The organism is Nonomuraea sp. NPDC050022 (assembly GCF_044460705.1).
In the GTDB taxonomy this organism is placed as follows: Bacteria; Actinomycetota; Actinomycetes; order Streptosporangiales; family Streptosporangiaceae; genus Nonomuraea.
This window is the reverse complement of record NZ_JBITKE010000009.1, coordinates 283,917-341,274: the sequence shown is the minus strand read 5'-3', so window position 1 is coordinate 341,274 and position 57,358 is coordinate 283,917. Positions and strand designations below refer to the sequence as shown.

At 69.6% G+C, this 57,358-nt stretch carries 46 protein-coding genes (2 of these 46 only partly in view); 23 read left to right on the top strand and 23 right to left on the bottom strand.

The window, feature by feature from the left end:
• Positions 1-2,528, bottom strand: the 5' portion of a protein-coding gene (locus ACIBO2_RS36740; RefSeq protein WP_397302968.1) for a GNAT family N-acetyltransferase. Its footprint begins 253 nt before the window's first position; 2,528 of the gene's 2,781 nt are visible here — the first part of the coding sequence; the start codon lies at positions 2,526-2,528; the stop codon falls past the left edge of the window.
• A gap of 169 nt (positions 2,529-2,697) precedes the next feature.
• Here ACIBO2_RS36740 and ACIBO2_RS36735 point away from each other — a divergent pair, with 169 nt between their 5' ends.
• The gene (locus tag ACIBO2_RS36735) at positions 2,698-3,588 is read left to right on the top strand and encodes a carbohydrate kinase family protein (RefSeq protein WP_397302965.1); all 891 of its coding nucleotides are present in this window, start codon (positions 2,698-2,700) and stop codon (positions 3,586-3,588) included.
• An 87-nt stretch (positions 3,589-3,675) separates the two neighbouring features.
• Positions 3,676-6,453, top strand: a complete 2,778-nt coding sequence (locus ACIBO2_RS36730; protein WP_397302962.1) for an ABC transporter substrate-binding protein — start codon at positions 3,676-3,678, stop codon at positions 6,451-6,453.
• 60 nt (positions 6,454-6,513) lie between these two features.
• On the opposite strand, the gene ACIBO2_RS36725 is transcribed toward ACIBO2_RS36730, so the two are convergent.
• The gene (locus tag ACIBO2_RS36725; protein WP_358545022.1) at positions 6,514-8,601 is read right to left on the bottom strand and encodes an ATP-dependent DNA helicase RecQ; all 2,088 of its coding nucleotides are present in this window, start codon (positions 8,599-8,601) and stop codon (positions 6,514-6,516) included.
• Positions 8,602-9,048: 447 nt separating this feature from the next.
• Complete coding sequence (locus ACIBO2_RS36720; RefSeq protein ID WP_397302958.1) at positions 9,049-9,864, bottom strand: TauD/TfdA dioxygenase family protein; 816 nt, start codon at positions 9,862-9,864, stop codon at positions 9,049-9,051.
• Between the two features lie 136 nt (positions 9,865-10,000).
• Between ACIBO2_RS36720 and ACIBO2_RS36715 the strand changes: the two genes are divergently transcribed.
• The gene (locus ACIBO2_RS36715) at positions 10,001-12,505 is read left to right on the top strand and encodes a DNA topoisomerase (ATP-hydrolyzing) subunit A (protein WP_397302955.1); all 2,505 of its coding nucleotides are present in this window, start codon (positions 10,001-10,003) and stop codon (positions 12,503-12,505) included.
• 170 nt (positions 12,506-12,675) lie between these two features.
• A complete protein-coding gene (locus tag ACIBO2_RS36710) occupies positions 12,676-15,723 on the top strand; it encodes a glycoside hydrolase family 3 N-terminal domain-containing protein (RefSeq protein ID WP_397302952.1) in 3,048 nt (1,015 codons plus the stop codon).
• A gap of 154 nt (positions 15,724-15,877) precedes the next feature.
• Here ACIBO2_RS36710 and ACIBO2_RS36705 read toward each other — a convergent pair whose 3' ends face one another.
• Positions 15,878-16,255 (bottom strand): VOC family protein, encoded by a 378-nt coding sequence (locus ACIBO2_RS36705; RefSeq protein ID WP_358545018.1) that lies wholly within the window; start codon positions 16,253-16,255, stop codon positions 15,878-15,880.
• A gap of 72 nt (positions 16,256-16,327) precedes the next feature.
• On the opposite strand from ACIBO2_RS36705, the gene ACIBO2_RS36700 reads away from it, so the two are divergent.
• The gene (locus tag ACIBO2_RS36700; RefSeq protein WP_358545016.1) at positions 16,328-16,891 is read left to right on the top strand and encodes a thioredoxin family protein; all 564 of its coding nucleotides are present in this window, start codon (positions 16,328-16,330) and stop codon (positions 16,889-16,891) included.
• 95 nt (positions 16,892-16,986) lie between these two features.
• Here ACIBO2_RS36700 and ACIBO2_RS36695 read toward each other — a convergent pair whose 3' ends face one another.
• Positions 16,987-17,298: a hypothetical protein gene (locus ACIBO2_RS36695; RefSeq protein WP_357940319.1), complete on the bottom strand. Its 312-nt coding sequence runs from the start codon at positions 17,296-17,298 to the stop codon at positions 16,987-16,989.
• Between the two features lie 152 nt (positions 17,299-17,450).
• Between ACIBO2_RS36695 and ACIBO2_RS36690 the strand changes: the two genes are divergently transcribed.
• Positions 17,451-17,948, top strand: a complete 498-nt coding sequence (locus tag ACIBO2_RS36690; protein WP_358545015.1) for a carbonic anhydrase — start codon at positions 17,451-17,453, stop codon at positions 17,946-17,948.
• A gap of 266 nt (positions 17,949-18,214) precedes the next feature.
• Positions 18,215-19,621 (top strand): DNRLRE domain-containing protein, encoded by a 1,407-nt coding sequence (locus ACIBO2_RS36685; protein WP_358545014.1) that lies wholly within the window; start codon positions 18,215-18,217, stop codon positions 19,619-19,621.
• 213 nt (positions 19,622-19,834) lie between these two features.
• Here ACIBO2_RS36685 and ACIBO2_RS36680 read toward each other — a convergent pair whose 3' ends face one another.
• Positions 19,835-20,281 carry a MarR family transcriptional regulator gene (locus tag ACIBO2_RS36680; protein ID WP_358545012.1) on the bottom strand — a complete coding sequence of 149 codons (447 nt, stop codon included), beginning with the start codon at positions 20,279-20,281 and terminating at the stop codon, positions 19,835-19,837.
• A 108-nt stretch (positions 20,282-20,389) separates the two neighbouring features.
• On the opposite strand from ACIBO2_RS36680, the gene ACIBO2_RS36675 reads away from it, so the two are divergent.
• A complete protein-coding gene (locus ACIBO2_RS36675; protein WP_358545010.1) occupies positions 20,390-20,764 on the top strand; it encodes an ester cyclase in 375 nt (124 codons plus the stop codon).
• A 443-nt stretch (positions 20,765-21,207) separates the two neighbouring features.
• Here the strand turns inward: ACIBO2_RS36675 and ACIBO2_RS36670 are convergent, their stop codons facing one another.
• The gene (locus ACIBO2_RS36670) at positions 21,208-21,975 is read right to left on the bottom strand and encodes an alpha/beta fold hydrolase (protein ID WP_397302945.1); all 768 of its coding nucleotides are present in this window, start codon (positions 21,973-21,975) and stop codon (positions 21,208-21,210) included.
• A 204-nt stretch (positions 21,976-22,179) separates the two neighbouring features.
• Here ACIBO2_RS36670 and ACIBO2_RS36665 point away from each other — a divergent pair, with 204 nt between their 5' ends.
• Positions 22,180-22,497 (top strand): helix-turn-helix domain-containing protein, encoded by a 318-nt coding sequence (locus tag ACIBO2_RS36665; protein WP_358545008.1) that lies wholly within the window; start codon positions 22,180-22,182, stop codon positions 22,495-22,497.
• 674 nt (positions 22,498-23,171) lie between these two features.
• On the opposite strand, the gene ACIBO2_RS36660 is transcribed toward ACIBO2_RS36665, so the two are convergent.
• Positions 23,172-25,274, bottom strand: coding sequence for a type IIA DNA topoisomerase subunit B (locus tag ACIBO2_RS36660; RefSeq protein ID WP_397302942.1), 2,103 nt, complete (start codon positions 25,272-25,274; stop codon positions 23,172-23,174).
• 223 nt (positions 25,275-25,497) lie between these two features.
• Between ACIBO2_RS36660 and ACIBO2_RS36655 the strand changes: the two genes are divergently transcribed.
• Positions 25,498-25,728: a hypothetical protein gene (locus ACIBO2_RS36655; protein WP_357940303.1), complete on the top strand. Its 231-nt coding sequence runs from the start codon at positions 25,498-25,500 to the stop codon at positions 25,726-25,728.
• Between the two features lie 163 nt (positions 25,729-25,891).
• On the opposite strand, the gene ACIBO2_RS36650 is transcribed toward ACIBO2_RS36655, so the two are convergent.
• Entirely contained in the window at positions 25,892-26,590 is a 699-nt protein-coding gene (locus ACIBO2_RS36650; RefSeq protein WP_397302939.1) for a GNAT family N-acetyltransferase, read from the bottom strand.
• A 163-nt stretch (positions 26,591-26,753) separates the two neighbouring features.
• On the opposite strand from ACIBO2_RS36650, the gene ACIBO2_RS36645 reads away from it, so the two are divergent.
• Positions 26,754-27,488, top strand: coding sequence for a peroxide stress protein YaaA (locus ACIBO2_RS36645; protein WP_358545005.1), 735 nt, complete (start codon positions 26,754-26,756; stop codon positions 27,486-27,488).
• Here the strand turns inward: ACIBO2_RS36645 and ACIBO2_RS36640 are convergent.
• Both ACIBO2_RS36640 and ACIBO2_RS36635 read right to left on the bottom strand, forming a co-directional pair.
• On the bottom strand, positions 27,478-28,299 hold the full coding sequence (locus ACIBO2_RS36640; RefSeq protein WP_397302936.1) for an NAD(P)H-binding protein: 822 nt from the start codon (positions 28,297-28,299) through the stop codon (positions 27,478-27,480). The genes ACIBO2_RS36645 and ACIBO2_RS36640 overlap by 11 nt on opposite strands.
• A gap of 105 nt (positions 28,300-28,404) precedes the next feature.
• A complete protein-coding gene (locus tag ACIBO2_RS36635) occupies positions 28,405-29,811 on the bottom strand; it encodes an MFS transporter (RefSeq protein ID WP_397302933.1) in 1,407 nt (468 codons plus the stop codon).
• Between the two features lie 93 nt (positions 29,812-29,904).
• On the opposite strand from ACIBO2_RS36635, the gene ACIBO2_RS36630 reads away from it, so the two are divergent.
• Entirely contained in the window at positions 29,905-30,369 is a 465-nt protein-coding gene (locus ACIBO2_RS36630; protein WP_358545000.1) for a MarR family transcriptional regulator, read from the top strand.
• A 58-nt stretch (positions 30,370-30,427) separates the two neighbouring features.
• Here ACIBO2_RS36630 and ACIBO2_RS36625 read toward each other — a convergent pair whose 3' ends face one another.
• The 3 genes from ACIBO2_RS36625 to ACIBO2_RS36615 all read right to left on the bottom strand — a co-directional run bounded on the left by ACIBO2_RS36625 (position 30,428) and on the right by ACIBO2_RS36615 (position 35,174).
• Positions 30,428-32,074 carry an RNA polymerase sigma factor gene (locus ACIBO2_RS36625; protein WP_358544999.1) on the bottom strand — a complete coding sequence of 549 codons (1,647 nt, stop codon included), beginning with the start codon at positions 32,072-32,074 and terminating at the stop codon, positions 30,428-30,430.
• Positions 32,075-32,316: 242 nt separating this feature from the next.
• Positions 32,317-34,410: a SpoIIE family protein phosphatase gene (locus tag ACIBO2_RS36620; RefSeq protein ID WP_358544997.1), complete on the bottom strand. Its 2,094-nt coding sequence runs from the start codon at positions 34,408-34,410 to the stop codon at positions 32,317-32,319.
• A gap of 194 nt (positions 34,411-34,604) precedes the next feature.
• Complete coding sequence (locus ACIBO2_RS36615; protein ID WP_397302929.1) at positions 34,605-35,174, bottom strand: HhH-GPD-type base excision DNA repair protein; 570 nt, start codon at positions 35,172-35,174, stop codon at positions 34,605-34,607.
• A 154-nt stretch (positions 35,175-35,328) separates the two neighbouring features.
• Between ACIBO2_RS36615 and ACIBO2_RS36610 the strand changes: the two genes are divergently transcribed.
• The 5 genes from ACIBO2_RS36610 (at position 35,329) to ACIBO2_RS36590 (ending at position 39,739) form a co-directional block, all read left to right on the top strand.
• Positions 35,329-35,553 carry a hypothetical protein gene (locus ACIBO2_RS36610; RefSeq protein WP_225288959.1) on the top strand — a complete coding sequence of 75 codons (225 nt, stop codon included), beginning with the start codon at positions 35,329-35,331 and terminating at the stop codon, positions 35,551-35,553.
• A 123-nt stretch (positions 35,554-35,676) separates the two neighbouring features.
• Positions 35,677-37,209 carry a hypothetical protein gene (locus ACIBO2_RS36605; RefSeq protein WP_358545308.1) on the top strand — a complete coding sequence of 511 codons (1,533 nt, stop codon included), beginning with the start codon at positions 35,677-35,679 and terminating at the stop codon, positions 37,207-37,209.
• A 186-nt stretch (positions 37,210-37,395) separates the two neighbouring features.
• Positions 37,396-38,151 (top strand): 5-oxoprolinase subunit PxpA, encoded by a 756-nt coding sequence (locus tag ACIBO2_RS36600; protein ID WP_358544993.1) that lies wholly within the window; start codon positions 37,396-37,398, stop codon positions 38,149-38,151.
• 5 nt (positions 38,152-38,156) lie between these two features.
• Positions 38,157-38,867 carry an allophanate hydrolase subunit 1 gene (locus ACIBO2_RS36595; RefSeq protein ID WP_358544992.1) on the top strand — a complete coding sequence of 237 codons (711 nt, stop codon included), beginning with the start codon at positions 38,157-38,159 and terminating at the stop codon, positions 38,865-38,867.
• The gene (locus ACIBO2_RS36590) at positions 38,864-39,739 is read left to right on the top strand and encodes a biotin-dependent carboxyltransferase family protein (RefSeq protein ID WP_397302925.1); all 876 of its coding nucleotides are present in this window, start codon (positions 38,864-38,866) and stop codon (positions 39,737-39,739) included. The genes ACIBO2_RS36595 and ACIBO2_RS36590 overlap by 4 nt, the downstream gene beginning before the upstream one ends.
• Here ACIBO2_RS36590 and ACIBO2_RS36585 read toward each other — a convergent pair.
• Positions 39,708-40,556, bottom strand: coding sequence for a PhzF family phenazine biosynthesis protein (locus ACIBO2_RS36585; protein WP_358544988.1), 849 nt, complete (start codon positions 40,554-40,556; stop codon positions 39,708-39,710). The genes ACIBO2_RS36590 and ACIBO2_RS36585 overlap by 32 nt on opposite strands.
• Positions 40,557-40,736: 180 nt before the next feature.
• A complete protein-coding gene (locus ACIBO2_RS36580; protein WP_358544987.1) occupies positions 40,737-41,921 on the bottom strand; it encodes a DNA glycosylase AlkZ-like family protein in 1,185 nt (394 codons plus the stop codon).
• A 250-nt stretch (positions 41,922-42,171) separates the two neighbouring features.
• Here ACIBO2_RS36580 and ACIBO2_RS36575 point away from each other — a divergent pair, with 250 nt between their 5' ends.
• Positions 42,172-44,223: an AAA family ATPase gene (locus tag ACIBO2_RS36575; RefSeq protein WP_358544985.1), complete on the top strand. Its 2,052-nt coding sequence runs from the start codon at positions 42,172-42,174 to the stop codon at positions 44,221-44,223.
• Here ACIBO2_RS36575 and ACIBO2_RS36570 read toward each other — a convergent pair.
• Positions 44,186-44,782: an ATP-binding protein gene (locus ACIBO2_RS36570; RefSeq protein ID WP_358544984.1), complete on the bottom strand. Its 597-nt coding sequence runs from the start codon at positions 44,780-44,782 to the stop codon at positions 44,186-44,188. The genes ACIBO2_RS36575 and ACIBO2_RS36570 overlap by 38 nt on opposite strands.
• Positions 44,779-44,973 carry a DUF5999 family protein gene (locus ACIBO2_RS36565; RefSeq protein ID WP_358544982.1) on the bottom strand — a complete coding sequence of 65 codons (195 nt, stop codon included), beginning with the start codon at positions 44,971-44,973 and terminating at the stop codon, positions 44,779-44,781. The genes ACIBO2_RS36570 and ACIBO2_RS36565 overlap by 4 nt, the downstream gene beginning before the upstream one ends.
• Before the next feature lie 356 nt (positions 44,974-45,329).
• Between ACIBO2_RS36565 and ACIBO2_RS36560 the strand changes: the two genes are divergently transcribed.
• The 5 genes from ACIBO2_RS36560 to ACIBO2_RS36540 are packed head-to-tail and all read left to right on the top strand — an operon-like array spanning position 45,330 to position 51,495.
• Positions 45,330-47,540: a LuxR C-terminal-related transcriptional regulator gene (locus ACIBO2_RS36560; RefSeq protein WP_358544980.1), complete on the top strand. Its 2,211-nt coding sequence runs from the start codon at positions 45,330-45,332 to the stop codon at positions 47,538-47,540.
• Positions 47,537-49,069 carry a sugar ABC transporter ATP-binding protein gene (locus ACIBO2_RS36555; protein ID WP_397302920.1) on the top strand — a complete coding sequence of 511 codons (1,533 nt, stop codon included), beginning with the start codon at positions 47,537-47,539 and terminating at the stop codon, positions 49,067-49,069. Before ACIBO2_RS36560 ends, ACIBO2_RS36555 begins: the two co-directional genes overlap by 4 nt.
• Positions 49,066-50,157, top strand: coding sequence for an ABC transporter permease (locus tag ACIBO2_RS36550; protein ID WP_397302918.1), 1,092 nt, complete (start codon positions 49,066-49,068; stop codon positions 50,155-50,157). The genes ACIBO2_RS36555 and ACIBO2_RS36550 overlap by 4 nt, the downstream gene beginning before the upstream one ends.
• A gap of 10 nt (positions 50,158-50,167) precedes the next feature.
• The gene (locus tag ACIBO2_RS36545) at positions 50,168-51,304 is read left to right on the top strand and encodes a substrate-binding domain-containing protein (protein WP_358544974.1); all 1,137 of its coding nucleotides are present in this window, start codon (positions 50,168-50,170) and stop codon (positions 51,302-51,304) included.
• Positions 51,305-51,345: 41 nt separating this feature from the next.
• Positions 51,346-51,495, top strand: a complete 150-nt coding sequence (locus ACIBO2_RS36540) for a hypothetical protein (RefSeq protein WP_357648476.1) — start codon at positions 51,346-51,348, stop codon at positions 51,493-51,495.
• A gap of 2 nt (positions 51,496-51,497) precedes the next feature.
• Here the strand turns inward: ACIBO2_RS36540 and ACIBO2_RS36535 are convergent, their stop codons facing one another.
• The 5 genes from ACIBO2_RS36535 to ACIBO2_RS36515 form a co-directional block, all read right to left on the bottom strand.
• Positions 51,498-53,195, bottom strand: a complete 1,698-nt coding sequence (locus ACIBO2_RS36535; RefSeq protein WP_358544972.1) for an ABC transporter family substrate-binding protein — start codon at positions 53,193-53,195, stop codon at positions 51,498-51,500.
• Positions 53,196-53,217: 22 nt separating this feature from the next.
• Positions 53,218-55,242 (bottom strand): ABC transporter ATP-binding protein, encoded by a 2,025-nt coding sequence (locus ACIBO2_RS36530; RefSeq protein WP_358544971.1) that lies wholly within the window; start codon positions 55,240-55,242, stop codon positions 53,218-53,220.
• On the bottom strand, positions 55,239-56,117 hold the full coding sequence (locus ACIBO2_RS36525) for an ABC transporter permease (protein ID WP_358544970.1): 879 nt from the start codon (positions 56,115-56,117) through the stop codon (positions 55,239-55,241). The genes ACIBO2_RS36530 and ACIBO2_RS36525 overlap by 4 nt, the downstream gene beginning before the upstream one ends.
• The gene (locus ACIBO2_RS36520; protein ID WP_358544969.1) at positions 56,114-57,100 is read right to left on the bottom strand and encodes an ABC transporter permease; all 987 of its coding nucleotides are present in this window, start codon (positions 57,098-57,100) and stop codon (positions 56,114-56,116) included. The genes ACIBO2_RS36525 and ACIBO2_RS36520 overlap by 4 nt, the downstream gene beginning before the upstream one ends.
• A 112-nt stretch (positions 57,101-57,212) precedes the next feature.
• Positions 57,213-57,358: the 3' end of an AAA family ATPase gene (locus ACIBO2_RS36515; protein WP_358544968.1), read on the bottom strand. The gene runs 2,197 nt beyond the window's last position; 146 of the gene's 2,343 nt are visible here — the last part of the coding sequence; the start codon falls outside the window, past its right edge — the gene reads right to left on this strand; it ends in the stop codon at positions 57,213-57,215.

Genomic DNA, 57,358 nt, shown 5'->3' with positions numbered 1-57,358 from the left:
GCGGCGTCCTCCCCCGCGAGTGGTGCGAGCCGGAAGCCCTGGTCGAGGAGGAGTCGCGCCGTCACCTCGCCCAGCCCGAACGACACGACGGGGCCGAACGCCGGGTTCTCGGTGACACTCACCACGGTCGGTACGGCAGGCTGCGGCGCCATCCGCTGGACCGCCAGCTCCACGTCCTCGCCGAACTGGGCGACGAACTCGGCGTGGGCATGCCGCACGCTGTCCGGCCCCGCGAGCCCGAGGCGTACGGTCCCGGCCCGGCGGGCGGCCTCGGCGCCGGCCACCTTGAGCACCACCGGCCAGCCCAGCCGTTCGGCGGCCACCACCGCCTCGTCCGGGGATCGCACCACCTCGGCCGGCCAGACGCTCAGCCCGTAGCAGGCGAGCAACTCGGCGACATCGGCCGCGTCGGCCTCGACCGGCGGCCCGGGCTCGGCGAAGAAGCTCCGCGCGGACGCGGAAGACGCGGAAGACGCGGAAGCAGAAGCAGCGGCGTCGGAGGCGGAAGACGCTGAAGCGGACGCCGCAGAAGCGGGGGCCGTGGATACGGAAGCCGCGTCATCGGTGGGGGCAGTAGCGGTGGTGGCCTGGTGGAGGGCGTGGTGGATCAGTGTGCGGGCGCGGTGGGGGTCGATGTCCGGGAGTTCGGGGGGCGGTAGAGACGGCCGGGCGCGCCATCTCGCGTAGCGGACCACGTACTCCAGTGCCCTGACCGCCTCCTCCGGCGCCGCGTACGAGGGAATGGACCCCCGCGAGGGCACCGAGCCCACCAGCAGGTCGGGGTGCATGCCGAGATGCCCCTGGAAGGTGGCGAGCACCGGCTTGGCCGAGCCTTGAGACACCCGCAGGAGTTCGGCCGCGACCGCTGAGTCCTCGCCGGGGATCGGCGGCATGTAGATCACCACCACCGCGTCCACCGACGGCGAGTCGAGCCGGTCCGCGAGGGCCGTACCGAAGGCGGCGGCCCCGGCGCTCGCCCCCAGGTTGACCGGTGGCAGGGGCTCCAGGCCCGCGGCGACGCAGGCGTCGGCGGCGAGCAGGCCCAGGGCGTCGGAGTTGGTGACCAGCCCGACCCGAGGACCGGCGGGCAGCGGCTGATAGGCCAGGAGCTGACCCACGTCGAACAGCTGGATGAGGTCGTCCACCCGGATCAGCCCCGCCTGCGAGAACAGCGAGCTGATCGCCGAGTCGGGCAGCCCGAGTGCCTCGGCGGAGTGACCGGCAGGCGTGCCGCCGCTCTTGACGACCACGATCGGCTTGCTGCGGGCCAGGCGCCTGGCCAGGCGGGTGAACTTACGTGGATTGCCCAGTGACTCCAGGTAGAGCAGGATCACCTCGGTCGAGGCGTCCTCCTCCCAGTATTGGAGCAGGTCGTTGCCCGACACGTCGGCCCGGTTACCCGCCGACACGAACGACGAGATGCCCATCCCCCGCTGCGCCACCCGCTGGAGCAGGGCGGTGCCGAGCGCGCCCGACTGGCTGAAGAAGCCGACCCGCCCCCGGCCCGGCAAGGTCGCGGCGAGTGTGGCGTTGAGCTTGACGGCCGGGTCTGTGTTGGCGATGCCGAGGCAGTTGGGCCCGACCACGCGCAGGCCGTACGCGCGCGCGATGCGGGCCAGTTCGTCCTGCCGCTCACGGCCCTCGGCGCCCGTCTCGCCGAACCCGGAGGAGACCACGACCAGCCCGTGTACGCCCTTCTCCGCGCATTCCTTGACCACCTCGATGACGCCGGAGGCGGGCACGGCCACCACGGCCAGGTCCACCTGGTCGTCGATGGCGCCCACGCTCGGATAGGCGCGTACGCCCGCCATGGCGCGTACCTCACGGTGAACCGGATAGACGGGACCGCTGAAGTCGGCGGCGAGCAGGTTGCGCAGCACGGTGTGACCGACTCCGCCCGGCTCGCGCGAGGCGCCGATGACCGCCACCGAGCCGGGCGCGAGCAGGCGGGCGATGGACCTGGCCTCGGCGCGGTGTTCGCGGGCGGTCGTCACCCCGGTCGAGGTCTCCGTGGGGGTGAGGTCGAGCGTCATGCGGACGACACCGTCGGCGAAGGAGCTCTCAGCCGTGTATCCGGCCTGGCGCAGGACGCCCATCATCTTCATGTTGGCCGGGAGCACGTCGGCGACGAATCGCTCGATGCCGCGCTCGCGGGCCGTGGCGGCCAGGTGCTCCAGCAGCACCGAGGCCACTCCCCTGCCCTGGTGGGCGTCCTCGACGAGGAAGGCCACCTCGCCCTCACCGGGCCCTGTCTTGTCGTAGCGGATCACGGCCACCATCTCGGTGCCGATGGTGGCGATCAGCGCGACCCTGTCGACGTAGTCGACGGTGGTGAACCACGAGACCTCCTTGTCGGAGAGCCGTGGCCTGGGGCCGAAGAACCGGAAATAGATGGATTCGTCGGAGAGGCGGGAGTAGAAGGCGCGCAGTCTGTCGGCGTCGGCGGGCTTGATGGGACGCACATGGGCGGTGCCGCCGTCCGCCAGGACGACGTCGGCCTCCCAGTGAGCCGGGTACGGAGCCTCCACAGTCCCGAGCGTAGACCCGCGTCCCGAATGCCACGTCCGGCAGGGCCTATTGGGCAACGCTTGTGCATCGACTGCCCCCCTGTGTCCGGGGTCCGCCCCACGGGTAGGCCGGAAGCTGTTAGTTTTGCCGTGGCCAGGCTCGTTCTGAAGGCAGCAAGGTGGTGGCATCATGACGCGGGTCGTCGTGGTGGGCGATCTCATGACCGACGCGGTCGCTCGCGCCCGTTATGCGCTCGCCAGGGCGAGCGACACTCCGGCGATCGTGACGATGCACGGCGGTGGATCAGGGGCGAACATCGCTTCCTGGCTGGCCGTCGAGGGTGCCGAGGTGGCCTTCATTGGCCGCCGGGGCGCCGACATCACCGGTCGCAACCGTGACATGGAGCTGATGGGTTACGGGGTCGATGCCCGGCTTGTCATGGATCCTGAGCGGCCGACCGGCACCTGCGTGGTGCTCGTCACGCACAAGGGCGAGCGGACCATGCTCTCCGACCCGGGTGCCAACGCGGCGCTCTCGCCGGAGGATCTGCCGCGCGACCTGTTCGGCGGCGGTCATCTGCATCTGTCCGGCTACACCCTGATCAATGAGGGGTCCCGCGACGCGGGGCTGGCCGCGCTCGACATGGCTCGCCGGTCCGGGATGTCCATCTCGGTCGACTGCTCGTCGTCCGCGCCGTTGGAGCGTACGGGGGCGGAGCCGTTCCTGGAGTGGACCAACGGGGTCAAGCTGCTGTTCGCCAACGTCGATCAGGCGAAGGTGCTGACCGGCCGCGACGATCCCGAGGCCGCGGCCAAGGTGCTCACCGCCTGGTTCCCCCAGGTCGTGATCAAGATGAACGACGAGGGCGCGCTCTGGTTCGGCAACAGCCGATCCGAGCCGGTCCGGGTCGACGCCGAGCCGGTCGAGCGGATCGTCGACGGCACGGGAGCGGGTGACGCGTTCTGCGCCGGGTTCCTGCCGCCGTGGCTGGAGGGCAAGCCGGCGTCCGAGGCGCTGACGGCCGGCTGCCACCTGGCGGCACAGGCGATTGTTCATCTGGGAGCGCGCCCGCGCCTCTAGTGCGATCTTTCCGGCGCCCTTTATCGTAAGAGTCCTTATCGTACGTTTTTCTCGCAAGAGCCCTCGATAAGGACGATAAGGAGCCGGATGCTGGGCGTGCGTCCGTTACGGCCAGGCGACCCCGTGTCGGTTGGCTCCTATCAGGTCACCGGGTTCCTCGGCGAGGGCGGCCAGGGCAGCGTCTACCTGGGGACCTCCCCGAGCGGCGAGCGGGTGGCGATCAAGCTGCTGCACGCCAGGTTCGCCGACGACGAGCAGGCCGTACGACGTTTCCGGCGCGAGGCTGAGGCCGCCCGGCGGGTGGCGGAGTTCTGTACGGCTCGGGTGCTCGAAGTGGGCGCCGTCAACGACCAGCCGTACATCGTCGGCGAGTACGTGGACGGCCCGTCGCTGCAGCGCCAGGTGTCCGGGGAAGGCCCGCTGCGGGGCCAAGCGCTGGTACGGCTGGCCATCGCGACCGCCACCGCGCTGGCCGCGATCCACCGGGCCGGGGTGATGCACCGCGACTTCAAGCCGAGCAACGTGCTGCTGGCTCCCGACGGGCCCCGGGTGATCGACTTCGGCATCGCGCGGGCGCTGGACGTGAGCCAGAGCCTGACGACCAGCGTGGTGGGCACGCCCGCGTACATGGCGCCGGAGCAGTTCCACGGCGAGCCGTCACCGGCCAGCGACGTGTTCGCGTGGGCCGGGACGATGGTGTACGCGGCCACGGGGCACAGCGCGTTCGGGTTCGGGGCGCTGCCGGTGGTGATGCATCGGATCCTGAGCATGGATCCGGACCTTTCGGGAGTGCCGGAGCCGCTCGGGGCGCTGCTGTGGACGGCGCTGGGCAAGGATCCCCGGCGGCGGCCGACGGCGGAGCAGGTGCTGGGAGAACTCATCCGAACGAGCGCCCCACCTCCACCGCCACCGGCCACGGCCTACCCACAGGCCGCACCACCTGCGGCGGCCTACCCAGGGGCCGCACCCCCGGCCGGGCCGCACGGGAGTTCCGGGCCTCAGGCGCCTGGTGGGCTTCGCTGGGACTCCGGCCCTCATGTGCCTGGGCCGTACCCGCGACCCACGGATCCCGGCGGTGTCACGCCCGTGACCGCACCCGGCGTCCGGCGGCGCGGTGTGCTGGTGTCGGTGGGGGCGGTGGCCACGGCGCTCGTGGTGGGCCTCGCGGCGTGGATCTTCATCCGCAACCTCCCTGAGACGGGACCGAATGGCGGACCGACAACCCCGGCCACGACAGGGCCCACCGGCTTCGACGCGGCGGTCGCGGCGGTCGCCAACCCGTCCACCAAGACCGGCGGCACACTCCACCTGGCCTCGGCCTACAGCCTGGACTCCTCCGACCCGGGCAACACTTACTACCCCGACGCCATGAACGCCATCCGCCTCTACGGCCGTTCGCTGATGATGTTCAAGCCCGTGCCCGGCCAGGCCGGTACCCAGCTCGTTCCCGACCTGGCCGAGTCCCTGGGGCAGGCGAGCGACGGCGGGAAGACGTGGACCTACCGGCTGCGCGACGGCGTGAAATTCCAGGACGGCACGCGGATCACCGCGGCGGACGTGAAGTACGCGGTGCTGCGGAGCATGGACAAGGCCACCTTGAGCAACGGCCCCACCTACTTCGACACCATGCTCGACCTGCCCGCCGGTTACAACGGGCCGTACAAGTCGCCCACCGCGAACACGGACTCGGCCATCCAGACGCCGGACGACCGCACGATCGTGTTCCATCTCAAGCAGCCGTACGGCGCCTTCGACAACCTCGCCCAGTTGCCCGAGACCGTCCCCGTGCCCAAGGCCAAGGACACCGCCGCCAAGTATCGGTACGCGGTGGTCTCGTCGGGACCGTACAAGTTCGAGAGCGCGACGGACAACAAGATCGTCCTGGTCCGCAACCCGAACTGGGACCCGGCGACCGACCCGAACCGCAAGGCCCTCCCGGACCGGTACGAGCTCCAATTCGAGCTGGCCGCGGCCGACGCGAGCGCCAAAGTGCTGAACGGCGAGGCGGAGGTCGGCTCGCCGATCGCGACCTTGGACTCGACCAAGATCTACGACAACCCCACGTACAAGAGCCGCGCCGACGCCCCTGTCGGCTCCCGGATCCGCTATCTGGCGATCGATCCGCAGGTACCGCCGTTCGACCAGGTCGACTGCCGCCGCGCGGTGATCCGCGCCCTGGACCTGGCGACGATCAACCGGGCCTCCGTCGGCGGGCTGAACCAGGGCGGCCAGATACCGACCTCGCTCGTACCACCGCTGATCCCCGGCACGCACGCGCCCCTGCCCGGCCTCTCTGCGTCCGGCGACACGACCGCCGCCAAGGAGTCACTCGCCGCCTGCGGCAAGCCCGGCGGGTTCAGCACCACCTACATCTACCGTGACACCTTCGGGGAGTCCGCCGCCGCGCAGGCCGTGCAGGCGTCACTGGCCAAGGTCGGCATCAAGGTGCAGCTGCGGGGCTACCCGATCGCGGACTTCCACGCGAAGTACGGTGGCAATCCCGAATATCTCAAGAAGGCGGGTGTCGGCCTGATCGCCAGGGCGTGGGCGCCCGACTGGCCGGACGTGGAGACGTTCGTCTCCCCGCTGGCCGACAGCAGGGAGATCTTGGAGAAGGGTAACTCGATCAACGTGAACGTCCGCCTGCCCGCGCTCGACGCCCTCATCGACACGGCCAAGCGCGAACTCGACGCCACCACGCGCGCCCGGCGCTGGAACGAGGTCGAGCAGAAGATCGCCGACGAGGCCGTGCTGGTGCCGCTCTCCTGGGAGCGATCACTGCTCGTACGCGGCCTGAAGGCGACCAACGTGCACGTCAGCCCGGCCTACGGCGGCTACGACCTGGTGACGATGGGCGTCAGCTGACTGGCGCCCTGGCGACCTTGAGTATCAGCTGAGCGTCACCACGGCCCTGGCGTTGAGTGTCTAGCTGACCGTCGCCAGGGCGAGCGGCAGCACGGCCGGGGCGCCCGCGTGGCGGACGAGCGCGGCGGCGAGCGTCATCGTCCAGCCGGTGTCGATGCGATCGTCGATCAGCAGGACCGGACCACCGCACGCCGCCACGGCGGCGCCGACCTCCTTCGGCATGGCCAGCGTCGCCCTGACCGCCTGAACCCGCTTGGCGCTGTTGAACTGCTTGCCCGGCGAGCCGTCGCGGTAGCCGAGCTCGCCCAGGTAGGTCAGCCGCCCGACCTGCGCCAGTCGCTCGGCGAAGCCGCGCACGAGCAGAGGCCGCGACGTGGACGGCACGTTGACCACGGCGACGGGCCGCTCCCGCCAGTCCCAGGCGGACAGCACCTGGATCACGGCCTTGAACATGTCGTCGGCCATCGGCCCGTCGGCGCCGTTGAACAGCTCGCGCAGCCGGTTGCCCCAGCCGATGTCGGTGAGCCGCCCGAGTGCCCGGCCCGGCTCGGCACCGAGCTCCGGCTTGATGCGGCCGGACAGGTCGGCCAGGCCGGTCGGCCACTGCCTGCGCGCGTCGATCTCGACGCCGGGCCTGGTCAGCCGCTCGCGGGCGCCCGCCACGGCCTGTTCGGCGATCTGCGGCGAACGGTGCTCGCCGGTGCAGTTGTCGCATCTGCCGCACGGGCCGGCCGTCTCGTCGTCGAGGTGGCCGCGCAGGTAGCGTTCGCGGCATTCGGTCGTGGTCAGGTAGCCGAGCATGGCCTCCTGCTCGGCCTTGCGCTCGCCGGCGATGCGGGCGTAACGCTCGGCGTCGTAGTCCCACGGCTCACCGGTCGCCTCCCAGCCGCCCTTGACCCTGTGGACGGCGCCGTCGACGTCGAGGACTTTGAGCATCATCTCCAGCCGGCTCCGGCTGAGGTCGACGGCCGACTCCAGCGCGGGGGTGGAGAGCACGCCCCGCTCTTCGAGCGCCTGGAGCGTGGCCCGCACCACCGGCTCGGGCGGGAACGCCAGTGAGGCGAAATAAGCCCAGATATCGCGGTCTTCGGTGCCGGGCAGCAGGATCACCTCGGCGCGTTCGACGCCACGCCCGGCCCGGCCGACCTGCTGGTAGTAGGCGACGGGCGACTGCGGCGCCCCCACGTGGACGACGAACCCGAGATCGGGCTTGTCGAAGCCCATCCCGAGCGCGCTCGTCGCCACCAGCGCCTTGATCTTGTTGTTGAGCAGCGCCTCCTCGGCGGCCAGCCGCTCGGCGGGATCGGTCTGCCCGGAATAGGAGGCCACCTCATATCCCTGGTCACGCAGGTATCCGGCGATCTCGTGGGCCGCGGCCACGGTCAGCGTGTAGATGATCCCGGAGCCGGGCAGCTCGCGCAGCGCCTGGGACAGCCACGCCAGCCGCTGCTCGGCGGTCGGCAGCCGCACGACGCTCAGGTGCAGGCTCTCCCGCTCCAGCGGCCCCCGCAGGACCAGCGTGCCCTCGCCCATCTGCTCGGCCACGTCCCGCGTGACCCGCGCGTTGGCGGTGGCGGTGGTGGCGAGCACCGGGATGCCCGGCGGCAGCTCGTTGAACAGCGTGGCGAGCCTGCGGTAGTCGGGCCGGAAGTCGTGTCCCCAGTCGGAGATGCAGTGCGCCTCGTCGACCACCACCAGGCCGGCGCTCTCGGCCAGCTCGGGCAGCACGTTGTCGCGGAAGTCGGGGTTGTTGAGCCGCTCGGGGCTGACCAGCAGCACGTCGATCTCCCCGTCGGCCACCTGCCCGTAGATCTCCTCCCACGCCTCGGGGTTGGCCGAGTTGATGGTGACGGCCCGGATCCCGGCCCGCTCGGCGGCGGCGATCTGGTTGCGCATCAGGGCGAGCAGCGGCGAGACGATCACGGTGGGCCCGTCGCCGAGCTCGCGCAGCAGGGCGGTTGCCACGAAGTAGACGGCCGACTTGCCCCAGCCGGTGCGCTGGACGACGAGGCACCGCCGCCGGTCGATGACCAGCGCCTCGATGGCGGCCCACTGGTCATCGCGCAGCCGAGCGTGCTCACCGGCGAGCGCTCGCAACCGGCTCTCGGCCTCTTCACGCAGCATCTCGGCGTCTGGGGCGTCAATCATGTCGTCCTTGTTACCAGCTCCCACCGACCATTGGTGCATTGTTGCGGTCCAGACAACCTCTTTCATCCGTTACGGCAAGCCGCACCCACCGCCACCCACGTTGTTACGGCCCCAAACCCCTTCCATCCATTACGGCAAGCCACACCCACCGCCACCCGCCGCACATGGCTGAGGGCCTCCAGGAAAACGCCCGCTGAGCCCGCACAGGGCCGGGCGCCGTTACGTGCGCATTCTTGGCCGGTGGCGGCCAGTGGTTCAGCCGGTGATTCCCCGCAGCGGTTCGGCCGGTGGTCGGTGGTGGCCTGTGTCGGGTGGGTGGCTTGAGGGCGGCTGTGCCGTACCGGATGAAAGGGGCTTGTCCGCAGAGACCACCCGCCGGGTTCAGAGGCCATTTCCCTGGAGCCCTCAGCCACGGGCGGCGGGTGGCTGTGCCGTAACAGAACAGGTTTATTGGTGTTCTGGGAAGGCGTTGATCGTGACGCGGTGCATGCGGCGGCGCTCCGTGTAGTCGGCGACCGCGTAGTGCTGCGTCGGGCGGTTGTCCCAGAAGGCCAGTGTGCCCGGACGCCAGCGGAGTCGCAGCTGATACTCCGGCGAGCGTATGTGGTCGATCAGCATAGGCAGCAGCGCCTCGTTCTCCCGGTCGGACAGCCCCACCAGCCGGGTCGTGGACGCCCGGTTGACGAACAGCGCCCTGCGGCCGGTCTCGGGGTGTACGCGTACGACGGGACGTTCGAGCGGCGGCCACTTCGCCTGGACCTCCGCCAGGTCGAACGGATGCCCCTTGGAGATGGCCTTCTTCATCGACATCGTGATGTCGTGCACCGCCGTGAGCTCGTCGCAGAGCCGCTGCAGCGGCGGGGACAGCGTCTCGTAGGCCAGGTAGGTGTTGGCCCAGCACGTGTCGCCGCCCACGCTCGGCAGCTGGACGCAGCGCAGCAGTGACCCCATCGGCGGCGTCGGCTCGAAGGTGTTGTCGCTGTGCCACTCGTCGCCGCCCTCCCCCTTGGGGTCGGTCTGGTCGAGTACGTGGATCGGGCTGGCGCTGTCCTTCTTGAAGGCCGGGTGGTTGAGCGTGCCGAAGTTCAGGGCGAACTGCAGGTGCTGCTCGTCGTCGATTTCCGCGTCCCGGAAGAACAGCACGAGGTACTTGAGCCAACCGGCCCGCAGGGTCTCCACCTGTTCCTGGGACAGCGGCTTGCGCAGGTCCACGCCTGTCACCTCGGCGCCGATGTGCTTGGTCACGGGATGGAATTCGATCATGACGCCTCCGGAAGCGAGTCTGCCGCTTTCATTTCCGAACGTAAGCCCCAAGCAATTGCTTGGTCAAGCGCACTATTACGGACCGGCGCGGCCGATGCGTCGCGGGCACTCAACTTTCTTCGGCACAATGTTCGACATGGCCCGACGTACGACTGCACCCCCACCCGAGGACTTCGAGGAGCGGATCGTCGACATCGACGTCTCCTCGGAAATGCGCGCAAGCTATCTCGAGTACGCCTACTCGGTGATCTATCAGCGCGCGCTACCCGACGCGCGCGACGGTCTCAAGCCCGTGCAGCGGCGCATCCTCTATTCGATGAGCGAGATGGGCCTGCGTCCCGAACGCGGCCACGTCAAGTGCTCGCGGGTGGTCGGCGACGTGATGGGCAAGCTCCACCCGCACGGCGACGGCGCGATCTACGACGCCCTCGTCCGGTTGGCGCAGCCGTTCTCGATGCGCCTGCCCCTGGCCGACGGCCACGGCAACTTCGGCTCCCCCGACGACTCGCCGGCCGCCATGCGTTACACCGAGGCCAGGCTGGCCCCGGCGGCCATGCTGATGGTCGAGTCGCTCGACGAGGACACCGTCGATTTCAAGCCCAACTACGACGGGCAGGAGACCGAGCCCACGGTCATGCCGTCGGCGTTCCCCAACCTGCTGGTCAACGGCACGACCGGCATCGCGGTCGGCATGGCCACCAACATGGCGCCGCACAACCTCGCCGAGATCGTGGCCGCCGCCCGTCACCTGATCAAGAAGCCCGACGCGGGGCTCGACGAGCTCATGCGCTTCGTGCCCGGCCCCGACCTGCCCACGGGCGGCACGATCATCGGCCTGCAGGGCATCCGCGACGCCTACGAGAGCGGCCGCGGCACCTTCCGCATGCGGGCCAAGGTCAGGGTCGACCAGATCACGCCGCGCCGCAAGGGCCTCGTCGTCACCGAGCTGCCCTACAACGTCGGCCCCGAGCGGGTCGTCGCCAAGATCAAAGAGCTGGTCACCAGCAAGAAGCTGCAGGGCATCGCCGACCTCAAGGACCTCACCGACCGGCACAAGGGCCTGCACCTGGTCATCGAGATCAAGAACGGCTTCATCCCCGAGGCCGTGCTGGAGGAGCTCTACCGGCTGACGCCGATGGAGGAGACCTTCGGCATCAACAACGTGGCGCTCGTCGACGGCGAGCCACGCACGCTGGGTCTGCGTGAGCTGCTGCGTGTCTATGTGGAGCACCGGCTCGAGGTCGTGCGCCGCCGCTCGGAGTTCCGCCGCCGCAAGCGCGAGGAGCGCCTGCACCTGGTCGACGGCCTCATCATCGCGCTGCTCAACATCGACGAGGTCATCCAGGTCATCCGCACCTCCGACGACTCGGCGCAGGCACGCGCCCGGTTGATGGAGGTCTTCGACCTGAGCGACATCCAGGCCGCCTACATCCTCGACACGCCGCTGCGCCGCCTGACCCGCTTCGACAAGCTGGAGCTCGACCGCGAGAAGCAGACGCTCTCCGACGAGATCGCCGAGCTGACCGGGATCCTGTCCTCGGACACCCGTCTGCGCCAGGTGGTCTCGGGCGAGCTGGCCGACGTGGCCAAGAAATACGGCACCCCGCGCCGCACGGTCCTGCTGGAGGCGTCGGGCGTGACCCGTACGGCGGCGGTGGACCTGCAGGTGGCCGACGACCCGTGCCTGGCGATGCTCTCCTCCACCGGGCTGCTGGCCCGCACCTCCGACGCCTCGCCGCTGTCGGGCGGAGATGAGCGGTCCGCGCACGACGTGCTGGTCTCCGTGGTCCGCACCTCCGCCAGAGGCGAGGTCGGCGTGGTGACGTCGGCGGGCCGGTTGATCCGCGTCGCGGTGGTCGATCTGCCCATCCTGCCGCCCTCCGCCAACCCGCCGTCGCTGTCGGGCGGCCATCCCGTCTCCGAGTTCGTCGCGCTCGAACCGGACGAGACGGTCGTCGGGCTCGGTTCGCTCGACCCCGACGGTCCCGGCCTGGCCGTCGGCACCGCGCAGGGCGTGGTCAAGCGGGTGGTGCCCGACTATCCGGCCAACCGCGACGACTTCGAGGTGATCACCCTCAAGGAGGGCGACACCGTGGTGGGCGCCGTGGAGCTCGAATCCGAGGAGCATGACCTGGTGTTCGTCTCCTCCGACGCGCAGCTGCTGCGTTTCCCGGCCTCGCAGGTACGCCCGCAGGGACGCCCGGCGGGCGGCATGGCGGGCATCCGGCTCGACGACGCGGCCCGGGTGATCTGGTTCGGCGTGGTCGATCCGTCGCGTCCGTCCCAGGTGGTGACGGTGGCGGGCTCGTCCACCGCCCTGCCGGGCACTCAGGTCGGGGGCGGCAAGGTGTCGGACTACGCGGAGTTCCCGGCCAAGGGGCGGGCCACCGGCGGGGTCCGGGCCCAGCGCTTCCTCAAGGGCGAAGACGTGCTGCTGCTGGCCTGGGTGGGACCCGCGCCGGCCAAGGCGGTGTCCTCGGTGGGCAAGCCGGTGCCGCTGCCGGACGAGATCGGGCGCCGCGACGGCTCTGGCGTCCGCCTCACCAACACCATCGGGGCCGTCGGCGGCGCCCTGGCGGCGGGCCCGGCCGACGACTCGGCCGAACCCGCTCAGCCGGAAAACGAAGCGCCGCTGTTCTGACGTGCGGGCCGCCGCCGACGTGTCGCGCGTGAGGCGGCGGCCGCTTCCTGGGCCGCCCGGCCTGCGGACAGCCGGGCGGCATCACACAGGTTGACGGGGGTTGTTATAAATCGCTCCCGTGACACGATCCCCTCTAGGAGAGAGCGCTCTCTCTGCTCTTGGGAGGATCCATGTTCCGATTAAGGACCCCGCTGTGGGCGGCGGTGGCACTGGTGGCCGCGCTGGTCACCGCTCCGCCGGCCCAGGCCGCCGCCGAACCGCTGACCGTCACCGACTTCGAGGCCACGACCCTGCCCGCGGGCGTCTCCGCCTGGGGCAACGACACCGCCTCGACCCCGGCCCTGACCGTCGAGCCCGACGCGACCCGGCCCGGCGCCCCCACGACCAACCGGGTGCTCAAAGCGGTCTACAACGTGAGCCAGTGGGGCGGCTGGTCCCACGACCTGACGACCGCCCAGGACTGGTCCGCCTACGAAGGGTTCTCCTTCTGGGTCAAGGGCACCGGATCCGGGCAGAAGGTGTTCTTCGAGATCAAGGACGGCGGCGGCGGAGCGGGCAGCTCTGAGCTGTTCGAGTCGTCCTTCACCGACGACACGGCCGGATGGCGGCAGGTACAGGTGCCGTTCTCCGGCTTCACCCGCCGCGGCGACTACCAGCCGGGCGGGGCCCCCACCGACGGACAGCTCGACCTTGTCGCCATGTGGGGCTACTCGATGCGACTCCCGGCCGCCTCCGGCACGCTGTTCTGGGACGACGTGCAGGTCTACGGCACCGCCCCGCCCCGGCCCGTACGCCTGGCCACGGACAAGCCGGTCTATCCGGTGAACGAGAAGGGCACGGCCGAGGTACGCGTCTCGGTCACCACCGCCACCGGCGGCCCGCTCCCCGCCGACCTGGCCGTCGGCTACCGCACCGGCACCGGCACGGCCACCCCCGGCCAGGACTACACGCCGGTCGAGGGCACGCTGACCTTCCCCGCGGGCACCGCCTCGGGCTCGGCCAAGGCGTTCACGGTCAAGACACTGGCCGACGGCGCGGCCGAGGTCGCCGAGACCATCCCGATCGAGCTGTCCGGCACGGGCACCAGACCCCCGGCCGAGACTCCGGCCATCGTGATCAACGCGCACGGCCTGCCGTACCTCGACGCTCGTAAGCCCGTCAAGCAGCGGGTCGCCGACCTGCTCGGCCGGATGAGCACCGAGGAGAAGGTCGGCCAGATGACGCAGGCCGAACGCGGCGCGCTCGGCTCGCCGAACGACATCGCCACCTACCTGCTCGGCTCGCTGCTGTCGGGCGGCGGCTCCACCCCGGCGACCAACACGCCGAAGGCGTGGGCCGACATGATCGACGGCTTCCAGCTGCGCGCCCAGCAGACGCGGCTGCAGATCCCGCTGATCTACGGCGTCGACGCGGTTCACGGGCACAACAACGTGGTCGGTGCGACGATCTTCCCGCACAACGTCGGCCTCGGCGCCACCCGCGACGCCGACCTGGTCGAGCAGGCGGGCAAGGTCACGGCGAAGGAGGTCAAGGCCACCGGCATTCCGTGGGACTTCGCGCCGTGCCTGTGCGTGTCGCGGGACGACCGGTGGGGACGCGCCTACGAGTCGTTCGGCGAGGACCCGGCGCTGGTCTCGCGGCTGACCACGATCATCGACGGCCTGCAGGACAACGGCGTGCTGGCCACGGCCAAGCACTACGTCGGCGACGGCGGCACCACGTACGGCTCCTCGACCGGCGACTACAAGATCGACCAGGGCGTCACCCAGCTCACCAGGGAACAGCTGGCGGCCATCCACCTGGCGCCCTTCGCCGAGGCGGTCAAGCGTGGCGTGGGCAGCGTCATGCCGTCGTTCTCCAGCGTCGACTTCGGCCAGGGGCCGCTCAAGATGCACGCGCACAAGGAGTTGATCACCGACGTGCTCAAGGGCCGGCTCGGCTTCAAGGGCTTCGTGATCAGCGACTGGCAGGCCATCGACCAGATCCCCGGTGACTATCCGAGCGACGTGCGTACCTCGATCAACGCCGGGCTCGACATGATCATGGTGCCGTACGCGTATCCGCTGTTCACGAGCACGCTCAAGGCCGAGATCGCGGCCGGAGGGGTGCCCATGGCGCGGATCGACGACGCGGTCTCCAGGATCCTGACGCAGAAGTTCCGGCTCGGCCTGTTCGAGCACCCGTACGCCGACCGTTCCGGCATCGGCGACGTCGGGTCGGCCGCCCACCGCGCGGTGGCCCGCACGGCCGCCGCGAAGTCGCAGGTGCTGCTGAAGAACGAGGACCGGCTGCTGCCGCTGCGCCGCGACGCCAAGGTGTACGTCGCCGGATCCAACGCCGACGACCTCGGCAACCAGAGCGGCGGCTGGACGATCACCTGGCAGGGCTCGTCCGGGCCCATCACGCAGGGCACCACGATCCTGTCGGCGATCCGTGGCCGGGCGGCCTCCGTCACCTATTCGGCCGACGCCTCCGCGCCGCTGGCCGGGCATGACGTGGGTGTCGTGGTGGTGGGCGAGAAGCCGTACGCCGAGGGCCAGGGCGACGTGGGCGTCAACGGGCACACGCTCGACCTGTCGGCTGCCGACCGGGCCGCGATCGACCGGGTGTGCGGGGCGATGAAGTGCGCCGTGCTGGTCGTCTCCGGCCGCCCGCTGCTGCTGGGCGACCTGTCCAAGGTCAAGGCGCTGGTGGCGTCGTGGCTGCCGGGCACCGAGGGCGCCGGCGTGGCCGACCCGCTGTTCGGGGCCGTGCCGTACACGGGGCGGCTGCCCTTCACCTGGTTCCGTACGGCGGAGCAGGTGCCGATCAACGTGGGCGACGCGACCTACGACCCGCTTTATCCGTACGGCTGGGGACTGCGCACCGACCGGGCCCGCGACCGGCTCAAGGCGGCCTACGACCGGCTCTCCGGCGGCGACGGAGCCTCCAGGGCGGCTTCGGCGGCGTTGCTGGTGGCGCTGCTGGGCAACAACTGGAATGCCGACGGCTCCGTGCGGCAGACCCGCGTCGTGCTGGGGGCGATCGGCACCGCGGCGGCGCTGCTCGACCGTTCGAAGACGGACGCGTACGCGCAGGACGACGCCGTCGTCTCGGTGGCCAGAGACATCGCCCAGACCACCGGCAGACGGCCCGACCTGCAGGCGTCGGCCGACCATGAGCTGGCGGCCGGCAACGTACACAAGGCGGTGGAACTGCTGACACAGGCGGCCCGCTGACGTAAGGCGGCAGACATGCTGACGTAGGCGGCCCACTGACGGCGACGGCGGTGGAGCTGCTGCTGACGCAGGCCGTCCGCTGACGCAAGGACCGACTTCTGGCGCCAGCTCGCCAGAAGCCGGTCCACTCGTCTGTTACCGGTCCGCTGACCTGTCAGACGTCCCTGCAGAGGCAGAACGTGTGGCCGGCCGGGTCGAGGAAGACGCGGAAGGAGTCGTCATCGCTCGGCTGGTGCTCGTGCTTGGTGGCACCGATCTCCAGCACCTGGGCCTCGGCCTTGTCCATGTCGCCGACCGTCACGTCGATGTGCATCTGCTGGGGATGCTCCGCACCGGGCCAGACCGGCGGCCGGTAGTCGTCGACGGCCTGGAAGGCCACCCGCGCGGGCGGGCCTCCATTGGTGACGACGGCCCACTCCTCGTCGGACCCCTCCAGGATGGGCCAGCCGAGCAACCGCGAATAGAACTGGGCCAGCTCCATCGGATGGGCACAATCGAGGACCGTGGTCCGGAACTCCGCGATGCCGTTCATTACCTACCTCCGAGACTGTTATACCGATGGCCACCGACGGTTTCGTCGGGGCCAACAGCGACAATGGATGCCATGGCTGCCAACTCGTTCATGGTCCCACTCGGCTCTCCAGCGCCCGATTTCCAGCTGACCGCGATCCACGGCGGCAGCGTCTCGCTCGCGGATCTCAAGGATTCGCCCGCCATTCTCGTGGCGTTCCTGTCGAACCACTGCCCCTACGTGCGGCACATCGAGCGCGGCCTCAGCACCCTGGCCACCGACTACGGCCCCAGGCTGTCGATGGTCGCCATCTGCAGCAACGACAGCGTGAACTACCCCGACGACGACCCGACACACCTGGCCGAGCAGGCGTCGCGGGCGGGCTTCCCGTTCCCCTATCTGCTCGACGATACGCAGGAGACCGCCAAGGCGTATCGGGCGGCGTGCACGCCCGACTTCTTCCTGTACGACGCGTCGTTCCGGCTGGCCTACCGCGGCGAGTTCGACGATGCCCGGCCCGGCAACTCCGTACCGGTGACGGGGTCCTCGCTGCGCGCGGCGATCGACGCCCTGTTGGCGGGCGACCCGGTGAGCGAGGAGCAGAACCCGTCACTCGGCTGCGGCATCAAGTGGAAGCCAGGCAACGCACCCGTCTGACCACTGCCAAGTGTCAGGCGCGGGTGACGGTGGAAGCCAGGTAAGCACGCCCGCCTGACCCCTGCCGGACGTCGGCGGAAGTGGCGATGGGGACGTCAGGCGGAGGTGGCGATGGCGGCCGGCAGGGCGAGCAGGAGTTCGTGGGGCTCGCCCTGCCAGCCCCGGATCAGCCGGAAGCCGGCCTCTCCGGGGTCGAAGTCGTCACAACCCAGCGGCCCGAAACAGCCTGCCTGGTCGAGCAGCACGATGAGCGGGTCGTCGTCGGGCAGGCCGCCCGCGTAGGCGGCCGCGTCGAGGAGCGCCAGCGCGCACCTCGCGTTGAGGCCGTCGTCTCGGGTCTCCACACGGTCGAGGCGGCGCCAGGCATGGGTACGCAGGTACGCGGCGAGCGATTCGGACCTACTCACGACAACCTTCTTCGGTCACACATGGGCTGTTCATACGTTGGGCTACGACATCATCACGCAAAGTGAGTGCCGCGCGTGGGACCTTGGGCAACTTCCGCCGTGTCGCCACCCCGGAAACCACAACGAAACGGACGTGAGGGATCATCTGTCACATGAGCCAGTTCGATGACCTCATTTCCGCCAATGCGAAATATGCTGCTAAATTCCGGAATTCCGAACTGACCGGCCGGGCCGCTCGCGGACTCGGCGTCGTGACCTGCATGGACTCCCGCATCGACCCCCTCGGCCTGCTCGGTCTAGAGGCGGGCGACGCCAAGATCCTGCGGAACGCGGGCGCGCGCGTGACGGACGACGTCCTGCGTACCCTCGTCCTGGCCGTCTACCTGCTCGGCGTAGAACGCGTGCTGGTGATGCCCCACACCGACTGCGGCATGTCCAAGGTCACCGACGCCGATGTGTACGAGCTCACCCAGCGGCACGGTGTCGACACCCGCAGCCTGGAGTTCCACACCGTCCCCGACCAGGACGCGGCCCTGCGCCATGACCTGACGCGGATCCGCTCCTCGCCCTTCCTGCCGCCGGGACTGCCGGTGGGCGGCGCGATCTACGACGTGCACACGGGCGAACTGCTGCCGGTCGACCTGATATGACTCTCCGCTTAACCTGATAACTCTTCGTTTTGTGAGAAATATCGCACCAAAGCGGTCTCTCACTTTGCCGTGCCGTTACCTGTGATATTCCTGTGACCCGTCGGCGATCTTGTCGCCGCGACAGAAACGGGGATGTCATGTTTACGAGCAATCCGGTACCGCCTAACGATCGGTGATCGTCGCCCGGGGGCCAGTCCCCCGCCCGACGCCCTGAAGTCAGCGCATTCGCGCGCTACTCCACACCCATCGATCGTTAGGACGTTGATTTGCGTAAGTCTCTCAACCGTTCCATGGGCCGCCTGGCCCTCGGGCTCAGCGCCGTGACCGTGCTCACCGCCGCCACGGCCATCCCGGCTTCAGCCGCTCTGGCCGCCACCGGCCAGAGCGCGGAGGACGTCGCGTCGGCCCAGGCCGCCGCCGACGGCAAGCCCGTACCCGTGCCGAGCCTGTCGGACGAGTCCAGCACCACCGTCGCCAACCCCGACGGCAGCTTCACCGCGACCATCACCTCGGGCCCGTCCCAGGTGCAGCAGAACGGCCAGTGGGTGCCCATCGACACCTCACTCGTCGCCGACGGCGCGGTACTGAAGCCGCGTGCCTCACGCGCCCAGGTCGAGGTCTCCAACGGCGGCGAGGGCACGCTGGCGAAGATGACCGACGACAACGGCCGCGTGTTCTCGCTCAAGTGGCCGACCGCGCTGCCCAAGCCGGTCGTCAAGGCGAACGTCGCCACCTTCACCGACGCGGCGGGCCCGGGGGCCGACCTCGTCGTCACCGTCCTGCCGACGGGATTCCGTCACGACGTCGTTCTGCGCGAGAAGCCCTCCGGTCCGCTGGAGCTCCGCATTCCCGTACAGACCGAGGGCGTCGAACTGTCCGAGTCGGCCGACGGCCGCCTTCTCCTGACCAGTACGGCCGGCGACAAGGTGATCGCCGCCGGGCCGCAGCCGGTCATGTGGGACTCGAAGGGCCACGGCAAGCCCCGCGGCGACTCGCTCTCGAAGATCGACACCGCGGTCGAGACGCAGAACGGCACCAAGGTCCTCGTGCTCAAGCCGGACGCCAAGTTCCTGGCGGACCCGGCGCGCGTCTACCCGGTGACCGTCGACCCGGTGATCACGCTGCCGAGCGTGACGGACACCGACGTCGCCACCTCCTGGGCCTCGCACCCCGGTGACCCGATGATCATCGCGGGCACGATGCCCTGGGAGAACGGCCAGGGCGGCGACGTCATGCGCAGCCTGGTCAAGTTCGACACCCACAAGCTGACCGGAAAGCGGGTCATCTTCGCCAACATGGCGATGTGGAACCTGGAGACGAACGCCTGCGGTCTCCGCGTGGGCTCCGGCCTCACCGCCCAGCGGATCACCAGCTCGTGGGACGAGACCGACCTGAACTGGGACAACAAGCCCACCACCACCGCAGAGGGCCAGGCGACGAACCGCGCGGGGCGCGGCCGCACCTGGACCGCGCCGTGCGCCGGAGGCGCCGGCTACCTGTCGTGGCCGGTGACCACCATGGCCAAGGCCTGGGCCTCGGGCGCTGCCAACTACGGCGTCCAGCTGAAGGGCGCCGACGAGACGGAGGCCACCAACTGGCGCGCCTTCGCCGCGTCGGAGAACAAGGACGAGGGCGTCAAGCCCCCGACCCTGACGGTCATCTACTGGCGCTGACCATCACCTGAAACCCCGAAGGGGGCCGGGCTCCCCCGGCCCCCTTCGGCATGTCCGAACGAACTCGGCGCGTGGGGACACGCTCGGCGTCCGGATGAGCTCAGCGTGCCTGGACGGGCCCAGCACGTCCGCGCGTGGACCCAGCGTGCCCGAGCGTGGGCTCAGCGTGCCCAGACTGGCTCAGCGTGCCCGGCGGAGTCGAGGGCGGGGGTGTCAGCTCGTCGAGCCGGAGCGCATCTGCTCGACCTCGTCCTGGAACACGGCCTGCGTCTTGTTCATGAAGTCGGCGATCACCTCAAGCTGCTCATCGCTGTAATCACTCAACGAAGCCCGCCACGCCTTGATCAGCGGCGTGAACACCGGCGCCACATCCACCGCCGCCCGCTCCAGCACGAGCGTCACCACGACCTTCCGCCGATCGGCGTCGTCCCGCTCCCGCCGCACATATCCCACCGATTCGAGCCGATCGATGACCCCGGTGACGGACGCGGTGGTGATCCCGGCCCGCCGCGCCAATTCGCTGGCCGTCAGGGCCCCTTCGCTCAACAGGTTGAGGCAGTGGAGATCGGTGGTGTTGATGCCAATGCGTCCCGCAGCCGCCTGACTCATCGAGACCGAAAGCACGTTGGTCTTGCGCAGCGCTTCGAGCAACGCGGTCACCAACGTCGCACGTCTTGACATCGCCCACCAAACTCTCTAGCTTTTCAAATATCTAGGAAAACTAGAGATAAGCATCTCTAGCAACTAGCCAATCGGAAGGATATCCCGATGAAGGACGTCGTCATGCGCCTGTACGACGAGGTGCTCAACCAGGGCAGGTTGGACGTAGCCGACGAGATCATCGCCAGCACCCTCTCCACCGGCCCCAACGACCCACCCGGCCCGGAGCGCGTCAAGCAGATCTCCACCCACATCCGCTCAGCCCTCCCAGACATGCACTTCGACGTCCAGGACATGATCGCAGAAGACAACAAAGTTGCCACCAGATGGACCCTGAGCGGCACCCACACCGGCACCTTCTTCGGCGTCCCGCCAACGAACCAGCCCTTGGAGATCAGGGCCTGCGTCATCTTCGAACTCAAGGACAACCAGATCACCAACCTGTGGCCGATCCTGGACACCAGCACCTTGCGCCCCATCTGACGCCAGACCGAACCCCCTCGGCCCCGGCGCCCGCCCGCACCCCGGTCCCCGGGCCTCCCCGCACCCCGGTCCCCGTGCCCCGCCTGGGTTCCAGCCCCGGCCCCGACCTGGCCCGCCCCCGCGCCCCGGACCCCGCCTGCACCCCAGCCCCGACCCCGGCCTGGTCCCAGTCCTGACCTCGGTCCCGGTCCAGTTCCCGGCCCCACCCCTGCCTGCGCCCCCGGCCCGACCCAGGCACCGGCACCGACACCGACACCGACACCATCCCAGTCCGGCCCCGCCCCGACCCCGGCCCCGTCCCAGTCCGGCCCCGCCCCGAGGACGAACGATCTTGACGCGGGACGAGCAGCGGCCACCGTCCTCGCGCCGAGAAAGAGCAGCAGCACGTAAACAAGCGAGCCCGGCCACAGATCAGCTGAGCGTCGCCACAGGCGTGGCCTTGCTCACGGCATGCCGGCGTTAGCGGCCAGGAACGGCAGCACCGTTGGCAGAACGTCGGTCGATCTGTCCCAGCAGCCCTTGTGATCTGCGTCGGAGATGGACAAGAAGTGCACGCCTGAGCCCTCGGCGAAGGCCTGCATCGGCTCGTGCCAAGGATCGGCCGTGCCCGCGTACAGCAGCATCGGCACGCCGGAGTCGGTGAGTTCCCGATGGAGTCCAGGCTCGCGTGAGAACGCCTCATAATTGGCGCGGAAACCGGCAGGATCACCTGCCTCGATCAGGGCGGCCTGATAGGGATCCGCAGCGGCGCCTTGCTTCATCAGCTGGTACGCGTCGGTGTCGGCGGGCAGGCCGAGCAGACGCAGCGTAGGACCGACCGCAGAGCGGAAACCATCGATAGGATCAAACCCGCCGGCCACCAGGCAGGTCAGCCGGTCGGGCGCATGCGCGGCGACCGCGTAACCGGTCATGGCGCCGAGCGAGTATCCCCAGAACGCGGCCCTTTCGACGCCTACCTCGTCCAGCACCGCCGTGACGGAGTCCACCCGCCGTTCCAGCGAATAGTCCTCGACCTGATGCGGAGCGTCGCTCCCACCCAGGCCGAGCGGGTCGATGGCGATCACAGTACAGGTGGGCGTGAGGGCGGACGTGTACCCGCTATGCGTCCAATGTGCTCCGTCCTGGAACATGCCCGGATGAAGCACCACTGCGGGGCCCTCGCCGGAGACCTCGTAGGAAATCTTGAAACCATTGCTGCGTGCGATGGGCACGTGTTGTTCCTCATCTGTTCACGAAGATCCTGCCTGCACGCAGGACCGTTACGCTTGATAACGGGATCAATCGTGACGCAAGCTTAGAGAGCTTCGGAAGAAGGCACTTTCTTGTCGCAACGGAACACCGCAGTAACAAGCCAGCTCACGCCCGCGACGACGGCCCCCGCCCCTGACGATTGCCCGCTGCCCGAGGTCCTGAACTTGATCGGCGGCAAGTGGAGCGCTCAGGTACTGGTCGAGCTGGGCAAAGGTCCGCGCCGCTTCACCCAGCTGGAGCGCGCGATCACGGGCATCAGCCGTCGCATGCTGACCGTCAGCTTGCGCGATCTCGAACGCAACGGGCTCATCACCCGAACCGTGTACCCGGATTCCCCACCGCGAGTCGAGTACGCCACTACTCCATTGATCGAAGACATACGCGAGCCCCTCGAAGCGCTCACGGACTGGGCCCGTCTCGCGGCCCCTGCCATCACCGCAGCCCGCCGAGCCTACGACGGTTCAGCCGATTCACATCTCTGATGCGCTGTCATTTCTCACCGACATTACTGGCGGGTACCGGAATCTAGCGCTGTCAGAACTGACCGAAAACGCTGCTACTCGTCACTGACGAAACCACCCGCCACTGCGACACCGTTACCGAGGCACTACTTCCCCTGGTCGACCGCGTCCTCGACGCCGCCCGCACGGGCCTGGCCGAGCTCACGGCCGGTGAGCCAAACCCTCACGCCGCTCGTCTTGACGGCCCCGGCGCCTTCTCTGAGGGATGGGCGCGGACAGCCGAGAACGCCGCGAGCCGAAACGAGCCTGGGTGAAGGGCCTGAGGACTGAAACGGCCCTGGGCATGCTGAGCAGGTCCTGGGTGCGCTCTGGAACGGGCCTGAGCGGCCCTGGAGCGTGCTGACCAGGTCTAGGCGTGCCCCAGTGCCCCACGATGGGCCTGACGCGCCAAGGCCTGTCAGAGCGGCCTCAAACGCGGCCTTGGCGGACTGTCGGGCACCACGGGCCCAACCACACGGAAGCCACGGTCAATCATGCGCACGTCACGGCGCCCGACCCGCTCCACCGGAGGAGCGTGCCCCTGGACAGACCTCAGCCCGCTACGGCGTCGGGGGCTCACCGTGCCTGCCGTAAAAGAAAGCCCGAAAAAGAAGAGCCGCAAAAACGGCGCCGAGCAGGCAAAACCAAGCAGAGGTTTAGGCGTCAATATGGTCGCGGTCGACTTCGGCGGCGCTGCTGACGATGAACTCGCGGCGCGGAGCCACGTCGCTGCCCATCAGCAGGCTGAAGATCCCCTCCGCCGTCTCCGCGTCCTCGATGCGGACGCGGCGCAGGATGCGGTGGCGGGGGTCCATCGTGGTCTCCGCGAGCTGGTCGGCGTCCATCTCGCCCAGACCCTTGTAGCGCTGCACCGGGTCCTTCCAGCGCCGGCCGCGTCGCTCCAGGTCGCGCAGCACCTTCTGCAGCTCGGCGTCGGAGTAGCAGTAGATGTACTTCTCCTTGCCCCGGCCGGGGTTGGTGAGCTCGATGCGGTGCAGCGGCGGGACCGCGGCGAACACCCGGCCCGCCTCGACCATGGGCCGCATGTAGCGGTGGAAGAGGGTCAGCAGCAGGCAGCGGATGTGGGCGCCGTCGACGTCGGCGTCGGCCATCAGGATGACCTTGCCGTAACGGGCCGCCTCGATGTCGAAGGAGCGGCCGGAGCCCGCGCCGACCACCTGGATGATCGCGGCGCACTCGGCGTTCTTGAGCATGTCGCTCACGGACGCCTTCTGCACGTTGAGGATCTTGCCGCGGATCGGCAGGAGGGCCTGGAACTCCGAGTCGCGGGCCAGCTTGGCGGTGCCCAGCGCGGAGTCGCCCTCGACGATGAACAGCTCGCTGCGGTCGATGTCGTCGCTGCGGCAGTCGACGAGCTTGGCGGGGAGCGCGGAGTTCTCCAGGGCGCTCTTGCGGCGCTGGTTGTCGCGGTGCTCGCGGGCCGCGATGCGGGCCTTGGCGGCGGCGACGATCTTCTCCAGCACGGCGCGCAGGGGCTGCTTGTAGCCGCGCGGCGGGTTGGCGAACAGCTCCTTGAGCTCGCGGGAGACCACGTGGGAGACGATGCGGGTGGCCGCCGAGGTGCCCAGCACCTCCTTGGTCTGGCCCTCGAACTGCGGCTCTGGCACCCGGACCGTGACGACCCCGGTCAGGCCCTCGGAGATGTCCTCGCTCCTGACCGGGTCGTCGCCGTTCTTCAGCAGACGGGTCTCGCGCAGCAGCTCGTTGATCGTGCGGGCCAGGCCGCGCTCGAAGCCGGTGAGGTGGGTGCCGCCCTTGGGGGTGGCGATCACGTTGACGAACGAGCGGACGGTCGAGTCGTAACCCTTGCCCCAGCGCACGGCCACGTCGACGGTGAGCTCACGCTGCACCTCGGTGGGCGTCATGTGGCCCTGGTCATCGAGCACCGGGACGGTCTCGTGGAAGTGGCCGACCCCCTGCAGGCGCAGCACGTCACAGACGGCCTCGTCGCGGGCCAGGAACTCGGTGAACTCGGAGATGCCCCCGTCGAAGTGGAACTCCTCCTCGACCCGCTCCTCGTGCCTGCTGTCGATCACGGTCAGGCTCAGGCCGGGCACCAGGAAGGCGGTCTGACGCAGGCGGACGTGGATCTCGTCGAGCGAGACCTCGGCGTCGGGCAGGAAGATCTGCTTGTCGGCCCAGAACCGCACCCGAGTGCCGGTGATCCGCTTGTGCAGCTTGCCGCCGTCACGCATGCCGGACTTCTTCTTGAACTTGGCCTTCGGGCCGTCGCCGTCGAAGATGCCGGGAACACCGCGGCGGAAACTGATCTGGTGGATGCGGCCGTCAAGGTCGACCTCGACGTCGAGGCGCTCGGACAGGGCGTTGACCACGGAGGCGCCCACGCCGTGCAGGCCGCCGGACGCGCCGTAGGCGCCGCCGCCGAACTTACCGCCCGCGTGGAGCTTGGTGTAGACGAGCTCCACTCCGGCCAGACCGCTCTTGGGCTCGATGTCGACGGGGATGCCGCGGCCGTCGTCGCGCACCTCGATGGAGCCGTCTGGATAGAGCTCCACCTCGATGCGGGTGCAGTGCCCGGCGAGCGCCTCGTCGACGCCGTTGTCGACGATCTCCCAGAGGCAGTGCATGAGCCCGCGACTGTCGGTTGACCCGATATACATGCCAGGGCGCTTGCGGACCGCTTCCAGCCCCTCAAGCACCGACAGGTGACGAGCCGTGTAACCCGCCTCCACTAGCGTCACTCCGGCTCCCCTGCGTTTAAGCGTCGAACTGAGCATCGAACATGTGTGCGTAGCCTATCGTTCTTCCCCTACGCACGCGTACAAGCTTGCCATGACGGCAGGTTTGGTGTTACCAGGCGACGGCTCTCCATCACTTCCGGCCACATTCTGCTCTCGGCGTAGCCGGGCAGTGATTGGGAACGTCCACGTCCGGTTAGATGTTGTCCAAGTGACTGACGCCAGATCCTCGCTTCGGCGGGGGTGACCCGAAAGGCGATACGTGACTGGAGCTCTCGCCCCCGTTAAGCCGCTGACGGCCCTCGACCGTTGCGACCGTTGCGGCGCCCAGGCCTACATTCGCGCGACCCTGCCCGTGGGTGGGGAGCTGCTGTTCTGCGCTCATCACGGGCGTCAGCACATAGCAGCGCTCCGCGATAAGGGCGCCGACATCCTGGACGAGTCTGCTCGGCTCAGCGAAACCCCAACAGTGGCCCCCAACGACGAGCGCTAACCGGCGCTGGTCGTGATGAGATAACAACATATTGCACGGAGCGGAACGGCGATCCCGGCAGGCCCGGGACCGCCGTTTCGTCATGTCTCAGGCCGTCTCACCGGACGGACACATCGCCGACTTACCTCACCGGTATATCGCCGCCATCTGATCTCACGCGGCCCTACTTCGCTCTGTAGTGATAGCGCGCCCGCGTCTCGAAGCCCTCGCTTCGGTACAGGGCCTGGGCCGCCTCGTTGGGCGCGGTGGTCACCAGATAGGCCGTACGCGCCCCGCTACGCCGTACGAGAGCACGCAACACGCTCCTGGCCAGCCCACGGCGGCGAGCCTGGGGCGACGTGGCCATGCAGTAGATCCCGATCGTCTCCCCCTGCGGCACACCCCGGCCGACGGCGACGGCCTGACCGTCCTCCTCGACCGCGGCGTACAGAGCAGGCACCCCTCGGCAGATCCGATCAGCCACCTCGACACCCTCGGCGTAGCGCCCGTCCACGGCCCACCAGGTCTCCAGCCACCCCGGCCAGGGCCGCTCCTCCACCCGCACCGGATGAACGGCCTGGGAGACACCGCCGCCCCCGACCATGATCACGGTCGGGTCGACGGTCTCATACCCCCGCGCCGACAGCTCGTCATCGAGCCCCGGCATGGCCCCCATCCCCACGGAGAACACGCTCCGCTGCCCCTTTTCGGCATAGAACGCCTCGGCGGCCTCGATCGCGCCAGTGAGATCGGCGGGCCTCCCCAGGGGGAGCACGGAGTTCGCCCGCTTGGTCACTCCTCCGGCGTAGCGAAGGATCCAGCCGTCGTACGTCCGCTGCTCATAGGCGGGCCAGGCCTCATGTACCAGCAAGTCGAAATCCACTCGCGCACCCTACCCAACCAGCGCGAACCTCCCGCGAAGCGGCCAAACCTCGGCGGCCGTATTCCGGAAGAACCCTCAGCAGGCAGGGCAACCCAGACACAAGCAGTGAGCGGCGGGCGGCAGGCTGTGGGCGGTGGGTAGTGGGCATTGACTATGCTGTGGCGTGCTGATTTTGTTGCCGCCCTCGGAGGGGAAGGCCGGTGAAGGCAGCGGTCCCCCTCTAGGGGATCTTTCGTTCCCCGCCCTGGACAGACCGCGCAAACGCGTACTGACCGCGCTCATGAGAGCGTCCAGACGGCGTGACGCCCTCGACGTCCTCGGCCTGTCGCCCGGCCTGGCAGGCGAACTGGCCAAAAACCTGGAGCTCCAAACCGCTCCGGCCCTCCCGGCGGCCGATCTCTATACCGGCGTCCTGTACGAGAAGCTCGGTCTGGGCACCCTGACGGACGAGGCCAGGAAGCGGGCCGAGGAGTCGGTGCTCATCTTCTCCGGCCTCTGGGGCGTGTTGCGGATCACCGATCGCGTCCCGCCGTACCGGCTGTCGATGGGGGTGACTCTGCCGGTGCTGGGTGGGCTGGCCGCGTTCTGGCGGCCCACGGTGTCCAAGGAGCTGGAGCGCCTGGACGGGCTGGTGGTCGATCTGCGTTCGGCCACCTACGCGGGAGCCTGGCAGCCCGGGGAGCGGTCTGTGGCGGTACGGGTGTTCCGCGATGGCAAGGTGGTCAGCCACATGGCGAAGGCGACCCGGGGTGAGATCGCCCGCACCCTGCTGGAGACCGGGGCGGATCCCGCCACACCCGGCGAACTGGCCGCGCTCCTCACCGGCCACGGCCACACGGTCCACCTGATCGAGCCCACCCGGCCCAACCGCCCCTGGACCCTCGACGTCAACCTGTGAAGTCACCCAGGTGATCCGCCGCCCAGGCCGCGAACGTCCGGCCGGGGCGGCTGATCAACCGCTCGACGTCCGTGGTGATCTCGACCGGCACGCCGTCGTTGGACTGCCACCAGTCCAGCAATGGCTCGGCGAACTGCTCGGGGATGTAGTCCGCCATCTCCGCCTTCCACTCCTCCCGCGTGACGTTCCTGATGGTGATGTCCCTGCCGGTCACGTGGCCGAGGATGGCGATCTGCTCGGCGAAGGTGATCGATTCGGGCCCGGTCAGCAGGTACGGCCGGCCGCCCAGGGCCGGCTCGGTGAGCACGGCGGCGGCCGCCTCGGCGATGTCGGCCTCGTGGATGGGGTCGTTGTGCGAGTTGGGGTACGGCAGGCTCACCGGCTCGCCGGCCTTGACGGGCCAGGACCAGCCCAGCGCGTTGCCGGCGAACGAACCCGGGCGCAGCAGCGTGCTGCGGACGGGCGTGGCGGTCAGGGCCCGTTCCACGTCCAGGTGGGACTTGGCCAGGGGGCTGGCCTCGGGGTTCGGGCCGAGCACGGAGGAGGACGACAGCAGCACGATGTGCTCGACTCCGGCCTCGGTCGCCTCCTTGACGAAGGCGTCGATGTGCGACGGTTCGGCGTACAGGAAGACCGAGGTGACACCGGCCAGGGCGGCGGGGAACGTCGCGGGGTCACTGAGGTCGCACGTGGCGATCGACGGGTCGCCGGGCTGGCGGGAGGCCGGGCGGACGGGCAGGCCGCGGCGACGCAGGATGGCGATGAGCTCAGTGGCGACGGCGCCACGCGCGCCGGTAACAAGGGTGGTCATATCGGGAAATGCCTTTCTGGTGATGATTCTGGGGCTTTGTAGGCAGGCCGCTTGGGTCATGGTGTGGCTGAACGCGTTGTCACGGCTGAGCTCTGTATGGCGTTCTCAGTGGTGGCGCGGCTGAGCCTTGCGCGGCAGGAGCCACACCAGGGCGCAGCAGGCGATCACGGCGACGACCACGACGAGCAGGCTGCCGGTCGCGGCCTCCATCTGATCGCCGGTACGGAAGTAGACGGTGGTCACGGCCGCGGCGCCGATGGCGTTGGCCAGCTGCTGAACCGCGGAGAGCGACCCGCTGGCGCTGCCGGCCTCACGCGGGTCGATGTCACCCAGGGTGACGTCATAGATGGTGCCGAAGCAGGTGCCCATGCCCAGCCCGATGACCAGCGCCGCCAGGACGAGCGCCCAGGCGCCGTCCACGGCTCCGGAGACGACGGCCAGCAGCCAGCTGGTGCCGATCAGCGCGATGGTCAGACCGATGGTGATCAGCGTGCGGCCGAGCCGGTCGATGAGCCGGTGGCAGGCCACCGAGGCGATGACGATGCCCACCGCCACCGGGGCCAGGCCGAGCGCCGCCTGTACGGGCGTGAAGCGCAGGCCGTACTGCATGAACAGCACGAGCACGTACAGCAGGCCAGACACGGCCGCGAAGAAGACCATGCCCAGGACCAGGCCGGCGGTGAAGCCGCGGTTGCGCAGGAGCGACGGCTCGATCAGCGGGTTGGTGGCGGTGCGCTGGCGTACGCAGAACAGGCCGAAGAACACCAGCCCGCCGGCCAGGCACAGGATCGGGACGAGCCGCCACCCATGGGCCGAGCCGTCGATCAGGCCGTACAGGAGACCCACCATGGTCACCGCCAGCATCCCGGCGCCAACACCGTCCACACCGGATCCACTGGAGCGATCACCGGGAGCGTCGGCGGGCAGAAGCCGGGTGGCGGCGACGATCGCGGCGCCCCCGAGCATGATGTTGATCAGGAACATCGACCGCCACCCCAGGCCGAACAGGTCGGCCTCGATCAGAAAGCCCGCCACCACCGGCCCCCCGACCGAAGAGACGCCAAGCGCGGGGGCGAACACGCTGAAGGCCTTGCCAAGCTGATCACGGGGAAAGACGGCCCCCAGGATGCCGAACCCCTGGGGGATCATCAGCGCCCCGAACCCGCCCTGCACCAGCCGGGCACCGATGAGCACACCGGGACTGACCGCCAGCCCGCAGGCGACGGACGCGAGCGTGAAACCGGTGATGCCGAGAAGGAAGAGGCGGCGGCGGCCGTAACGGTCGCCGAGCCGCCCGCCGACCACCAGCAGGACCCCGAGCGCCAGCGCGTACGCGGCGCCGAGCCACTGGATGAGGGCCGCTCCCCCGCCGAGGTCGGCCGCGATGGTGGGGGCGGCGACGTTGGTGATCGTCGCGTCGAGCAGGTCCAGGACGGCGGCGGCGATGATGACGCCCAGGACGGCCCACCGCCGGTCCGCCTGGACGGGTGAGGCACGGATGAGTGCGGACATGCGGATCCCCTCGATAGAATGCGTACGTGACACAAAGAGTGCGCCACGCAAAGATTGTGTGACGCACATAAATATGAGGTACGGAGCAACCTGGTGTCAAACCGAGCGGAAACGCTGAAGCGGATCATCGACGAGAGCCAGCGGCACTATGCGGCATATGCGCTGTTCAATCAGGCGCTGGCCGACCATCTGGGCATTCACCCGACAGACCTGCAGTGCGTGGCACTGCTGGACCTGGAGGCAGGGCCGGTGAGCACCGGGGAGATCGCCCGGCTGACGGGCCTGACGCCCGGCTCCGCCACGCGCCTGGTGGACCGGCTGGAGAAAGCGGGTCTCGTCGTACGGCACACCGATCCGGCGGACCGCAGGCGGGCGCTGGTCGCCCTCGCCCCCTCGGCCCAGGCCAGGATCGGTGCTGCCTGGGAGACGCCGGGCAAGGCGTTCGCCGAGGTGATGGAGACGTATTCGGACGCGGAGCTGGCCGTGATCGCCGACTACCTGCGCCGGGCCGGCGCCGTCGGCCGCGCCCAGGCCGAACGCCTCAGCAAAGGGGCATGAACGCACCTGGCCCCGCACAGTCGGAGCTGGGCGGGGCCAGGGGTGAAACGATCTTCCGTTAGTCCAGGTAGTCGCGCAGCACCTGGGACCGGGACGGGTGACGCAGCTTGGACATCGTCTTCGACTCGATCTGCCGGATGCGCTCACGCGTCACCCCGTAGACCTTGCCGATCTCGTCGAGTGTCTTCGGCTGCCCGTCGGTGAGGCCGAACCGCATCGACACGACGCCCGCTTCCCGCTCCGACAACGTGTCGAGAACGGAGTGCAGCTGCTCCTGGAGCAGCGTGAAGCTGACGGCGTCGGCCGGCACGATGGCCTCGGAGTCCTCGATGAGGTCACCGAACTCGCTGTCGCCCTCCTCACCGAGGGGGGTGTGCAGCGAGATGGGCTCGCGACCGTATTTCTGGACCTCGACCACCTTCTCGGGGGTCATGTCCAGCTCGCGGGCCAGCTCTTCCGGCGTGGGCTCCCGGCCGAGGTCCTGCAGCATCTGCCGCTGAACCCGGGCCAGCTTGTTGATCACTTCGACCATGTGGACCGGGATGCGGATGGTCCGCGCCTGGTCGGCCATGGCGCGGGTGATCGCCTGCCGGATCCACCACGTGGCGTAGGTGGAGAACTTGTAGCCCTTGGTGTAGTCGAACTTCTCGACCGCGCGGATCAGGCCGAGGTTGCCCTCCTGGATCAGGTCCAGGAACAGCATGCCGCGTCCGGTGTAGCGCTTGGCCAGCGAGACCACCAGACGGAGGTTGGCCTCCAGCAGGTGGTTTTTGGCCCGGCGGCCGTCCTCGGCGATCCACTCGAGCTCGGCCCGGACGTCGACCGGCAGACCCTCGGTCTCGCCGCCGCCCAGCTGCTCCTCGGCGAACAGTCCCGCCTCGATGCGCTTGGCCAGCTCGACCTCCTGCTCGGCGTTGAGCAGGGGGACCTTGCCGATCTGCTTGAGGTAGTCCTTGACCGGGTCGGCGGTGGCGCCGGCGGCGGCCACCTGCGCGACCGGCGCGTCATCGTCGTCGTCGGAGAGGATGAGGACTTCGTCCTCGGTCTTCTCCGTGGCGGCGACGGCTGCCACGTCGGCGGCCTTGGGCTCTTCCTCGGTGTCGTCGTCGGAGTCGCCCTCGGAGTCGGAGTCGTCCGCGGCGACGATCTCCTCGTCCTCGACCTCGATGTCTTCGAGGTCCTCGAGCTCGACGTCTCCCTCGAGCTCGATGTCCTCGTCGTCGTCGACGCCCTCAGGGCTCTTCGGCTTGGTCTCGGCAGGCCCAGCGCTCTTCGGCTCGGCCTTCTTGGCGGGCACGGCCGCCTTCTTCGCCGCCGGAGCGGCCTTCTTGGCGGGAGCCGCCTTCTTGGGGGCGGGCTCGGCTTCGGCGGCGCCCACGACCGCGGTCACGGTCTCAGGCTGCTGCTCTTTGGCGGCCGCTGCGGCCTTGGTCTTGACGGGGGCAGCGGTACGGCGCTTTGCTGGACCACGAGACTTTTTCGGCGCAGCCGAATCCGCGGCGGTCACCACCACGGTCACGCCCTCTTTACTGAGGTTCCGCAAAAATGCGGCGGCGTGAGACATGGGGATGTCCGCCTCCTCGAAGGCCTGACGGACATCCTCAGACTCGAGGAAACCCTGCGAGCGCCCACGCTCGAGCAGTCGCTGAATGACGGGCTCGTTCAGCTCTTGTGGCTTCGAGCGAGTCGAACTTGCAGGCGACACGAACACCTCTCGAACGAACGCGTGGCGACAATGGACCCAGATGCCCGCTGGGGGGCTGTTGCCTCTCTCGGAGAACGATGCGGCCGTGCGGATCGCGACGGACCTGTCCAGCATTCTGGCACGACCACGCACTCCATACGGCCACCTCCCGGCGGTTGACCTCCACCCTAGGCCGACCCAGACAGTAGTGCGTACGTAAGCGCGGCACTGATACCCGAAAGCAACCCTTATGACTGATTCATTCAGTCACTCTTCGTGGCGGGCGGCACGTGGATAGCCAGGGCGGTAACGTCATCATCCTGTTCATATCCAGACAACATCCGGTCAACCAGGAAGTCCAGCAACATGTGCGGACTACTGACCACCTCAGGCGGCGCTTCGGTCACAACACTGCAAAGCTCTGCGAGTCCTGCGTCCAAACCGCGTTTCCGGTTCTCCACCAAGCCGTCTGAGTAGAGCACGGCGGTGTGTCCAGGCGGCACCACGAACCGGAACTGCCGGCGGCTGGTCGGCCAGCCGAGCGGCGTGCCCGGCTCGACGTCGCCCAGGACCGCGGTGCCCTGCGGGGAGACCAGGACGGGCGGCGGATGACCCGCCAGAGCCAGCGTGCCCTCGCCGGTGACGGGCTCGACCACCATGTAGGCGAGGGTCGTGACCTGCTCCTCCTCCTCGGTGGCGTCGAAGACTCGGTCGAGGCCGGTGAGCACGGCCGCGGGCGGCGGGTTGGTCAGCGCCAGGGCGCGCATGGCGTTGCGGATGCGGCCCATGCCGGCCGCGGCCTTGACGCCCTTGCCCATGACGTCGCCCACGACCGCCGCGACCCGGCCGTCCTGCAGCACGAAGGCGTCGTACCAGTCGCCGCCGACCTGCACGTGACGGCTGCCCGAGCGGAACCGCTGGGCCAGCACCAGGCCCTTGACCACCGGCAGGCGGTCGGGCAGCAGGCTGCGCTGGAGCGTCTCGGCGGTGCGGTGCTCGCGTTCGAACAGCGTGGCCCGCTCCACGGCGAGCGCGCACTGCCCGGCGAGCGCCTCCAGGAAGACGCCGTCCTCCTGGGAGATCTTCTGCGGCCTAGTGAAGGAGAAGCGCAGCGCGCCCAGCGCCCGCCCGGCCGCCAGCAGCGGCAGTCCGACCCAGGCCCGCTCGTCACTGTGCGTGAGATAATTGGTCAGCACCTGCTCGTCGCCACCGGCTTCGAGAAGCTGCGATTTCAGCCTGTCGGGCGACTCGGCGAAGACCGGCCGGCGGCTGTTGACCGCCATCGTCATCACGCTGGAGGAGGAGAGCGGGATCTCCTCGCCGAGCGTGTCGGACGCCTCGGGGACGCCCTCGCCGTTGATCAGCTTGAGCGCGGCGCGGTCGGGGTCGAGCAGCGCGACCGCGGAACGGTCGGCGGCCAGGGCGGTGCGGCCGACGTCGATGATGACCTGCACCACCTGCTCGACGGTGAGCGCCTCGGCCAGCTGGGCGGTGGCGCCCTGCAGTCGCGCGGTGCGCAGGGCCGCGGCGCCGAGCTGGTCGGTCAGCCTGCCGCGCATCTCCTCGGCCTCGCGCTGCGGGGTCACGTCGGTGTTGGCGCCGACCCACTCCACGACCCTGCCGTGCCTGATGATGGGCACGGCCCGCACCTCGAAGTGGCGGTAACCGCTGGCCCGGGTGCGCACGCGATAGTTCCACTCGAACATGGTGCGGCCGCGCAGCGCCTCCTTCCAGGCTTCCTCGGTCTGCTGGCGTTCCTCCGGATGCACGGCCTCCAGCCAGCCCAGGGCGAGGTATTCCTCCAGCCCCTGGCCGGTGATGGCGCGCCACTGCGGCGCGTCCTCCACCACCGTGCCGGTCGGCGAGGTGATCCAGACGAGCTGCGACTGCGCCTCGACCAGCGAGCGGTAGCGCTCCTCGCTGCGGCGCAGGTCCTCTTCGATCTGGCGGCTCTCGGTCACGTCGAGGCCGATGAGCGCGATCGCCCGCAACTCGCCCGCGTCGTCGTGCACCGGCGAGAACGACAGCGACCAGTGCCTGGTCTCCCCCTCGGACGAGCGCACGCGTACGCGGCTCTCGGTGACTGGAGAGTCGCTCTCGGTGACGGCCTGGACCGCATGGGTGATGAGCTGGCTGAGGTCGGCCGTCAGCGTCTCGGCGGGCGAGCGGCCGACGAGCCGCTCGGCGGGTACGCCGACGACCTCGGTGAACACGTCGTTGACCAGTTGTACGTGGCCGGCGGCGTCGAAGAACGCGAAGGCGAACTCCGCCTCCGACAGCATGCCCTTGAAGAGGGCGGAGTCTGAGATGTCCACATCCGACTCCCGGGGACGGGGAACGGAGGTCTCGGCGCTCATGGTCGGCACCTCCGTCGCGTGCCAGGGTCTCCCACGCGGCACATCTCCATAACTGTGTATCGGCGTAGCGCAGCTCCGGGCGACCGGATTCTGCAGTACATCATCGGCGATGGGCAGGCGCGGACGGAAGCCCCGGCCGCCATACGGTCAACGCATCCTGTCAAAATCGCTCCACGTTGCGCAGCAAGATCAGGCTACTTGGGCTTGGCCGCGCGCTTGGCCTCCTGCTTGGCGGCCCGAACGCGACCCAGTGTGTCGGCGTCGACCACATCCGCTACCGAACGCAACGACCCCTCCTCGCCATAGGGTCCAGCCGCCTCGCGCCATCCTGGCGGTTGAACCCCCATTTGCTTGCCGAGCAATGCCAAAAATATCTGAGCCTTCTGCTTGCCGAAGCCGGGAAGTCCCAGGAGCCGGTTGAGCAACTCTTTGCCGTCGGCGACGTCACTCCAGACCCGCTCGGGATTGCCGTCGTAGTGCTCCACGAGGTAGGCGGCCAGCTGCTGGACCCGGTCCGCCATCGCCTTGGGGTAGCGGTGCACGGCCGGCTTGGCGGCCAGCAGCGCGGCGAACTCCTCGGGATCGCGAGCCGCGATCTCCTCCGCCGTGAGGTCGTGCCCGAGGCGTTCGGAGATGGTGTGAGGCCCCGTGAACGCCCATTCCATCGGGATCTGCTGATCGAGCAGCATGCCGACGAGCAGGGCGAGCGGACTTCGGCCGAGGAGATCGTCGGCCTCCGTCCGCTGGGCGAGCTGGATGCGCATGGGAACAGCTTCGCACGAATGCGGTTCCGAAGAAGCGAACACAAGCGTTGTGGAGGCTTGACACTCAGCCGAGAAAAGATGAAATGGGAGCGCAAGTCGCCCTGCATCCATTCCCTGGGGGTTTGCCCCGGGGCTCCAGAGGAATCTCACATCTATGCTCGCTCTGGCCACACGCTTCCTCAGGGAGCCGGTCAGTCTCAGGCTGGCCGAAGAGTTCCTGACCATACCCGTGGACACCATCGACCGCTGCGTGTCCGACGTCTGCGCCTGCGCGCAGCACCTCGGCATCTCCCCGACGCCCGATGTCATCGAACGCATCGCCCGCGAACATCTACTGGCGATCGTGAACTCCGCACCGCCGCCCCGGACTCCCCGATAACATCGGGGTCACCAGGCCGCGTTCTACGCACCGTTTCGGCCTGGAATGCGAGAGAGTGAGGGCGTGCGCCGACACCGACGAGATCCCCGGGAGAGCACCCCACCAGACGATGTGTTCAAGGAGATGGTGCAGGCGGCTCGCGAGCTTCTGGCCGTGCGCAGCCCTCTTGACGCGGAGCTGATGGTCTCCGACATGATCGGAGCCTGGTGGGGCAGGCGCGTCAGGGGTGGTGATGTCGAACAGGTACTCGGCGAGGGTCTTGTCGACTACGCCGCCAAGGCCGGCACTCCGGCGTCGCTGACGCTGCTCATCTGCCTGGCCTATCTCGGCACGGCCCGCCAGGGCGCCAAGGCGGAGGGCGCGGCGCTGGCGATGATGGAGTCGGGCGTGGCCCGGCCCGGCTGGGCCGACCGGGTGGGCGCGGTCAAGCCGACTGGCTGCTACGTCTCCCGCGACGCCTACGGCGACCAGGACACCGTGATCTGCACGTTCGGCTACCGCTGGAGCGAGGGCCCCCGCGATGAGCAGGCGGGCGGCGAGACGCCGGCGACCTTCGAGCGCGAGCAGGACCGGCACGCGCTGGTCATGGTCGTCGACCACAACATGTCGGGCATGGCGCGCGACGCCTGGGTCTCCTCCCAGGTCGACACGCTGCTGGACAAGGCACGGGTCGAGGCGGCCGGCAACCCGATGCTGCTGTTCGAGGAGATCGAGCCCCAGCAGGCCAGGGCGCTGCTGGAGTCGGCCATGAAGGCCACCAGGGAGCCGAAGACCCCGCCGCCGGTCAGCGACAGCTACAGCGCCTACCACGCCTTCGCCCGCGCCCGGCTCAAGGCCCTCCCGCCGGGCCGCAAGCGCCCCGCTCCCCTGCACATCGAGGCTCCCTACAGCCGCGAACGGCGGGCGATGCTGGCCGCGGAGTTCCTCGCCTCCGACGCGGCCGAGCACCTGTCCGACCCGTCGGCGGCCTCGCGGTGCGCCGACCACATCATCGACTACGGCTGCGAGCAGGACTTCAACCGGCCGCTGCGGGTGAGCCCGACCAAGTGCGAGACGTTCCTGCTCGACTGGCTGCCGCGCAAGGTGATGTTAAGCGTGGCCGAGCAGGAGGCCATGCCGCACGTACTGTCGGCGTGGATCCGCTTCGCCGCCCGCCGCACCGGCCTGCCCGACACGGGGCTCAAGGACACGCTGGACGCCGTGTGGGAGGCGACCGGCAAGTTCCCGGAGGCCTACCGGGATCCGACCTCGTTCGGCCTGGACCGGCCGCTGCTGGAGCGGCTGCTGCCGGACGGCGACCTGTCGGCGCTGGCCAGGCGGGCCTTCGCCTTCCCGTTCCTGCAAGGCGTGCACGGCGGCATCGACCTGGACGCGCTCAATCCGGCCGACGAGGCCGACCGGCGTACCCTCCTGGAGATCGACCACGTCGGCGCCATCGACGAGGAGCACCTGGCCTGGCACGAGGAGATCGCCGCGCGGCTGTGGGACGGGGACCCGCCGCAACTGTGGGAGGCGGCCCAGCGGCTGCTCGACCTCGGTCACGACCGCCACGACGTGCTGCACGTGCTCATCGAGATCGCCGAGCGCATCGGCGGCGACCCGGACGAACTCGCCTCCGCCCTCGACGACATCGCCGACATCCCTGACGAGATCTAGCGCGCCGTACGCCCGCCCCGCCGTCTGGTGCGCGAGGTACGGCCGCCTTGATTTAGCGCGACGTACACCCGGCTCGCCAGATACGCCCGCCTTGCCCTCTGGAGCGGCGTACGCCCGTGTCACCGCGGGCCGGCGTCCGTGACCCCGTCGTCGCGCTGAGGTGGCCGTTACCGCCATGATGGGAGCATGGTGATCGACCTCAACGCGGATCTGGGCGAGGGCTTCGGCGTCTGGCGGCTGGGCGACGACCTGGCGCTGCTCGACATCGTCACGAGCGCGAACGTCGCCTGCGGATTCCACGCCGGCGACCCGGTGACGATCAGGCGCACCTGCGCGGCCGCCGTGGACCGGGGTGTGGCGATCGGGGCGCAGGTGTCCTATCGCGACCTGGCCCACTTCGGGCGCAGGGAGATGGACGTCGAGCCGGAGGAGCTCTGCGCCGAGGTGCTCTACCAGCTCGCGGCCGTCGACGGCATCGCGCGGGCCATGGGCGGCCGGGTCTCCTACGTCAAGCCGCACGGCGCGCTCTACAACCGCATCTGCCGCGACGAGGAGCAGGCCGCCGCGGTGATCGAGGCCGTGGCCGACTACGACCCCTCCCTGCCGGTGCTCACACTGCCCGGCTCGGTGGTGCACGGGGCGGCCGCCGCCGAGGGCGTGCCGACGATCACCGAGGCGTTCGCCGACCGTGCCTACACGGCCGCCGGGACGCTGGTCTCGCGGCGCGAGCCCGGAGCGGTGATCCACGATGTCGCCACGGTCTCCGCCCGCGCCGTGCGAATGGCCGTCGAGGGCCGGGTGACCGCCGTGGACGGCAGCCCGGTGTCGGTCTCCGCCCGGTCCATCTGCGTGCACGGGGACACACCCGACGCGGTACGACTGGCGCAGGCCGTACGCGATGGGCTGCTGGAGGCGGGAGTGGTTCTGCAGGCCTTCGCATGATCCGGATGGCCGGGGAGCACGGGCTGCTCGTGGAGACGGGGTCACTGGCCGTGTCGCACCGGCTCGACGCGGTGCTGCGTGCCGCGCGGCCCGCTGGGGTGGTGGAGATCGTGCCGGGGCCCGAGACGGTGCTGGTGGTGGCGCCGGGAGCGGACCAGGGGCGGCTGCGGTCGCGGCTCGACGAACTGCTCGGCGAGGCGCTCAAGCCCGGAGGGCCTGGCGAGGTGGTCGAGTCCCGGGAACCTGGCGAAGTGCTCGGGTCCCCGGAGCCTGGCGGGGCGCCCGAGTCCCGGGAGCCTGGCGGGGCCTTGTCCGGGGCCGCTGGGGGCGGAGTGCGGGAGGTCGTGGTCATTCCCGTTGTCTATGACGGGGAGGATCTCGATTCCGTGGCCGAGCTGGCCGGGATGTCGGTGGACGATGTGATCGCGCGGCACACCGGGCGGGAGCTGGTGGTGGGCTGGCTGGGGTTCGCGCCGGGGTTCGCGTATCTGACCGGGCTGGATCCGGCGCTCCACCTGCCACGGCTGGCGACGCCGCGCACGTCGGTGCCCGCCGGTTCGGTGGCGATCGCCGGTCCCTACGCCGCGATCTACCCCACCGCCTCGCCGGGCGGGTGGCGGCTGCTGGGCCGTACGACGACGCGGATCTGGGACGTCGACGCCGACCCGCCGTCGCTGTTCCGGCCCGGGACCCGCGTACGGTTCGAGCCGGCATGATCGAAGTGCTCGCGCCGGGCCCCTACGCGACCGTCCAGGACCTGGGCCGCCCCGGCTACGCGCACCTGGGCGTGCCACGCTCCGGCGCGGCCGACGAGGCGAGCCTGCGGCTGGGCAACCGGCTCGTCGGCAACCCCGAGGACGCGGCGGGGATCGAGCTGACGTACGGAGGGGCGCGGCTGGCGTTCCGCTCGGGCGCCTGGGTCGCGGTCACGGGCGCGCCCTGCCCACTGATCGAGCCTTCGCCCACCACAGTGGTGGCCGGGATGAATGTGCCGTTCTGGGTTCCGGCCGGGAGTGAGTTGCGGTTCGGGGCACCCGTATGGGGGTTGCGGACCTATCTGACCGTTCGGGGCGGGATCGCCGTCGAGCCGGTGCTCGGCAGCCGTTCCACGGATTCGCTGTCCGGGCTCGGCCCGGTGCCGCTGCGCCAGGGGACCGTGCTCCCGGTGGGCGGCTCCGGCGGCCTGGTGGAGATCTCGGTGGATCTGGCACCCGCCGGGGAGCCACCGCCCGCCGTACTACGGATCGTGCCGGGGCCGCGCGACGACTGGTTCGCGCCGGACGCGCTCGCCGAGCTCTGCGCCGAGCCGTACGAGGTGAGTCAGGACAGCAACCGCGTGGGAGTACGCCTGCACGGCCGGGAGCTGGCGCGGACGCGCGAAGGCGAGCTGCCCAGTGAGGGCATGGTGACAGGGGCGGTGCAGGTGCCGCCGAGCGGGCAGCCGATCATCTTCCTCACCGACCACCCGCCGACCGGCGGCTACCCGGTGATCGGCGTGGTGCGGTCGGCGGACCTGCCGATCGCCGCCCAGCTCCGGCCGGGTGACGGCGTGCGGTTCACAGTTCGACCTGGCCGACGACGCACGTGACACTGGAGCCGCCCACCCAGACCACCGGCTCCGGACCGTCCTCGGGGCTCTGGCCGGTGGTGATGTGGACGCGTCCGGCGCGACCCAGCATGGTGCCCTGGCCGGCCACGTAGGGGGCCGTGACGCGGCCGGTGCGCAGTAGCCACTGGGCGACCGAGGCGTTCAGGCTGCCGGTCACCGGATCCTCGACCGTACTGCCGTTGACCGGGAAGAACGCCCGCAGCTCGAGCGCGAGCGGCGACCCCGGCGGGTAGGGGCCCACCACGCCCAGGTCGATGTCGACCGGGCCGGGGCGCAGCGCGAGCACCTCGTCCGCGCTCCGCAGCAGCACCGCCACCCAGCCGGGCCCGTTGTCGGCCCACTCGGCGTCGACGATCTCGTCGCGGCCGATGCCCAGCATGCCCGCGATGCGCTCGACGAGCGACTCGTCCACCGCCCCCGACCGCAGTAGCGCGGGCGCGGCGAACGCCAGCCCGCCATCCGTCCCGCGCAACGTCACCAGCCCGGCGCCGCACTCCTGCACGACCGTCTCCGGCTCCTTCGGTGTGCCTCCGTTCTCCAGCCATGCGTGGCAGGTGCCCAGCGTGGGGTGCCCGGCGAAGGGCAGCTCGCTCGTCGGGGTGAAGATCCGCACCCGGTAGTCGGCGCCGGGAGCGGTGGGAGGCAGGACGAAGGTGGTTTCGGACAGGTTCGTCCAGTGGGCGAACCGCTGCATCTCCTCGGTGCTCAGGCCGTCGCCGTCGAGGACCACCGCGAGCGGGTTTCCCTGGTACGGCGTGGCGGTGAAGACGTCGACTTGGCGGAAGGTGCGCAACATACGTCAAGTATCTACTCAAGCCCCCGAACGTCCTGATCACGCCGCCTACCGCCTACCTGGCCCAGGCGGTGCGGCTCGACGGCCGGCGATCCCAGCCCGCACTCATGAACGGCCGGCCATCCCAACCCACACCCGCCATCAGTTCTCGGGCGGGGTGGGAGATCGCTCCCACACCCGCCATTAGTCCTCAGGCGGGGTGGCGGTGAGGAGGGCGCGGACGCGGGAGAGCGCGTCGTCGAGCAGGCTCTCGGGGACGGGCTCGAACAGGTCGGTCGTCATTCGCCCGTTCTTGGCCTCCCAGACCCCCGCGACCCGCCCCCGGTGCACGATGACCGGCGAGATCCAGCCTGCCTGGCGGCTGACCTTGGGTTTGGCGGCGGCGGGGAGCAGCGGTGTGAGGGTGCGGGGGGCGGCCAGAATGTACTGGTCGAAGCCCGGCAACAGGTGCACGTCCTCGGACGGCTCGGTGGCGGCGAGCTCGTCGAGCTGCTCGGTGAGCGCGAGCAGCGTGTGCCCGTCATCGGTCTCGATCTCGGTCAGCTCCGGAGCCAGGTCGCGGAACCAGCCCTTGAGCACCGCCTTCCTGGCCACGCCCCCGAACAGCCAGGTGTCGAACATCTCCGGCGTCGCCGGCCCATGCGCGCCGAGGAAGGCCCGGGCCAGCCGCACGCCTGCCTCCTCGTACGGCGGCAGCTCCGACGGCCAGCCGGGCAGCCAGGCGCGAGGGGCGGTGAAGGTCACCCTGCCGTCGCGGGGTGGGCCGTAGCAGAGCTCGCCGAGGCGGGCGAGCGGCTTGAGCAGGGCGCCCCAACCGGAGGTCAGCGCCGCACGCAGGTGCTCGTCACCGGTGACCTCGACGACGGCCTCGACCAGCTCCTCCCGAGTCAGCGCGGGGCTTGGCGACGCGTCCGGGGTCAGCGCCGGGTCAGGGGAGGCGTCCCGGGTCAGGGCCGGGGACGCGGGTCGGGATGTTCGCAACGCTTCGGGGACCGCCTCGATGATCGCGGCGATCTCCGCCGCCGTGACGCCATGGCCGCGTTGCCAGTAGCCTTTCTCCCAGGTCCGCAGCGTGGCCAGCGCCGCGCAGTAGTCGGCCAGCTCGTCGGCGGGCAGCAGGTGCAGGGTGCCGCGCATGATCCACGTCTTGACCAGCGTGCGCTCCTCCCACAGCGCCCGGCCGATCCCGCCCGGGTCGGGCCGCGCGCTCCGCACCGCCACGGCCAGCTGCGCCGAGGAGGCGACCTGGGTCTGCACGCCGCACAGCCGGCGCGTGATCGCCACCGCGTCGCTCCCGTCGGCAGCGCTCACGAACTGCCTGCGCAGGCGCCAGGCGAGGATGTTGGGCCAGGTCAGCTGGATCGTCACGGCTTCACTTCTACACCGGCGCTACGACAGTTCCCCCAAGCCCCCCAGAGAGGCCACTGGTGCGGCGGGAACGATTCGGGCATAACCTGATTGATGACGGCTCAGACCTGACGGCAATGAAAGCCTGAGCCGCTGGAGCAGTCATGACTGAGGTGGCATCGCACGTCGGCGATCGTCAACACGCCTCGGACGGCCTGAACGCATCATGATCCAGGCAGAGCGCGGTCGTACGGTCCGGGCCCGTCCTCGCATGGAAGGGTCCAGCTTCGTCGGGCGCAGGCACGAGCTGGCCGCGGCCAGGAGAGGGCTGTCTCAGGCCCGGTTGCTGACCCTGACCGGCACCGGCGGTGTCGGCAAGACCCGGCTGGCGCACCGGGTCGCGGAAATCCTTCAGGGCGCCTACAAGGACGGCGTGGAGGTCGTCGAGCTGGCCACTCTGGAGGCCGGCCATCTGCTGGAGCCGGTCGTCGCCGGGGCGCTAGGACTGCGCGAGGCGGGACCCGACCCCATGGCCGCGCTGGTGGACCACCTGTCGGACAAGCGGATGCTGCTGGTCCTGGACAACTGCGAGCACCTGCTCGACGACTGCGCCCGCTTCGTGGCCCGGCTGCTGCGGGGCGCTCCCCGGGTGCGGATCCTGGCGACCAGCAGGCAGACGCTCAGTGTGTACGGCGAGCAGGTGCTGCAGATCTCGTCCCTGTCCGTGCCGGGCTCCAGCCGCCCCCTCAGCCACATCGCCCGGCAGGATTCGGTGCGCCTCTTCGTGGAGCGGGCGGCGAGTGCGGCGCCCGGCTTCTCCCTGGACACGAGCAACGCGGCGACCGTGGCCCGGCTGGCCCGGCGTCTGGAGGGGATCCCGCTGGCGATCGAGCTGGCCGCGGTGCAACTGCGCGCCTTGCCCTTGGAACAGCTGGCGCGCGAGCTGGACGAGCGCTTCGAGGTGCTGGCGACGGGGAGCCCCGCCGCGCTGCCCCGCCATCAGACGCTGCGCGCGACCATGGACTGGAGCTTCCGCCTGTGCTCACCGGCGGAGCGGCGGCTGTGGACCCGGCTGTCGATGTTCCCCGGCGGGGTCGACCTGGATGCCGCCGAGGCGGTGTGCTCGGGCGAGGGGATCTCCCCCGCCGAGGTGATCGATCTGGTGACCGGGTTGGTGGACAAGTCGATCCTGGTCTGCGAGCGGTGGGAGGCCGGGCTCAGGTATCGCATGCTGGAGAGCATCCGCGCGTACGGGTGCGAGCAGTTGTCGCCCGCCGAGAGGCGCGTACTGTGCCGGCGCTACATCGACCACTACCGCGATCTGGTCGACCGGCACCAGATCGACGAGATCGTCCCGGACCAGGCCGAGCGATACCTGCGCCTGCGGCAGGAGCTGCCCAACGTGCGCGTCGCACTCGAGCTGTGCCTCAGTGAGCCACGCCTGGCTCACGTGGGACTCGAGACGGCGTCGAGGCTGTGGTGCTTCTGGCTTCTGGCGGGCGCACTCACCGAGGGCCGCTACTGGCTGGAGCGCGCCCTGGAGCTGGTGCGTACGCCCGACAGCGCGCGGGCGACGGCGCTCTGGGTGGACAGCATGCTCGCCCTGCGCCAGGGCGACCTGGCGGCGGCAGTGCCGAGACTGCGGGAATGCCACCTCATCGCCCGGCAGCAGGGGAACGAGGCCGTCCTGCCGTTCGCCATCCGGACCTCCGGTGTCGCGGCGTTCTCCACGGGTGACACCCAGCGTGGCCTCGCGCTCCTGGAGGAGTCGCTCGCCCTCTTCAGGGCCGCCGGAAACGTTCACGGCGTCGTGCTCAACCTGTACTACGCGGCGACGTACGGCTCGATCGAGAACCCGGAGCGGGCCGTCCGGCTGGGCGAGGAGCTTCTGGCGCTGTGCGAGACCCATCACATGGTGGTGTCCCGCGGGTACGCCCAGCTGGCGCTCGGTATCGCCTTGTGGAACCTGGGTGACTACCCACGAGCAGACGCGCTGGTGAGAGCGGCCGCCGAGTTGACCGAAGAGGTCAACGACCGCTGGTGCCTCACGCAGTGCCTGGAGGTGCTGGCGTGGATCGCCGGTGCGCGTGGGGAGCATGAACGGGCCGCCCGGATGCTGGGGGCGGCGCACTCGCTGTGGCAGGCGGCGGACGCCTCACCCACTCGGCTGTGGTACCACGCGAAATGGCACGAGCGCTGCGCGGAGCAGGCCCGCAAGACGCTGGGGAATCGGGCGTTCGCGGCGAGCTTCCGAGACGGGACGCGACTCGGCGTGGAAGGCGTGCTCACCTGTGATGTGCTGACTTGTGCGGGGAAGGACTGAATCCGTCAGACTTCGCGGCGCAGTCGGCGGAGAGTTCGAACCAGACGGTTTTCCCACTGGGCGCGGATTCACTGCCCCAGCAGCAGGCCAGCAGGTCGATCAGGTCCAGTCCGCGGCCGTGCTCGTCGCCCGGCGTGGCCTGGTGGAGACAGAGCGGCGCGGTGCCCGCGTCCTCGACCTCGCCGCGCAGCAGGCCGTCACTGGCGTAGAGGGTGAACCGGTGCGGTCCCGGCGCATGGCGCAACGCGTTGGTGACGAGCTCGCTGACCAGGAGCTCGGCGACCTCGGCCAGCTCATCGAGCCCCCATGCGGCGAGACGGGCACGGGTGAGACGTCGCGCCTCGGGCACCGAGGACATGCCCGGGGAAAGCGACCAGGAGGCGACCTCCATACCGGAGAGGTGGCCGGAGCCGGTGACCAGCTCCCCGAGGCGCCGGATGCCGGCCTTGAGGCGGTCCCAGACCGGCGTGTGGCTGTCCCAGGGCATGACCCTGTCCCCCGGGTCGTCCTGCCAGAGTGTGCTCTCGGTCATGAGCGCGGATCCGGAGTTCTGGTTCATGCTGCCCGTCCGAGGTGGCAGTAGTGGGCGGGAACGCTACGCCCGTCGGGCAGGATCTCACCGTTGTCCTCGAAGACCACCACGCCGTTGCACAGCAGACCCCACCCCTGCTCGGGATGGAAGGCCACCAGGCGCGCGGCCTCGCGGTCACAGCCGTATGCGGATGGGCACCGAGGCTGGTGCTGACACATGATCATTCCTTGGTTCGGTCGCCGCTGTCACGACGTTCTTTGCTGACAGAACCAGCATGCGCATGCGGACCGTGGATGTAGGACGGGATAAATGCCCGGATGATTACCCGTTCCTACCTACGTAGGTAACCAGCGCGTAGGTATGGAGCGGCTATCATCGCAGGTCAGGACGCCATCAGCTGGGTGACCGCTCACACCGGGCGCACCGAACTCGCGCGGCCGAGATGAGTTAGCCTGAAATTGTCATGGGGACGATGACACGGCGGCAAGCGGGGAACCTGCCAGCCGAATTGACGAGTTTCGTTGGTCGTCGGCATGAGCTAACCGAGACCAAACGTCTGCTTTCCGCTGGCCGGATGGTGACGTTGACCGGCGTCGGCGGAGTGGGCAAGACACGGCTGGCGCTGAGGGTCGCCGCGGAGATGTCACGGGCCTTCCCTGACGGGGCGTGGTTCATCGATCTGGCGCCGCTGGTGGCCGAAGAGCTGCTCACGGAGACCATCGCCGACACGATCGGCTGCCGCCAGCCGAACGTGGCCGCGCTGTCGGAGCATCTGCTCAACAAGCGCCTGCTCTTGGTGTTGGACAACTGCGAGCATGTGCTGAACGAATGCGCCATCCTGTCCAGCAAGCTGCTCTCCGCGACGACCGAGCTGCACATTCTCGCGACCAGCCGGCAGTCGCTCCAGGTGCCGAGTGAGCACCTCCTGGAAGTGCCGCCGTTGACCGTATACGGGACGGGCGATGCGATGGTCGCGACCCCCGACGCGCGCTACGAGGCGGTGAGACTGTTCGAGGACCGTGCGGCGGCCGTCGTGCCGGGTTTCACCGTCGATGCCGCCAACAGCGTGGCGGTGACGCGGCTGTGCCAGCGGCTCGACGGGATTCCGCTGGCCATCGAGCTCGCGGCGGTGCGCATGCGGGCATTGTCCGTCGACCAGATCCTCGAACGGCTGAACAACCGGTTCCGGTTGCTGGCGACGGAACGCTCGGTCGCGGTGCCCCGCCAGAAGACGCTGCGGGCGTTGGTGGACTGGAGTCATGACCTGTGCTCGCCTGAGGAACGGCTGCTGTGGGAACGGCTGTCGGTGTTCTCCGGCGGCTGCGATCTGGAAGCGGTCGAAGAGGTGTGCTCGGGCGACGGGATCGCCCGGGAGGACATCCCCAGCCTGCTGATAGAGCTGGTCGACAAGTCGATCCTGCTGCGGAAGACGCAGGACACCGGCGTACGTTTCGAGATGCTGGAGACGCTGCGCCAGTACGGTTGGGAACGGCTCACCGATTCCCGCCAGGAGACGACGCTTCGGCTGCGGCATCGCGACTGGTGCCGCGAGTTGGCCGCGCGGGCGGAGGCCGAGTGGTTCGGCGAGAGCCAGATGGAATGGCTCGTCCGGATCCGTCAGGAGCAGGCCAACGTACGGGGGGCGCTGGAATTCTGCTTGACCGAGCCGGGCCAGGCCTGGGCCGCCCTCGAGATCGCCGCCGCGATGTGGAGCCACCGGCTTTCGTGGAGCTCCCCCAGCGAAGGACACCACTGGCTGGAGCGGGCGCTGGCCCAGGAGCCCCGCCCCATCGCCGCGCGGGCCAAGGCCCTGTGGGTCGACGCGTGGCTCCTGCTGCTGCAGGGCGACCTCTCCGCCGCACAACCACTGCTGCTGGAGTGCCGTGCGCTGGCCGAGCGGCTGGGTGATGAGGCGCAACTCGCCGGCGCGCTGCACATCACCGGTTTCTCCGCGCTGCTGGCCGGAGACTTCGCCCGATCGTTCGCTCTCCTGGAAGAGGCCCTGGTCCGCCGCCGCGCCCTCGGCCACCGGGGTCATTCATGGGTCGCCCTCTTCCAGCTGAGCATGGTCACCGTGGTCATGAACGATCCCCGCTCGACGGCGCTCTGCCAGGAGGCCTTGGAGACATCCCAGAAGGCGCACGCGGACTGGTCCGTGTCCTACGCGTTGTGGATCACGGCCCTGGACCGGTGGCGGCACGATGATCCTGACACCGCCATCGCCATGATGCGCGACGCGCTGCGGTTCAAGCTGCGGTGCAACGACCATTTCGGCATCGCAGAAGGCCTGGAAGGGCTCGCCTGGATCATCGCCGACCAGCATCAGGACGGCCGCGCCGCTCAACTGCTGGGCGCCGCGCACATGGTCTGGCGCTCGATCGGGACCTCGCTCTCCGGACTCGGGCATCTGGCGGGTCTCCACGGCCGATGCGAGGCCCGGCTACGACAGAGCCTCAGGAACGAAGGGTTCACCGCGGCCTTCACGCGCGGCTCTGAGTTCACGCTCGACCAGGCCGTCGCCTACGCGCTGGAGGAGAAGCCGGGCAGAGGTACCGCGAGCCCCCCGCCCGAATCCGACGTCGCGTCCGTCCTGACCCGCAGAGAGCGAGAGATCGCCGAACTGGTCGCTCAAGGGCTGAGCAACAAGGAGATCGCGGAGACCCTGGTGATCGCCCAGCGCACCGCCGAAGGCCATGTCGAGAACATCCTGCGCAAGCTGAGTTTTACCTCCAGATCGCAGGTCGCCAAAGCCTGGAGCTCGCGACAGCAGGTCGGTAGACCGTGACCGTTCTCGCGGGTCCGGCGTCACGGACCGCCTCGGAGCCGCTCATCCGCATCCGTGGAGTGGGCAAGCGATTCGGCGGCACCACCGCGCTGGAAGGGGTGGATCTCGACCTCCACCACGGCGGCATTCTCGCCCTGCTCGGACAGAACGGCGCCGGAAAGTCGACGCTGATCAAGATCCTGGCCGGGGTCTATCGCGCCGACGAAGGTGAGATCGAGGTGGCCGGCCATCCGCTGGGCAGCCAGGCCGCCTCCCGCGGCATGTCGTTCGTCCACCAGGACCTCGGCCTCGTGGAGTGGATGAGCGTCGCCGAGAACATCGCCCTCGGCACCGGCTATCGCCGGCGCGGCGGTCTCATCTCCTGGCGCGGGGTACGCGAGCGCTGCGTGGCGGCTCTCCGATCCGTCGCGATCCGCCTCGACCCCGATGAGCGGATCGCCGGCCTCACCCGCGCCGAGCGGTCGCTCGTCGCCATCGCCCGCGCGCTGGCCGCCGAAACCGAGATCATCGTCCTCGACGAGCCGACCGCGAGCCTGTCCGCGCCCGACCGCGCCCGCCTGTTCGACGCTTTGCGCGCGCTACGTGACCGAGGTCACGGGATCGTGTACGTGAGCCACCGGCTCGACGAGGTGCGTGAGATCGCCGACAGGGTCGCGGTCCTGCGCAACGGGCGGCTCGTCAGCCAGGGGACCCTCACCGGCGGCGATTCCACCACCCTCGTACGTGACATCGTCGGCCGCGAACCGACGACCCACCGGCGCCCGAACCGCGACTTCGGAGAGGTGGTGCTGAGCCTCACCGGCGTACGCACCGGGCAGGCCGGCCCGATCAGCCTCGACCTGCGGGCCGGTGAGGCCATCGGTCTCGTCGGCCTCACCGGTGCCGGGCACGTGGATCTCGGCCGCGCTCTGGCCGGCGCGCACCCCATCCTCGCCGGCCACATGCTGCTCGACGGGCGGCCCTATGGTCCACGGTCGGTGTCGGCGGCCGTCGACGCGGGTGTCGGCCTGGTGACGAGCGACCGGCAGGAGGAAGGCGCCGCCCCGAGCCTCAGCGTCCGCGAGAACTTCCTGGCCAACCCCAGGGCACACGGCCGATCACCACTGAGCTGGATCCGGCCCCGCGCGGAGCGCGCCGAGGCGGCGGCGCTCGTCGCGTGCTTCGGCGTCCAACCCGCGGATGCCGAGGCGCCTCTTTCCACTCTGTCCGGCGGAAACCAGCAGAAGGTCATGATCGGCCGCTGGCTCGGCACGAACCGCCATGTCCTGATCCTCGAGGAGCCGACGGCCAGTGTCGATGTCGGCGCCAAACCCGAGATCTACCGACTCCTCGACGAAGCCCTGGCCGGCGGGCTGGCGGCCATCCTCGTCTCCACCGACTTCGAGGAAGTCGTGAACGTGTGTGATCGCGCCCTCATGTTCGTCCGGGGGACAGTGACCACCGAGGTGGCCGGTGCGGCCCTCACGGTCACCGCTCTCACCCACGCCGCGTCGGCCGCGCCCGCTGTCACTGGTGCGAATCCCCGATGACCACGAGAGCCCCGCGCCGGCGGCGCACCGCCGGTCACTTCATCGGCAGCTACGGACTACTCGCTCTGACGATCATCCTGTTCGTGGTGTTCTCGCTCGCCCTGCCGGACACCTTTCCCACGATGGCCAACCTGACGTCGATCCTCTCGACTCATTCGATCACCGCGATCCTGGCGCTGGGCGCGATGATCCCCATCGTCACGGGGAAGTTCGACCTGTCCATCGGCTATGGCCTCGGGCTCGGACACGTCGTGACCTTGCAACTCATCATCGCCGGCGGCTGGCCATGGCCCCTGGCCTGTCTCGGCGTGCTCATCGGCGGCGCGCTCGTCGGCGTGATCAACGGTCTCCTCGTCGAGTTCGCCAGGATCGACTCCTTCATCGCCACCCTGGGCACCGGCAGCGTGCTGTACGCCATCACGGGCTGGACGACCAAGGGCGCCAGGATCGTGCCCGGCCCGCAGGGTCTTCCGCCCGCCTTCACCGGCATATCCGACTCGACGTTCCTGGGCCTGCCCGCTCCCGCGTTCTATGTGCTCGTCCTCGCCGCGGTGCTCTGGCTCGTGCTCGAACGGCTCCCCGTCGGCCGGTACCTGTACGTCATCGGCTCGAACCCGCGGGCCGCCGACCTGATCGGCATCCCGACCCACCGGTACGTCGTCTACGCCTTCGTGGGCTCCGGGCTGGTCACCGGCTTCGCGGGCGTCCTGCTCGCCGCTCAGCAGCAGATCGGCAATCCGAGCGTCGGGATCGACTATCTGCTGCCGGCGTTCGTCTCGGCCCTGCTCGGCTCCACCGCGATCAGGCCCGGACGGGCCAACGCGCTCGGTACCGTCGTCGCCGTCGCCGTCCTCGCGATCGGCCTGTCGGGCATCGGTCAGCTGGGGGCGGACTTCTGGGTGACGCCGCTGTTCAACGGGGTCACCCTGCTCATCGCGGTCGGGCTCGTCGGCTACGCGGCCCGGCGCCGGCTGTACGCGGGACCGGCCGCGGCACGCCGCACGCCACCGCCCGCGCCTCCATACGAGCCCGCCGCCACACCGTCCCGTGACCCATCGCCACCGCGAACCCTCCCACCTGCGGGGTAAGGATCCGAGCGTGAACCGCTTCTCACGCATCGCGACGGCGCTGGCGATGGCCTGCGCGCTCGCTGGTGGCTGCTCCCGGGGCTCCGCCGGCTCGGCTCCCGGCCCCGCACCGGGCCCGTCGGCGAGCTCGTGTCCCGGTGTCCTGTCCGTGGCCGGGCAGGCCGTCGCGCGGGCTGAGGGGATCGTCGCCTGGAACGGTCCCACGAGCGGTCCGCGAGCGGTCCGCGGCAAGAACCTCGTGTTCGTCGCGGCGACCATGACCAACCCCGGCGTCGCGGGCACGGCCAACGCGGTGCGGGAGGCCGGGGAGTCCATCGGCTGGGACGTCCGGGTGATCGACGGGCAGGGCACTCCGGCCGGGGTACGGGAGGCCCTTGGCCAGGCCGTCGCCCTGCGCCCGTCGGGGATCGTCATCGGCGGTTTCGACCCGAACTCCGCCGCCGAGCAGGTCAAGCGGGCCAGTGACATGCGCATCCCGCTCATCGGGTGGCACGCGGCGAGCCGGCCCGGGCCCGGCGCGAACCCGAGGCTCTTCACCAACATCACCACCCGGGTGGAGGAGGTCGCGAGAATCAGCGCGTTCTGGATCATCGCCAGGTCGCAGGGGCACGCGGGCGTCGTCATCTTCACCGACTCGTCGATCCCCTTCGCGGAGAACAAGGCACAGCTGATCAAGAAAACGCTGCTGAGCTGCTCCGGCGTCAAGCTGCTGTCGTACCAGAACATCCCGCTTCCTGACACGGGCAGCCGCACGCCTCAGGCGGTCTCCTCACTCCTGTCGCGCTTCGGCGATCGATGGACCTACTCGGTCGCCATCAACGACCTCTACTTCGCCGACGCGGCGGCGCCCCTGCGCGCCGCGGGCAAAGCCGGCGATGGGCCCCCGTACGCGATCGGCGCGGGTGACGGCGACCCGTCGGCCTTCCAGCGCGTCCGAGACCGGCAGTTCCAGCAGGCCACCGTTCCCGAGCCGTTGAACGCGCAGGGCAGCCAGATCGTCGACGAGTTCAACCGCGCGTTCGCCGGGCGACCCCCGAGCGGGTACGTCGCGCCGGTGCATCTGACCACGCAACACAACGTCGACGACGCCACCTCGTGGGACCCCCCGGGCTTTCGCGCGGCCTACGAGCGGATCTGGAACGGCTGACCAATACGGGTTCAGGGGACCACTTTGGGTAGGGGTCCCGGATGGCAACCCTCATGGATCGGGTGCGCGCGTATCTGCGCAGCCCCCAAGGCAAGCAGACGATGGAGAAGGCCAAGCGCATGGCTAACGACCCGGAGAACCAGCGCAAGGCCCGGCGGTTCCTGGACCGGCTGCGCTCGCGGCGGCACTGACCTCAGCGGGTGAAGCCGATGTCCTGGTAGCGGAGGTCGTAGAAGCCGCGGGCCCCCACGTTGGCCAGCGTCTCGCTGACCGCCACGTTCTGCGGCCTCTGGTACAGCGGCAACACGTTGACCTCCTGCCAGATCAGCTTGTCGGCCGCGTTGGTGTCCGCGTGCGCCTGCTTCAGGTCGAGGCTCTGGCCGGCCTGGTTCATCGCCGCGTCGATCTCGGGCGAGCCCACGCGACCGAAGTTGGCGTTCCACGTCTGCCCGTTCGGCGAATTGGCGTAGATCCCAAAACTGCTCGAAACCGGAAAAGGCGTGCCGATGTATGCGAACGGCGTCATATCAAAGTTGCCGGGAATGACGTACTTGGTGAAGAAGTCATCGCTGGGCACGGCCTGGATGGTGAGCTTGACCCCGATCTGCGCGAGCATGCTCTGTGCGAGCTCACCCTCCGACTTGCCGGTCTGCACACCCGACGGCACCACGAAGCGCAGGTCGAGCGGCTTGCCGTCCTTCTGGCGGACGCCACCGCCGCCCAGCGGCCAGCCCGCCGCGTCGAGCAGGCGTCTGGCCTGGGCCGGGTCGTAGACGCCCAGGGCGCCGGCGTTGTCCTGGTAGCCCTCCTGGGTGTTCATGAAGAAGTGGTTGTTCAGCAGCGCGATCGGCCAGTCGAGGCCTTGCAGGTCGGACTGGGCGATCGCCTGGCGGTTGATGCCGAGCTGGACGGCCTGCCGGACCCGCTGGTCCTTCAGCAGGTCGCTGGAGCCGTTGAAGGTGATGTGGCGGAAGTCGGGGCCCGCCGCCTGGCGTACGGTCGCGCCCGGGGTGGTCTTGGCGCGCGCGTAGTCGGGCGCCGACGGGCCGACGTCGGTGATGTCGAGTTCGCCGTTGCTGAACGCGCCGATCAGGGAGTCCTGCTCGGAGGCGCGGTAGATGATCTGGTCGAGCTTGGCCCGGTCGCCCCACCAGGTGTCGTCGCGGACGAGCGTGATCGTCTTCGCCGTCTGGTCGAAGCCCTTGAACTTGAACGGCCCGGCCGTCACCGGGATCTTGTTCAGCCAGGCGGTGTTGTAGGCCTCGGGGGTGCTGTTGGTGGAGGCCGGCATCAAGGGGCTGAACAGCGACTTCCAGTCGCCGAAGGGCCGGGCGAACGTCACGACGACCGTGTAGTCGTCGCGCCCCCGCCGTACGTCGGAGATGTCCTGGTAACCGGTGGACGAGACGATGTGGAAGGCGGGGTTGGTGCCGTTGAGCGCCTTCCACTGGGCCTGGTAGTCGGTCCAGTCGATCGGCTTGCCGTCGGACCACTTGGCCTTGGGGTTGAGCGTGTAGGTGACGACCTGGTGCGGGTCGCGGGAGGTGACCTCGGCGCTGATCAGGTAGTCGGGGTTCGCGGTGATGTCCGCCTTCTCGTCGGATCTGAACGGCGCGGGCAGCAGCGCGTTGCTGACCACCGCAGCGACGGCGAGGTTGCCGTCGACGTGGTTCCTGTTCCACTGGGTGGGGAACTCGTTGATGCCCCAGCGCAACGTGCCGCCGTCCTTGACCTTGTCACGCGGCTGCGGATTGATGTCGTACGCCTTGACGTTCCGCTCGTCCCCCCGCGGGCCGCCCGCGAGGCCATCGCTGCCGCCAGGGCCCCGGCCGCAACCCGCCAGGCACAGCGAGCCGACCAGGGCGGCCACGATCAGGCGTGATGCTTTCATCGAGCGAATCCTCCCGCTTAGCTTAGGTGACTTCGAGCTTCTCGGCGTAGTGACAGGCGGCGCCCTGGTCCTTGTCGAGCAGGTGCACCGAGGGCTCGACGGCCACGCACACGGCGCGTTCGTCGTCGGTCAACTCGGCCCTGAACTTCGGGCACCGGGTGCGGAAGCGGCAGCCCGACGGGGGGTCGGCCGGACTGGGGAGATCGCCTTCGAGCAGGATCCGCCGGCGCGAGCGCTCGCGGACCGGGTCGGGCAGCGGGATCGCGGACAGCAACGCCTGTGTGTACGGGTGCGCGGGAGCGTCATAGACGGCGTCCACCTGCCCGATCTCGGCGATCCTGCCCAGATACATGACGGCCACCCGGTCGGCGATGTAGCGCACCACGGCCAGGTCGTGCGCGACGAACAGGTAGGACAGCCCGAGCTCGGCCTTCAGCGCGTCGAGCAGGTTGATCACACCGGCCTGGATCGACACGTCCAGCGCGGAGACCGGCTCGTCGAGCGCCAGGAACCTGGGTTCGAGCGCCAGCGCGCGGGCGATGCCGATGCGCTGCCGCTGTCCGCCGGAGAAGTCCTGCGGGTAGCGGGCCGCGTGGGAGGGGTCGAGCCCGACCAGGTCGAGCAGCTCGGCCACCCGGCCGCCCGGATCGCCCTTGCCGTGGGTGCGCAGCGGCTCGGCCAGGATGTCGTAGACGGTCATGCGCGGGTCGAGGGAGGCGAGCGGGTCCTGGAAGACGACCTGCATGTCGCGCCTGATCGCCATCCGTTCGGCGCCGCCGAGGCGGGCGGTGTCGTGCCCGAGCACGACAATGCGGCCCTCCTGCGGCTCGGCCAGCTCCAGGATCTCCATCAGCGTCGTGGTCTTGCCGCAGCCCGACTCGCCGACGAGACCGAGCGTCTCGCCCTCGCGTACGTCGAAGCTGACCCCCTCCACCGCGTGCACGGTGCCGACCCTGTGCTTGAACACCGATCCGCGCAGCAGCGGGTAGCGCTTGACCAGCCCGTCGACCTTCAGCACCGGCTGCCGGTCCTGGCGCGGCCGTGCCTCGCGCGGCTCGACGGGGACCGCGTGCTTGGCCGCCACGCGGGGGCGTACGTCCGCCCAGCGGATGCACGCGGCCTGGTGCGCCGGGCCGACGTCGACCAGCGGCGGCTCGGCGGCCTCGCAGGCGTCGATGCGCATCGGGCAGCGCGGCGCGAACGGGCAGCCCGGCGGCAGCGCCGCGGGCGACGGCGGCGCGCCCTCGATGGGCACGAGCGGGTGCCGGCCGTCGGTGTCTACGCGCGGGATGGAGCTGAGCAGCCCGACGGTGTAGGGCATGCGCGGCTCGTAGTAGATGTCGTCCACGCTGCCCACCTCGACCGGCCGGCCCGCGTACATCACCAGCACCCGATCGGCGAACCCGGCCACCACCCCGAGATCGTGCGTGATCATGACGATCGCGGCGCCCGTCTCCCGCTGGGCCTTCTTCAGCACTTCGAGCACCTGCGCCTGGATGGTGACGTCGAGCGCGGTGGTCGGCTCGTCGCAGATGATCACGTCGGGGTCGTTGGCGATGGCCATCGCGATCACCGCGCGCTGCCGCATCCCGCCGGAGAACTCGTGGGGGAAGGCCAGGGCCCGCTGGGCCGGGTTGGGGATGCCGACCAGGTCGAGCAGTTCGACGGCCATGGCCGCGGCCTGCTTCTTGGTCACCTTCTGGTGGACGCGCACCGCCTCGGCGATCTGGTCGCCGACGCGGTAGACGGGGGTCAGCGCGGACAGCGGGTCCTGGAAGACCATCGACATGGTCTTGCCGCGAAAGGCGGTCAGCTCCCGCTGCCGGGCGCCGATCAGCTCCTTGCCGTGCAGCCGCACCGAGCCGGTGACCGTGGCGCCCGGCGGCAGCAGGCCCATGACCGCGGCCGAGGTGACGGACTTGCCGGAGCCCGATTCGCCGACGATGCCGAGCACCTCGCCCTGGCGTACGGCATAGCTGACGCCGCGTACGGCCGCCACGTCGCCGAAGGAGACGTTGAGGTCGGTGACCTCCAGGACGGGCGTCACCGTGGCCTCCGGGAGGCGGGATCGAAGGCGTCGCGCAGCGCGTCGCCGATGAGGTTGACCGCGAGCACGGTGACCACCAGCAGCCCGGCGACGAACCAGAACGTCCACGGCGCGTAGAGGGCGGTCCGGGCGCCGTCGGCGATGAGCGTGCCGAAGGAGACGTCGGGCGGCTGGATGCCGAAGCCGAAGTAGGACAGCGAGGTCTCGGTGAGGATGGCCGCGCTGACATTGAGGGTGGCGTCGACGATCAGCAGCGACGACAGGTTGGGGATGATGTGCCGGAAGATGATGCGCACCGGCGAGACGCCCATGAACCGGGCGGCCTGGATGAACTCCCGCTGCTTCAGCGAGATCGTCATCCCTCTGACGATCTTCGAGGTGACCATCCAGAGGAACAGCGCCAGCATGATCACGAACAGCACCCACTGCCCCGCCCCGAACAGCGGCGACATGACGGCCAGGATCAGGAACGCGGGCAGCACCAGGAGCAGGTCGGCGCCCCAGGTGAGCGTCCGGTCGGTCCAGCCGGGGAAGTAGCCGGCGAACGCCCCGACGACGGCGGCCAGCGCGGTGGACACCAGCGCGGCCAGCAGCCCGACGATCAGCGACTTGCGCATGCCGCGCAGCGTCACCGCGTAGACGTCGGCGCCGGTCTGCAGCGTGCCGAACCAGTGCTCGGCCGACGGCGGGCTGAGGAAGGCGGTGAAGTCCTTGTCGGTGTAGGACCACGGGCTGAGCACCGGCCCGGCGAAGGCCAGCAGGAACAGCAGCACGAGCACGGCGAAGCCGATCCGCCCTTGCGTGGACTGGAAGAACCTCCAGGCGACCACCCGCAGCCGCGACGGAGCCCGCCTACCGACGAGCAGCGCCGTCATCCGGCCCTCACCCGGGGGTCGAGGGCGGCGTGCAGCAGATCGGCCGCCAGGGACGCGCACAGCACCGCGATCGCGGCGATGAAGGCGATGGCCGCCACGGTGTTGACGTCGTTGGTGAAGATGGAGTTGATCAGTTGTTCGCCCAGCCCGTGCCAGCCGAAGATCTTCTCGGTGAACGTCGCGCCGGTCAGCAGCGCGCCGAAGGTGAACGCGAAGTAGGTCGCGACCGGGATCAGGGCGGTGCGCAGGGCGTGGTGGATGAGCGCCTGGCTCCTGCTCAGCCCTTTGGCCATGGCGGTGCGGACGAAGTCGGCGCCGAGCACGTCGAGCATGGTGTTGCGCTGGTAGCGGCTGAAGACCGCGGCCAGCCCCAGCGACAGCGAGATCGTCGGCAGGATCAGGTGCCGCAGCCGGTCACTCACGGTCCCCCAGAAGCCGGTGTCGAGCCCGTCGCTGTATTCGCCGCTGACCAGGAAGAGCCGGTGCCCGAAGAGCCGATCGTTGGCCAGGGTGCCGAGCAGGATCAGCATGTTGGCCAGCACGACCACCGGCATCGCGAGCACCAGGAACGACATCCCTGTCGACAACCGGTCGAACCACCCGTACTGCTTGACCGCGGCGGCGGCCCCGACGACCACCCCCAGCAGGCTGCCGAAGATCAGCCCGAGCATGACCAGCCGGAAGGTGACGCCCATGCGCCGCTTGAGGTCCTCGTTGACCGGCGAGCCGGTGACCGTACGGCCGAAGTCGCCCTGCACCACGCCGCCCGCCCACGTCGCGTAGCGCTGGAGCAGCGGCGTGTGGTCGTTGAGGTTGAGCGCGGTGAGCTGGGCGTCCACGACGGCCGGCGGCGGCTTGGGGGTCCGGTCGGCGTAGTTGGAGCGCGGATCGAGGGCGCTGGCCGCGAGCATGTAGGCGAGGCTGGCTGCGACGGCCACGAGCACGAGATAGTTGAGCAGCCTGCGGGCCAGGAACCCCGCCATCGCCCTCCCCTTCGGCGCGCACGATGTGTAGTCATATTGCTACACCATGCGAGCATCGGGGCGCACGGAACTACCAAACTGCAGTCTGCTTAACGTCCGGAAAGTTCGCTGCCTAACGTCCGGAGAGTTCGTCCACGGCCATGCGGACATCGTCGCTGGTGATGGTCGTCAGCTCCGCCGAGCTGGCCGACCCGCCACCCCCCGCCAGAGCGGCGAGCCGTACGTCGCGGCGCATGGCCGCGCGCTCGAACAGCGACC

What these genes read in the sequence shown, in the direction of transcription:
- ACIBO2_RS36720 (WP_397302958.1), bottom strand. Translation starts at nt 9,864, where the DNA reads ATGATCGAATTCCATCCCGTGACCAAGCACATCGGCGCCGAGGTGACA.
- ACIBO2_RS36635 (WP_397302933.1), bottom strand. Translation starts at nt 29,811, where the DNA reads ATGTCCGCACTCATCCGTGCCTCACCCGTCCAGGCGGACCGGCGGTGG.
- ACIBO2_RS36715 (WP_397302955.1), top strand. Translation starts at nt 10,001, where the DNA reads ATGGCCCGACGTACGACTGCACCCCCACCCGAGGACTTCGAGGAGCGG.
- ACIBO2_RS36735 (WP_397302965.1), top strand. Translation starts at nt 2,698, where the DNA reads ATGACGCGGGTCGTCGTGGTGGGCGATCTCATGACCGACGCGGTCGCT.
- ACIBO2_RS36660 (WP_397302942.1), bottom strand. Translation starts at nt 25,274, where the DNA reads ATGCTCAGTTCGACGCTTAAACGCAGGGGAGCCGGAGTGACGCTAGTG.
- ACIBO2_RS36605 (WP_358545308.1), top strand. Translation starts at nt 35,677, where the DNA reads ATGGTGCAGGCGGCTCGCGAGCTTCTGGCCGTGCGCAGCCCTCTTGAC.
- ACIBO2_RS36675 (WP_358545010.1), top strand. Translation starts at nt 20,390, where the DNA reads ATGAAGGACGTCGTCATGCGCCTGTACGACGAGGTGCTCAACCAGGGC.
- ACIBO2_RS36575 (WP_358544985.1), top strand. Translation starts at nt 42,172, where the DNA reads ATGGAAGGGTCCAGCTTCGTCGGGCGCAGGCACGAGCTGGCCGCGGCC.
- ACIBO2_RS36570 (WP_358544984.1), bottom strand. Translation starts at nt 44,782, where the DNA reads ATGAACCAGAACTCCGGATCCGCGCTCATGACCGAGAGCACACTCTGG.
- ACIBO2_RS36595 (WP_358544992.1), top strand. Translation starts at nt 38,157, where the DNA reads ATGGCCGGGGAGCACGGGCTGCTCGTGGAGACGGGGTCACTGGCCGTG.
- ACIBO2_RS36585 (WP_358544988.1), bottom strand. Translation starts at nt 40,556, where the DNA reads ATGTTGCGCACCTTCCGCCAAGTCGACGTCTTCACCGCCACGCCGTAC.
- ACIBO2_RS36620 (WP_358544997.1), bottom strand. Translation starts at nt 34,410, where the DNA reads ATGAGCGCCGAGACCTCCGTTCCCCGTCCCCGGGAGTCGGATGTGGAC.
- ACIBO2_RS36725 (WP_358545022.1), bottom strand. Translation starts at nt 8,601, where the DNA reads ATGATTGACGCCCCAGACGCCGAGATGCTGCGTGAAGAGGCCGAGAGC.
- ACIBO2_RS36610 (WP_225288959.1), top strand. Translation starts at nt 35,329, where the DNA reads ATGCTCGCTCTGGCCACACGCTTCCTCAGGGAGCCGGTCAGTCTCAGG.
- ACIBO2_RS36700 (WP_358545016.1), top strand. Translation starts at nt 16,328, where the DNA reads ATGGCTGCCAACTCGTTCATGGTCCCACTCGGCTCTCCAGCGCCCGAT.
- ACIBO2_RS36540 (WP_357648476.1), top strand. Translation starts at nt 51,346, where the DNA reads ATGGCAACCCTCATGGATCGGGTGCGCGCGTATCTGCGCAGCCCCCAA.
- ACIBO2_RS36590 (WP_397302925.1), top strand. Translation starts at nt 38,864, where the DNA reads ATGATCGAAGTGCTCGCGCCGGGCCCCTACGCGACCGTCCAGGACCTG.
- ACIBO2_RS36615 (WP_397302929.1), bottom strand. Translation starts at nt 35,174, where the DNA reads ATGCGCATCCAGCTCGCCCAGCGGACGGAGGCCGACGATCTCCTCGGC.
- ACIBO2_RS36690 (WP_358545015.1), top strand. Translation starts at nt 17,451, where the DNA reads ATGAGCCAGTTCGATGACCTCATTTCCGCCAATGCGAAATATGCTGCT.
- ACIBO2_RS36535 (WP_358544972.1), bottom strand. Translation starts at nt 53,195, where the DNA reads ATGAAAGCATCACGCCTGATCGTGGCCGCCCTGGTCGGCTCGCTGTGC.
- ACIBO2_RS36560 (WP_358544980.1), top strand. Translation starts at nt 45,330, where the DNA reads ATGGTGACGTTGACCGGCGTCGGCGGAGTGGGCAAGACACGGCTGGCG.
- ACIBO2_RS36705 (WP_358545018.1), bottom strand. Translation starts at nt 16,255, where the DNA reads ATGAACGGCATCGCGGAGTTCCGGACCACGGTCCTCGATTGTGCCCAT.
- ACIBO2_RS36600 (WP_358544993.1), top strand. Translation starts at nt 37,396, where the DNA reads ATGGTGATCGACCTCAACGCGGATCTGGGCGAGGGCTTCGGCGTCTGG.
- ACIBO2_RS36710 (WP_397302952.1), top strand. Translation starts at nt 12,676, where the DNA reads ATGTTCCGATTAAGGACCCCGCTGTGGGCGGCGGTGGCACTGGTGGCC.
- ACIBO2_RS36520 (WP_358544969.1), bottom strand. Translation starts at nt 57,100, where the DNA reads ATGGCGGGGTTCCTGGCCCGCAGGCTGCTCAACTATCTCGTGCTCGTG.
- ACIBO2_RS36525 (WP_358544970.1), bottom strand. Translation starts at nt 56,117, where the DNA reads ATGACGGCGCTGCTCGTCGGTAGGCGGGCTCCGTCGCGGCTGCGGGTG.
- ACIBO2_RS36640 (WP_397302936.1), bottom strand. Translation starts at nt 28,299, where the DNA reads ATGACCACCCTTGTTACCGGCGCGCGTGGCGCCGTCGCCACTGAGCTC.
- ACIBO2_RS36730 (WP_397302962.1), top strand. Translation starts at nt 3,676, where the DNA reads ATGCTGGGCGTGCGTCCGTTACGGCCAGGCGACCCCGTGTCGGTTGGC.
- ACIBO2_RS36565 (WP_358544982.1), bottom strand. Translation starts at nt 44,973, where the DNA reads ATGTGTCAGCACCAGCCTCGGTGCCCATCCGCATACGGCTGTGACCGC.
- ACIBO2_RS36550 (WP_397302918.1), top strand. Translation starts at nt 49,066, where the DNA reads ATGACCACGAGAGCCCCGCGCCGGCGGCGCACCGCCGGTCACTTCATC.